We start from the raw sequence: 57,671 nt of genomic DNA on the forward strand, positions 1-57,671 counted from the left end.
CCCTCTTTGTCCAAATTAACGGCGTCCGCCGCTGTGGCGCGCAGGACCTAAAAAAGGAGAGCATGGATGCAATGACTGACTGGAAGAGCAAGATTCTGAACGCCATTGATGAGCGTCAGGAGGAACTGCTGGAGCTGTGCTCGCAGCTGATCCGCTTTCCTTCGGAGAACCCGCCGGGGGATTCGCGGGAGATCAGCGCGTTTATCATCGATTACCTGAAGCAGGCCGGAATTGAAACGGAGGTTCATCCGGCTACCGATACGATGCTGAATCTGGTATCCACCTTGAAGTCGGAGTCCGCCAGTCCAGGCGGCTCCAAGGGCAACAAGCTGATCTTCTGCGGCCATACGGATGTCGTTCCGGCCGGCGATCTTTCGCGCTGGGATTTCGACCCGTTCTGCGGCGACATCGTGGACGGCTACCTGCTCGGCCGGGGAGCGTCCGACATGAAGGCCGGCCTTGGCGGGCTGATCTTCGCCATGGCGCTGCTCGCGAAGCTCGGCGTGCCGCTGCAGGGCGACCTGGCGCTGCTGGTGGTGCCGGACGAGGAGACCGGCGGCCACCTTGGCGTGCCGTGGGTGCTGGAGCGCGGTCTGGTGGACGGCACCGCCGCAGTGATCGCGGAGCCTTCCGGCCCGCTGAATCCGACCATTGGCCAGAAGGGCAGCTGCTGGTTCGAATTCACCGTCGAAGGGACGCCGGGTCACGGCAGTCTGGCGCCGGTGGTCGGCGAGAACGCGATTGTCAAAGCGGCCAAGGGCATCGAGGCCCTGCAGCGGCTGTGGGACATCCGTCCGAACCTTCCCGAGGAGGTCAAAGAGATTATTCGCATCTCCCAGGATTATGTGAAGGAACGCGAGGACAACGGTTCGGTCGCTTACCAGGTGTTCGACCATGTGACGGTCAATATCGGCACCATTACCGGCGGCACCAAGGTTAACGTAGTTGCCGACCGCTGCACCGTGCAGGTTGATTCGCGGGTACCATTCGGCGTCGATTACCGCGATGTGTTGGACCGCGCACGCTCGCTGCTACTGGAAGCAGGCATTGAGTCCGAGGTGAAGGGCTTCGGCTTCCAGGGGAACGCGAACTGGACCTCGCCGGAGGAGCCGGTCGTCCGCATCCTGGTGGACAGCATTTCCGAAGTCAGCGGAGAGGAAGCCTACGGCGTACTGCAGTGGGCGTCGAGCGATGCCCGCCATTTCCGTAACCACAACATTCCTGTGCTGCAGTACGGTCCGGCGGAGCTGCCGACCATTCATAACTTCAACGAGAAAGCGCCGGTCTGGCAGATCATTCAATGCGCGAAGGTCTATGCGCTGACGGCGCTGGAATATCTGGGTGTGGAACGAGACGAAGGTTAAATGGAGTAAAGTGAAGCGCTTAAAGACCAAAAGGAAAAGTCCAGAGAGAGTATCAGCAACCGTTAGGAGGGGTCAGAATGACAGAGCTGCTTCAAGTTTCCGGGCTATGTACGGAATTTACTACGGCGGCAGGTAATATCCGGGCGGTGGACGGCGTCAGCCTGTCTGTGCGCAAGGGCGAAACGCTGGGCATCGTCGGCGAGTCCGGCTGCGGCAAAAGCATCACCTCGCTGTCGATTATGCAGCTGCTGCCGAAGCGGATCGGCCGGGTCGCCGCCGGCGAGATCCGGTTCGAAGGCAGGAATATGCTGGATATGCCCGAGAAAGAGGTGCGCAGCATCCGCGGCAACCGGATCGCCATGATCTTCCAGGAGCCGATGACCTCGCTTAACCCGGTATTCAAGATCGGGCGGCAGATCTCCGAATCGGCCAGGTACCATCTGAAGCTGAGCCAAAAGGAGGCTGACGCACGCGCGGTAGACATGCTGCGCAAGGTCGGCATTCCCCGGCCGGAGAAGATTGCCGAGCAATATGCGCATCAGCTCTCCGGCGGGATGCGCCAGCGGGTGATGATCGCCATGGCGATGGTCTGTAACCCCCGGCTTCTGATCGCCGATGAGCCGACGACAGCGCTGGACGTGACGATCCAGGCGCAGATTCTCGACTTGATGCGCGAGCTGCAGGAGAAGGAAGGCATGTCCATCCTGATGATCACCCATGATCTGGGTGTAGTCGCAGAGATGTGCGACCGGGTGGTCATCATGTATGCGGGCCAGGTGGTGGAGGAAGCGGAGGTGCATGAATTGTTCAGCCGTCCGCTCCATCCTTACACCCGCGGGCTGCTGGCTTCGCTGCCGCAGCTGGCAGAAGACCAGGACCGCCTGGCCTCCATCCCCGGCCAGGTGCCGAATCCGGCCCAGATGCCTGCGGGCTGCCGGTTCGCACCGCGCTGCCCGGCGGCGGTGGAGCGCTGCCGGACCGAAAGACCCGAGCTGCTGGAGACGGAGCCGGGACATACTTGCCGCTGTCTGCTGCAGCAGGAGGGATTGCTATGAGCACTATACTGGAAGTACGCAACCTGAAGAAGCATTATCCGATCCGCAAAGGATTCTTCGGCAAGCAGGTCGGGTCCGTCAAGGCTGTGGACGGAATCACGCTCTCTGTCGAGAAGGGCGAGACGCTGGCTGTCGTCGGGGAATCCGGCTGCGGCAAGTCGACGACGGGGCGCGCCATTCTGCGGCTGATCGAGCCGACGGAAGGCGAAATAGCATTTAACGGCACCGATGTGCGCAGTCTGAATCCGGAGCAGCTGCGGAGATTCCGCACCGATATGCAGATGGTGTTCCAGGACCCGTACGCCTCCCTCGATCCGCGCTGGACGGTGCAGCGCATTCTCGAAGAGCCGCTGCGCACGCACGCCCAGGCGGGCGGCGGCGAGCTGCAGGCCAAGGTCGAGCAGCTGATGGAGGTCGTCGGCCTGTCGCCGTATCAGGCGCACCGCTTCCCGCATGAGTTCTCCGGAGGCCAGCGGCAGCGCATCGGCATCGCCCGCGCGCTGGCGCTGAATCCGAAGTTCATCGTCTGCGACGAGCCGGTCTCGGCGCTCGACGTATCGATTCAGGCCCAGGTGCTGAACCTGATGCAGGATTTGCAGGAGCAGTACGGCCTGACGTATATGTTCATCTCGCATGACCTGTCAGTGGTGAAGTTCATCAGCGACCGGGTTGCCGTGATGTATCTCGGACGGATGGTTGAGCTGGCGCCGACGAAGGAGCTGTTCGCAAGGCCGCTGCATCCGTACACCCAGGCGCTGATGTCGGCGGTGCCGTCGCCGGTGCCGGGGCAGAAGAAGGAACGCATCGTCCTGACGGGCGACGTGCCGAACCCGGAGACGCCGCCCGCCGGCTGCGCCTTCCATCCGCGCTGTCCGTATGCGATGGACCGCTGCCGCTCGGAGGCGCCGGTGCTGCGCGAGCTGGATTCGGGGCATCAGGTGTCTTGCCATTTATATTGATTATTTGAAGGGCCATCCGCCAGTGACTGCGGATGGCCTTTTAAGGTGATTTCCGGTACATATCTAGTAAACTTGCAGCTTTAACATACAATTAGGCCATTCTATCAATAGATCAGCACAAGCTTCCTTTTCATTAGATTCATATAATTTAGTACACTATGAAAAGGAGTGAGCAAAGTATGGTAAAGACGATCTTGGATTACAATGCGACTGTCGTTACACCGATCACAAACGGCGTAAACTTCCCGATTCCGATTTCACCGGCAGGTCGGGAAATTGCTGTAACCTCGGTGTATATCGATCCCGCCAATCCCGCCCATTACCCGAATAAGGTGGAGCTGAAAGCTACAATTGGTGTAGAAGCCCAGCTGGATACTCCCAATGTGCTGGTGCGGATCTGGCGGGCAGGATCGGAAATTTTCTACGGATTGGTGGAGCTTGAGAACTTTTACAACGACTGGGGGCTAATCTCACTGCATATGGTAGACATCAATGCGCCTGCCGGTACGCAAAACTATCAGCTGATCGTAGAGAACCAGGACACTAATGCCCAGGCCCGTGTTGTCGGACCCGTAATTTTCAGCGCAATGGCCATCGGCGGCTAAACCATGCTCCGCCCGTGTTTCCCCTCCCTGTGATGACTGAACGGACGCTCTCTTTGCCATCCTGCCGGATGTGCGGAGAGAGCTTTTTGCGTTATCCGCGTTTTTGATGCCATATGGAATAATTTGCGCATGTTCTGACGACACTGGAACACAGTACCTGTGATAATGAAAGGTCAAGATCAGGAGGGGAACGATTGTGAGAAAAATGCGTTATGTTCTGCTTGTCATGCTAACGGCTGTGTCGGTTCTGGGCTCGGCTGCGGGGGCCTACGCGGAGGAGAAGGGCAAAAGCGCCGCAGACGCCGGTTCCGCCGCTGCCGCTCTTGCACCGAACGCACGCTCCGCCATTCTGATGGATGCGGGAACCGGCACAATCATTTATGAAAAGAACAGCCATGATAAGCTGCCGCCGGCCAGCATTACCAAGATCATGACGATGCTGCTCACCGTTGAAGCCATCGATGAAGGCCGGCTGCAGCTGACCGACAAGGTGCGGACCAGCGAGTATGCCGCATCGATGGGCGGCTCGCAGATTTTTCTGGAGCCGGGCGAAGAGATGACGGTGGACGAGATGCTCAAGGGCATCGCCATGGCCTCAGGCAATGATGCCTCGGTGGCGATGGCCGAGAAGCTGGCCGGCTCGGAGAGCGCTTTTGTCGACATGATGAATGCGAAGGCGGCAGAGCTGGGGCTGAAGGATACGCATTTCGCCAACTGCAACGGTTTGCCGGCTAAGAACCACTATTCATCAGCGCATGACATCGCCGTCATCAGCCGGGAGCTGCTCAAGCACGACCGGATTATCAAGTATACCGGAGCTTATCAGGACTACCTGCGCAAAGACACGGCCAAGCCGTTCTGGCTGGTGAACACGAACAAGCTGGTGCGGTTCTACACCGGTGCTGACGGTCTCAAGACGGGGTATACGTCAGAGGCCAAGTTCTGCCTCTCGGCAACGGCCTCCCGCGACGGATTGCGGGCCATTGCCGTCGTGCTCGGCGAGCCGAACACCAAGACGCGCAACAGCGAAGTGTCGGGCATGTTCGATTATCTCTTTTCACAATATAAGACCCATACCATCCATCAGGCCGGCGAGACGATCGGCACGCTGCACATCTCGAAGGGCGTCAAGACCAAGCTGCCGATCGTAGCCAAAGAGAACTACAGTGTGCTGCTGCGCAAGGGGATTACCCAGGAAGGCATCCGCCATGAGCTGGTGCTGCCGAAGAGCCTGAAAGCGCCAATCGCCGCAGATCAGACCGTCGGCAAGCTGATCGTCTATCAGGGCAATGACGTGCTGAAGGAATATGAGCTGAAGGCCGGCGAAGATGTGGCGAAGGCCGGCTGGTGGAAGCTGTTCAAGCGCACGACGGGCTCCATGTTTACGACAGATTAGACCGGCGGAATGACATAAACAGACGGACAGCAGAGAATTTGTAGATTCCCCCCTAAGCATCTGTTGATTCTTAGGGGTTTTCTTCTAGTTTTGTCGGGGGGCAGGATTCCCCTGCTGCGGCGTAGAAACCTTGTCCTTGAAGCGGGGAACAGCTAGAACAAGCGGTTTCTAAGCAGGTGAAGAGGAGAGTGCAAGCATGAATACACATGTGGAGATGGAGCATCACCGGGGGGTATTGATCGTCCGTCTGGCCGGAGAGCTGGACCATCATGCCGCCGATATGGTTCGGATGGAGATGGATGAGGCGATTATGCGGGGACAGGTCGAGCATTTAGTGCTCAGCCTGAAGGATCTGCAGTTCATGGACAGCTCAGGCCTGGGTGTGATTCTGGGCCGGTACAAGCTCATCCGCAGCAAAGGCGGCAAAATGGCCATCTGCGACGCCAGCGCACCGGTCAAACGGCTGCTGGATATGTCGGGCCTGTTCAAGATCATGTCCCTATATGACGACGAGAGCGCCGCGCTCTTGAATTTGGAGGTTGCATTATGATGAGGAGCGATGCCGGTAACTTCATGAGTGTCCAGTTCGCCGCCCTGTCGGAGAACGAGTCTTTTGCACGCGTGGTGGTGGCGTCCTTTGTCTCCCGGCTGGACCCGACCATGGAAGAGCTCAACGATCTCAAGACGGTGGTGTCGGAGGCGGTCACCAACTGCATCATTCACGGGTACGACAGCAATCCCGAAGGGGTGGTCAGCATTTCGGCTTCCATCGAGAACGAGACGATCTACATGACCATTGAGGACCAGGGAAAGGGCATTGAGGATCTGGAGCTGGCCAAGCAGCCGCTCTATACCTCCAAGCCGGAGCTGGAGCGTTCGGGGATGGGCTTTACGATTATGGAAAGCTTTATGGATGAGTTCGAGGTAACCAGTGAACCGGGACGCGGGACTTCCATCTCGATGAAGAAGACCATCGTCTCGAAAAAAGCTTTATACAATTAGGGGTTGGAGCCATGGATGCCGAGAAAAAAGCTCCGCCGACCTATCTGGACGATGCGGAGGTCAAACGTCTGATCGCACTTAGCCAAGCGGGGGACAATCTGGCCCGCGATACGCTGGTCAGCTGCAACATCCGTCTGGTCTGGTCGGTGGTGCAGCGGTTTATGAACCGCGGATATGAGCCTGACGATCTGTTCCAGATCGGCTGCATCGGGCTGCTGAAGTCCGTCGATAAATTCGACCTCAGCTATGAGGTCAAGTTCTCCACCTATGCGGTGCCGATGATTATCGGCGAGATTCAGCGTTTCCTGCGTGACGACGGCACGCTGAAGGTCAGCCGCTCGCTGAAGGAAATGGCCAATAAGGTGCGCAAGATGAAGGATGAAATGTCGAAGACGCTGGACCGCCTGCCGACCATCGGCGAGGTCGCGGAGGCGCTTGGGGTGACGCCCGAAGAAATCGTCTTCGCCCAGGAGGCCAACAAGCCGCCGACCTCGATCCACGAGACGGTCTTCGAGAACGACGGCGACCCGATCACGCTGATCGACCAGATCGCCGACGACTCCCAGGAGCGCTGGTTCGACAAGCTGGCCCTGAGCGAAGCGATCGGAGCCTTAAGCGAACGCGAGCGCCTGATCGTCTACCTGCGCTATTACCGCGATCAGACGCAGTCCGAGGTCGCCAGCCGCCTCGGCATCTCGCAGGTGCAGGTGTCGAGGCTGGAGAAGAAGATCCTCGCCAACATCCGCGAGCAGATTGCGCAGTAGCGCAGAGCTGTAACCGGGCGGTTCGCAGGATTTGGAAGGTTACAGCAAAGCCGGACAATGAGTGAGTATGGGAAATGAATGTGACGGGTGCAAGAACGGTGAACCGCCTCGGGAGGGGCGGTTTTTTTGTGAGGTGACAACCATTATTCTGATACAGTAAGTCTCTGATGTCTTTGCGGTGAGTGAACTACTTGCCAAAGAACCGTATACAATATTCAATATAATTAGTTGACTTACTAAAGTGTGATAACCTTGAAGTTTTCTTGTAACCTTTCCCCCCTACCCCGGCACTTATAGATAAGAACATGTAGCCAGAGGAGCGCAAAGTCAGATGGAGCAATGGATGAAAGATGTGAAGGCGGGAGACGAAGAAGCGTTCGGGCGGCTGATGGCGCACTTCCGGGGGATGGCCTATGCGGTCAGTTACGACAGGCTGCAGGATGCGCATCTGGCGGAGGACGCCGTACAGGAGGCCTATCTTGAGGCTTACTTGAATCTGGGCAAGCTGCGGGAGCCGGCTGCGTTTCCGGGCTGGTTCAGGACGATCGTGGTGCGTCAGTGCCAGCGGATGCTGCGGCGGAAGCGCCTTTCCGTTATAACGCTGGACGAAGCCGGCGGGGTGCCGCTAACTACGCAGGAGGATGTGGCGGAGACCGCGGAGCGCAGGGAAGTGGCGCATGCGCTGCGCAGCCTGGTGCAGGAGCTGCCCGCCACGCTCCGGGTGCCGGTGCAGCTGTTCTACTTCTATGGCTATTCGCTGCCGGAAGTCTCCGCTTATCTCGGCATACCGGCGGCAGTCTTGAAGAAGCGGCTGTACGACGGACGCCGGAAGCTGAAGGCGGCGCTGCCTGTCAGCAATCCCGCGGCCATGTTCGGTGAGCTTTATGAAGGAGGGGCTAATATGCTGCATATTGTAAACGGCGATGTGGTTGGAGACATGCTGAAGCAGGGCATTGTCCAGGGCGAGGTGCTGGTATGGCGAGAAATCTACTCTTACGGACCGGTATTCTGCAGCGGCGCGGGGGAACAGGAGCGAATGGTGCGGGCCCAGGCGCTGGAGGAAGGACTGGGTATTCCGCAGGAGCAGTATCTTGCCAGTTGTGCCGAACAGGAACGCAGGCTCGGCGGGTTCAGGCGTTACGATGAGGTAGTGCTGTGGTTTGAGCATGATTTGTTCGACCAGAGCATGCTGGCCTTCCTGCTGCATTGGTTCAGCGGGCGGCCGCTCGGCAGCACCAGGCTGAGCCTGCTGTGCATCGGTGAATTTCCGGGCATCGAGCGGTTCCACGGACTGGGGCAGCTCACGCCCGGGCAGCTGCAGTCCTTATCCGGAACGTGGCGGACCATCGGTCGGGAGGAACTGAAGCTGGGAAGAGAGTTATGGGAAGCGTATGCTTCCAGTGACCCGCTGGACCTGGTTCATCTGCTGAATAGGGAGCGCAAGCGGCTGGAAGCCATGCTGCCTTACGCCGAAGAGGCCTTCACAGCCCATCTGTCCCGGCTCCCCTCCGTGTTCAATGGCCTGGGCATTGTGGAGCAGGCGACGCTGGAAGCCATTCATGGCGGCGCGGATACGCCGCTGGAGCTGTTCCGGCAAGTGACCGATCAGCTTCACGTGCTGGGCATGGGGGATCTGGAATACTTCCGTTATTTCGGATTATTGGCAAAGGGGCCGCACGCGCTGATTCATATAGACGGAGCGGAAGGCATTGAAGCTGCAGGGGGAGCAGGTATGTTCCGCGCGGTACCGGATTTTTTAAAGCGCAAGGTGGCTTTGACCGGGTCCGGCGAGCAGGTATTAAGCGGGCAGGCAGACCGGGTGACGTTGCAGGGAGTGGACGCCTGGCTTGGCCCGCTGCGGCTGGAAGGGCATGAAGTGCCGTGGCGCTGGAATTGCCGGTCCGGAGCGCCGGTCCGCACCTGAGCGAGCGCATCGGGTGAGCCATTCGGTCCTCGTATTCTTCCGTTCGGTCTTCAGTTATAATAGACTGAACGGACGGGAGGGGATAACCATCAGAATCTTGGCTATCAGCGATATCCACGGCTGCCACCGGGAGTTCAATGCCTTGCTCGCCAAGGCGGATTATTCTCCTTCCCGGGACAAGCTTGTTCTTATGGGAGATTATGTCGACCGCGGTCCGGACAGCAGAGCTGTAGTGGAACAGGTCAAAATGCTGCATGAGCAATACGGAGCCATAGTGCTGAAGGGCAACCACGACCAGATGGCCTGCGACGCCCTTGGCAGCGAGGACGACGACAAGCTGGACACGCACTGGCTGACGAACGGCGGCTACCATACCTTGATGAGCTACTGCGGCCCGGAGTACTTTTCTGAGGCGGCGGGCTGGGAGGAATACAAGCGGGCCAAAGCATATATCCGAGACACCTTCCGGGAGCATCTCGATTTCCTGAACGGCCTGCCGGTGTACTATGAGAGCAGAAGGCATCTGTTTGTGCATGCCGGAATCGATCCGCAGCTTGCCGACTGGAGGGCGCAGCGGCCTTACGATTTCCTCTGGATCCGGGAAGCCTTCTATAAGCATCCTGTCCTCTCTACGGATAAGACGGTCGTGTTCGGCCATACGCCGGCGGTCGGACTGCATCAGCGGGCAGAGATCTGGTTCAGTCCGCTGGGTGACAAGATTGGCATTGACGGAGCGTGCGCCTACGGCTACCGGCTGAATGCCCTTGCCATTGACGAAGATGCAGAGGATAACGGATACGAGGAATATTTTGTACTGCCCCGAGAGGGGCGGAGGGATTTGTAGAGATATTGGCCGGTGAAGTCAACAAGGTTCGACATCTTTTTCGCGGAGCCTGTGGTATGCTTCCTTCAATTAATTAGAGGAGTGACCTTACCGATGCGCAAAATCATGTCCAGAATCGGCCTTGGCTTCATCGGCCTGTGTATCGTCAGCGTTGTGCTGTGCTTCTACTTGAACCAGTTCACCTATGCCTATGCGCTCATTATCCTGCTGGTGTTTATCTTCGGCGGAATGGGGGCGATTTACCGGCTGAGGAATGATGAATATATGTACCGTAAAGTGAACGGTCTAAGTGAACGCGACGAATATGAAGAGTACACACGCTGAAGATTATGGGCAGAAAACAAACAGCTGCGGGACATAATAACCCCGGTCTATCCGACAAGGATGGCGCCGGGGTTTTGTGTTTGCAGAAGGTGTTTATACAAAACCGGTGTTTTTTCGGCAGGGACATTAAATTTGTCCATTGTCAAATGCCGTTATCGACTTTATTATGATGATAATGAGAATCAATTTCATAGAAAAGAGTGACCTTTATGAATCCACAGGCTACGGCCGAATCCGGGCTCACCCGTAGGACGGATAAGCTGAAGCTCCGCTCACGACCTTGGGCGGCAACGCTGATCCTGGTTGGCGGGCTGCTGGCTTTGGTGCTGGGTGTAGCTGTGTCGGTATCGTTCGGCGCTGCCGATATCAGGCTATCCGTGGTATGGACCGCCATCTTCCATTTTAATCCCGATCTGACGGATCATCAGGTGATCCGCGAAGTTCGTCTGCCGCGTGTACTGGGCGGCGTGATGATCGGCGCCGCCTTCGCCGTTGCCGGGGCAATTATGCAGGGCATGACCCGCAATCCGCTGGCGGATTCGGGGCTGATGGGGATCAATTCCGGTGCAGGCTTCGCCCTGGCGCTGTGTTTTGCATTCTTCCCGAACCTGCCGTTCATGTATTTGATTCTGTATTCCTTTGTCGGGGCAGGAGCAGGAGCCGGCATCGTCTACGGAATCGGCTCTATGGCCAGGGGCGGACTGACGCCGGCCCGGCTGGTGCTGGCCGGCGCGGCGTTCAGCGCTCTGCTGACAGCGCTCAGTGAAGGGGTTGCACTATACTTCCGCATCGGGCAAGATTTAGCCTTCTGGTATGCCGGGAGGCTGGCAGGCACATCATGGCTGCAGCTGAAGGTCATGTCGCCCTGGATCGCCGCCGCGATTCTTGCGTCCATTGCGCTGTCCAGATCGGTTACCATGCTCAGCCTGGGTGAAGATGTGGCCAGGGGGCTGGGGCAGCGGACGACCCTTGTGAAGGTAGCCGGCTCGCTGATCGTGCTTGTACTGGCCGGGTCCTCGGTTGCGGTGGTAGGAGCGGTCGGCTTTATCGGACTGATGGTTCCGCATCTGACCCGCTATCTGGTCGGCGTGGATTACCGCTGGATTATTCCGTGCTCTGCCGTTCTCGGCAGCTTGCTGGTCGTCTTCGCCGATCTGGCGGCCCGGATGGTGAATCCGCCCGCCGAAACGCCGGTTGGAGCGATTATTTCCTTGATCGGGGTACCGTTCTTTCTGTTCCTGGCCCGCAAGGAAAGAAGGGAGCTGTGAGCATGGCGAGAACCGTAATACAGGACTACCATACCCGCAGACGCAAACGCGGACTGACTATACTGTCCATCCTGTCCGTACTGGTTGTGCTGATGTTTATCTTAAGTATGAATACCGGATACATAAGACTGGCTCCAATGGAGCTGCTGAATACACTGTTTGGCAAAGGCACAGACAAGCAGGAGCTGATCCTGTTTCAATTCCGGCTCCCCCGGATCGTCATTTCCCTGCTGATCGGGGCGGCGCTGGCCGTTTCGGGCGCTGTGATGCAAGGTGTCTTCCGCAATGATCTGGCCGACCCCGGCATTCTTGGCATCAATGCCGGTGCGGGGCTGATGGTCATGCTGCTCATTTCCTTTTATCCCACAGCCTCGGCGGCGCCGGTCTATGTCATGCCGCTGATGGCCTTCTTTGGTGCGGCGCTGACCGCTGCGCTGATTTATGCGCTGTCCTACAAGCGGCATGAAGGGATTAAGCCTGTCAGCCTTCTGCTTACCGGCGTAGCGGTGGCCGCCGGGATCAGCGCGGCGATGATTGTATTGACGCTGCGCCTGGACCCGGAGAAATATCAGTTTGTCGCCACCTGGCTGGCCGGCAGCATTTGGGGCACCAGCTGGAAATTCGTATTATCCCTGCTGCCCTGGGTGGTAATCCTGCTGCCTTATGTCATCTACAAGGCACGGGTCATGAATGTGCTGAATCTGGGAGAACAGACGGCAATCGGGCTCGGCGCTGCTGTGCAGAAGGAGCAGTTCCGCCTGCTGGGCGCTGCGGTGGGCCTGGCTGCGGCCAGCGTCGCCGTCAGCGGCGGCATCGGTTTCGTCGGCCTGATCGGCCCGCATCTGGCCCGGCGGCTGGTCGGCCCGAAAGCGCAGCTGATGCTGCCGGTATCGGCCCTGCTCGGCGCCCTGCTGGTGATTACCGCCGACACGATCGGGCGCCGGATCATGCAGCCGGCGGAGATTCCCACCGGCATCGTCGTCGCGGTAATCGGCGCCCCCTATTTCCTGTACCTGCTGGCGCGTACCAAAGCCTGACCCTGAAAGACCCTGAACAAATTTCATCACTTGGAGGGAAAGTCATGAGTGAGCAACTGGAATTATATGATGTTACGATTATCGGCGGCGGACCCGCCGGGATGTATACAGCATTCTACAGCGGAATGAGGGACCTGAAGACCAAGCTGATTGAAGCGAAGGAGGAGCTGGGCGGGCGGATGCTGATCTACCCGGAGAAGGTCATCTGGGATGTCGGCGGAGTCACGCCGATCCTCTGCGGCGAGCTCATCAAGCAGCTGGAGCAGCAGGCCCGTACCTTCGACCCGGCCATTGTCCTCGGCCAGCAAATCGTAGGGCAGGAGCGACTGGAGGACGGAACCTATATGTTGACCTCATCTACAGGAGAACGCCACTGGACCAGAACAGTGATTCTGGCCATCGGGTACGGCATCCTGCAAATGGCCAAGCTGGAGATTGAAGGGGCCGAACGCTATGAGGTGACCAATCTGCATTACACGGTGCAGGAGCTTGAGCCCTTCCGCGGCAAAGCGGTGCTGATCTCCGGCGGCGGCGACTCCGCAGTCGATTGGGCCAATGCCCTGGAAGGCATCGCCTCCAGCGTGACCATCGTGCACCGGCGGGAGACATTCGGCGGCCATGAGAAGAATGTGGCGAAGATGAAGGCTTCCTCCGTTCAGGTGAAGGTGCCGTATGCGGTAAGCCATCTGCACAGCGACAACGGCGAAACCATCGATACGGTCACGATCAAGCACACAGAGACAGGGGAGACGGAGCTTTTGCCTGTAGACGCTGTCGTCGTCAACCACGGGCTGAAGAGCGACTTCGGGCCGCTGCGGGAATGGGGTCTCGATATGGGCGACTGGTGCGCCAATGTCAGCGGCCGCCTGGAAACCAATCTGCCGGGCGTCTTCGCCGCCGGAGATTTCGTCGACTACAGCAGCAAGGTCCGGCTGATCGCCGGCACCTTTACCGATGCTGTGCTGGCGCTGAACAGCGCCAAACTCTACATGGACCCCGATGCCCCAAAGGCAGCTTATGTCTCGTCGCACAACGACCGCTTTAAAGACAAGAACAAGGCGCTGGGGCTGACCCAGGAATAGTGCCGCAATCATCCGGGGATGTCTACCGGATCGTGAACCTGAAAACGAAAGGCCGACTTACTGCAGTGGAAGCTGCAAAAGGCGGCCTTTTTTCATGCCTGAATCGGGGCTCACGCAATGTATCTGCACCGGTCCCCATGGAGGAGTCTGCTATGCGCAGGGTTGTTTGCGCATCCACGGGAATATGCAGCTTCCGGCGATAAAAGAATTCTTTTCCTCTGCGGCAATCCTTCCCCGCCGGTTCCATGAATTGCATAAAGCGGCGCCGGCGGGCGAATAGTAAGGGCAGGAGGTGACGGAACGATGCCGATTCGCAAAACGGGAAGCACACCGGACGGAAAGAAGGAAGGCGGGCAACAGCCGCCGCTGTCAGCAGTGCTGGAGGAGAATCTGGAGCAGATCCGCGCAAGACTCGGTAACAGCCCCGATCTTGTGATCCGCCATTACAAATCCATGATCCATGAAGTGCAAGTCGCAGCCATCTACATCAATGCCATTACGGACAAAAATTTGGTCGATACTTATATCGAGCAGGCAATGAAGTTTGAATTCCCCGGAGAGGGCGTAGGCATACCGGCTGCTCCCGGGGATATATACAGCTATTTCAAAACCAAAGCGGTTAGCATCGGTAAGCTGAAAGTCATCCGGGATTTGAACACTCTGCTGGAGGCGCTGCTCTCGGGCGACACGGTCCTGCTAGTCGACGGAATCGCCGAAGCGCTCAGCGGCATGACAAGCGGCGGTGAAGGGCGGGCTGTCTCGGAGGCGGCGACGCAAGTGTCAATCCGGGGCTCCAAGGAGGCCTTCACGGAGTCATTGGGGACCAATATAGCCCTGGTGCGCAGACGCATCAAGAGCCCCGATCTGCGGCTGGAGACCATGACGCTTGGGGCAATCACCCGTACGGACATTTCAATCATGTACATTAAAGGCCTGGCGAGGGAAGAAGCCGTCTTTAATCTGCGGGAGAAGCTTCAGCACATTGAGGCCGATTCCATACTGGAATCGGGCTATATCGAACAGCTGCTGGAAGAGAACAAATTCTCTCCTTTTCCGACCATGTACAATACCGAGCGGCCTGACAGCGTGGCCGGTAATCTCCTGGAAGGCCGGATCGCCCTGCTGGTGGACGGCACCCCGTTCGTACTGATCCTACCGGCGACCTTCTTTGTTTTTATGCATACGGTTGAAGATTACTACCAGCGCTACGACGTGTCCACATTAATCCGGCTGCTGCGCGTGATCTGTCTTGTCGTCTCGCTGTTTGGTCCGGCCATCTTCGTGGCCGCACTTAATTTCCACCAGGAAATGATTCCGACACCGCTCTTAATCAATCTGGCCTCGCAACGGGAGGGCGTCCCCTTTCCTACCTTCATTGAAGCGCTGATGATGGAGTGCACCTTTGAAGTGATCCGGGAGGCAGGCATCCGCCTGCCTTCACCGATCGGTCAAACCGTGTCAATCATCGGGGGTCTGGTACTGGGGCAGGCAGCGGTGCAAGCCGGCATTGTCTCGCCTGCAATGGTCATTGTTGTCTCGCTGACAGGCATCTGCAGCTTTACAACGCCTGCTTTTAATATGGCGCTCTCCATCCGGTTTCTGCGTTTTGGCATTATGTTCACGGGCGCATTTATGGGGCTGTACGGCATTGCCATTGCCGCCCTGATGCTGGTGGCCCACATGTGCAGCCTCCGCTCGCTCGGGGTGCCTTACATGTCGCCGCTCGGGCCGTTCTCACCCGGGGACCAGAAGGATTTATTTGTGCGCTCGCCCCTGCACTTCATGAAGACCAGACCGCGTTTAACCCGGAGTAAGCGGGGCAGACGCCAGCCGGGGGCGGGGTCGTCATGAACAGAAGAGGGAGCTCCTTTCTGGCGGCCATGCTTGCCGCCATGCTCGCGCTGACCGGCTGCTACAACAGCCGGGAGCTGAATGAACTGGCGATCGTCAGCGGCATCGGAATTGATCTGGTTCCCGGCAAAGAGGATTACAAGGTTACCTTCCAGATTGTAAATCCCAAATCCACACCGACAACGGTAAGTCCGGGCAGCGGACTGCCGGCGATCGTCGTCATCTCCGCTACGGACCGGACGGTCTTCGGCGCCTTGCGCAAAGCGTCCAAACGGGCGACCCGGCAGCTTTTTTTTGCCCATACCCAGCTGGTGGCCATTGGCGAGCCGCTGGCCCGGCGGGGAATCAACCATGTCTTCGATATTTTTGAGCGCTCCCATGAGCTGCGGCTCAATTCGGCTGCGCTGGTGGTGCGGGGGGGAAGTGCCGAATCCCTGCTGCAGATGCTTTCGCCCATAGAAAGCATCTCCTCGCTCGGACTTGTGAACAAAGTGGAGAATACGGCAAAGGTTTGGGGGGAGAACCGGAGGACCGATGTGTTCGGACTGATTAGCGGGATTGCCGGAGAAGGCGATATCACGGTTAACGGGGTGATGCTTCCTGGAGATATCAGGGAAGGCAGAAAAAAATCGAGCCTGGAACAATCCGACTTTAAAGGGGGGAGTATTATGAGCGGACTGGCTGTACTGAAAGAAGGGCGGTTGACCGGATGGATGGAGGGTACGGATGCGCGGGGCACGCAATGGCTGCTCGACGAGATCAAGGAGACTGGCATGGATATCGGCGTTCCCGGTGCCAGCGGAAAGCTGGCAGTCAATATTTTTCATTCTTCAACTGGTGTCAGGGTGGAGCTCCGTGAAGGGGTACCGGTATTTCATGTCAGAATCCGCGAGGAAGGAAATGTAAGTGAGGCGGGGGCGTTCGTTGATTTCAGCATCAAGGAAGTCATGGACCAGGTTCAGGAGACGCTGAAGACGCAGACCGCCCAGGAAGTGAGGCAGGCGTTTGAGAAAGCGCAGGGGATGAAGTGTGATATTTTTAACTTCGGCAATGAGCTGAAACGTACACATCCGCAGGACTGGCAGAAGGTGATGAATCACTGGGACGAGGCTTTTGCCCAAGGAAGGCTGGATCTTCATGTGGAGGCTTATATCCGCAGTACAGGGATGAGAACCAAAACGTATATGGGTCAGGAGAATTGAATGCCTGAAGAATAACAGGAGAATCGTGATATGAGAAAGGAAAGTATAGGGTCATTTCAGTTATTTGCCATGATTGTGCTATTTGAACTGGGAACGGCCTTGGTAGTGCCTATCGGGCTGGAGAGCGGGCATGCCGTCTGGGTATCCATTCTGGTCGCGCTGCCCGGCGGAGTGCTGCTTGTCCTGATCTATGATTATCTGTACCGGCAGTTCCCGGATCTGCCGATCAGCGGCTACATGCGGCGTATTCTCGGGCCGGCGGTCGGGTGGCCGCTCGGTCTGCTGTTTGTGCCCGTTCTACTGTACAACGGCTCGCGGAACCTGCGGGAAGCAGGAGATCTGCTGATCTCGGCCTCCTATGACAAGACGCCGGTCATCATCATTAATTCCATAATGGTGATTGCGGTTATGTACATTCTGTATATGGGCATCGAGGTGTTTGCACGGACGGCGGAGATTTACTTTATGATTACCATGGTCATGGGGCTGGTCTGCAATTTCGTCGTCATTGCCGCCGGTCTGGTGAAGCTGCATAATCTGTTTCCTGTACATCCGGGAGAGTGGCTGGAGGCGCTGCGTTCGGCTTATCCGAACATCTGGATCTTTCCTTACGGGGAGCTGGTATGCTTCGCTACCATTCTGCCGCATTTCAAGTCTGCGCGAAAAGTAAACAAGGTTACGGTTGCTGCGCTGGTGCTCAGCTCCTTTCTGCTCAGCTTTACACATGCAATCGAAATGTCGGTGCTCGGAGCGGATATTTACAGCCGGACAACCTTTCCGATGTTTACGACGATTACGCTGGTGAATGTGGCGAATTTCATCCAGCGGCTGGACGCTTTTGTCATTCTGACCCTGATTATCGGCGTCTTCTTCAAAATGTCCGTCTATTGCTATGCAGCGGTGGCGATTGCGGCGGATTTGTTCCGGATCAGGGATTTGCAAAAGCTGGTGCTCCCGGTGGGGGTGGTGGTGCTGCTCAGTTCTTTTGTCAGTGCGGAGAATTATCCGGCTCATATGGCCGACGGGGTGGTGTTCCTGGAACGTATTCTGCCGATTCCCTGTGCGGTTGTTCCGATTCTGCTGTTTGCGGTCCACCGGCTGCGTCTGCGGTTCAAGCTGTACCGGTAATTTACGGCCGTCCTTGCCTGCTGCGCTTCAGCGCGCCGTAAAGAACATTGACGAAGGGCAACGCTACAAAAATTACGATACAGGCCGCTTCCTGCAGCGTTGTCGTTGCAAACACACTATGTATGGAACGGATCGAGCTATACAGGCTGTGCCCTCCCAGCAGGTCCACGCCAACGATCATCGACCAGGTTAGCGCGGCCAGTATGACATAAACCAGCAATGTTTTCACAAGCATTCTCTCTCCTTTATATTCAAAAATTACTTCGTCATCCGGCTCAGACCCGTCGTTTCTCCCGTATTATTCCCGCGTCTGCGGGCTGCTACACGCCCGAGAGACTGCTTTTTTGCGAACGGGCCGCTGCTTCAAGATTCAAGCGTTTACCTGGCCAGCCAGAGCGGGTATTATGGGAGCAAAGGCCAAGAGCAAAGGGGAAGATGCTATGACGACGTGGAATTTGCAGGGGACCGTCAGCCATTTGCTGATTTGCGGCGGGAGCAGCTGCAGGAAGCGTAAGGGGGAAGAAGTCGCAGAAGCCATTGAGCGTGAGATTGAAAAGCAAGGCGCGGAAGCGCTCATCCATACGACGGAGACGCGTTGCAACGGCCGGTGTTCGGATGCCTGCATTGTAATCGCCTATCCCGATGGCGTCTGGTACCGGGAAATGACCCCGAAAGCAGGCAAAGCGCTTGTCCGCAAGCTGCTGCAGGGGGAGCGGCTGGACGAGCATGTACTCTACACCTATGATGGAAAGCTTACCGCCGCGGATGAACGGGGAACCAAGGGGAAGAAAAAGTGAAGCGGGAGCTGCCCGCGACGCCCCTGCACCGGTTCCAGGCATAGCCTTGCTTGCGGGGTTACTTTTGCCGTGTCAGCTTCGCGGAAATTTGACTTGCATCCCCTGCGCCCACTATGCTATTAGCAGGTGTGTTTACAATATACATGAGCCGCTGAGGGATGAAGGGGGAACCATTACTGATGGAGAGGCTGCAAGTCTGGCCGGATAAATTCAAGAGGTTTTTTTTGAACAACAAATTTGTTGTTTCACTGCTGATTGTGCTGCTGGTCGGCATCAATATTCTGGTATTCTCGAAGGTGCCGTTTATTTTCAAGCCGATTACGGTGCTTCTGCATACGGTGGCCGCGCCGCTGCTGCTGTCGGGGATCGCCTATTACCTGCTGAATCCGCTGGTGGACCGCATGGAAAGACGCAGCAAGATCAAACGCCCTTATGGTATTGTAATCCTGTATTTGGTGATCGCCGGCATTATAACGCTGATTTTGTTGACGGTTATCCCGATTATCCGTACCCAGTTGCTGGGGCTGATCGATAACTTTCCGAAATACAGCGAGCAAATCCAGGAGGAATTCATCCACCTGACCGGCAGTGATCTGTACGGAAGAATTCAAGAGAATGTCGGGACGGATTTCAGCGATTTGACCAGCAAGGTGACGGACTGGGGCACTTCGTTTCTCAATAATGCGGTGAACGGCGTCGGCAATTTTGTCGGTGCGGTCACCGAGGCTGTGCTGGCGCTCGTCACGACCCCGTTCATTCTGTTCTACCTGCTCCGTGACGGCAAAAGGCTGCCGGACTATCTGCTGCGCTTCGTGCCGAACAGTCTGCAGCCGCAGACCCGGGGCGTGATGCGGGAAATGAACAATCAGATCGCTTCCTACATACGCGGACAGATTATTGTCAGCTGCTGCATCGGGGCATTGCTGTATATCGGGTATCTGATTATCGGACTGGACTATGCGCTGGTTCTGGCCATTGTCGCTGCCTGTACGGCCGTCGTGCCTTATCTGGGTCCGGCCATCGCCATTACGCCGGCTTTAATTGTAGCTATTGTGACTTCGCCGTTCATGCTGCTGAAGATGGTGTTCGTCTGGACCGCCGTGCAGCTGATCGAGGGGAAATTCATCTCCCCGCAGATTATGGGCAAATCGCTGAGGGTGCATCCGATTACGATTATTTTTGTCATTATTTTTGCCGGTAAAATGTTCGGCGTGCTCGGCATCATCCTGGCCGTACCGGGATATGCGGTGCTGAAAGTGGTGGTTACCCATGCTTTCCAGTGGTTCCGGTTCCGTTCGGGGCTTTATGAGGATGCACCACGGGTTCCGGCAGAAACAGTGATTCCGGCGGCTCCAAGTGCATCAAGTGCTCCAAGTGCTCCAAGTGCTCCAAGTGCATCAAGTGCTCCAAGTGCATCAAGTGCTCCAAGTGCTCCACCAGCAGCTCCGGCCTCACCAAAAAGAAAAAAATAACAGGAAGGAAGTTACGAAATGATTGGTTCCATTGCCGATACGGCCTACGGACGGCTGCAGGGAATTCCGGAAGAAGGAGTCTGCGTCTGGCGCGGGATTCCCTATGCTGCACCGCCGGTTCAGGAGCGCCGTTTCGCTCCGCCTGTACCTCCCGAGTCCTGGAGCGGGGTGCGCGATGCCGGTGAATTCGGACCGGTAAGCCTTCAGCCTGTCAGCACGAACGGGATGCGGTTTGCCGGAACAACGCCGGTCTATGCCGAGGACTGCCTGTACCTCAATGTGTGGTCGCCCGCCGAAGAGGGCGAGAAGCTTCCGGTAATGGTGTGGATTCACGGGGGCACCTTTGTGACAGGAGCCGGCAGCCAGCCGATGTTTGAGGGCTCCGCGCTTGCGCGCAGCGGCAGGGTGGTCGTCGTGACGGTCAATTACCGGCTCGGCCCGCTGGGTTTCCTGCATCTGGCTCCGCTGGGCGGCGATTTCGCCTCGAACCTGGGGCTGCTCGATCAGATATCCGCGCTCCGCTGGGTGCAGGACAATATCGGCGCGTTTGGCGGTGACCCGGCCCAGGTCACGGTGTTCGGCGAATCGGCGGGCAGCATGAGCATTGCGGCCCTGCTGGCAATGCCGGCGGCCAAAGGCCTGTTCGCACGGGCAATCCTGCAGAGCGGGGCCGCACAGTGCCTGCAGCCGGGACCGGCGTCTGCCATCGCCGGAGCCTTCCTCGGCGAGCTGGGCCTCGTCCCGGGCGGGGACCTTGTGCCGCTGCGCCGGCTGCCGGCGGAGGAAATTATGAACGCGGCGGCGAGGATGGCGTACAAGCTGTCCGGCAATTCGCTCGCGATGTTGTTCCAGCCGGTGCTGGACCCGGCGACATTGCCCGTGCATCCGGAGCAGGCTATTGCTTCCGGCTCGGCGGAAGGTATTCCGCTGCTGATCGGGACAAATCTGCATGAGGGGCATCTCTTCTTCCGTGAAGAGCAGGCGGCCGGCAATTTCGCGCAGGCGCTGAAATCGCTGGAGCTGGCGCTGGGCAGTGGTGATTTAAGCGGGCTTGCCGCCGGGTACCCGCAGTCCTGGGAGGGTCAGGCCGACCTGCTCACCGACCTGCTGTTCTGGGGCAACTCGCTGCAGCTTGCGGAGCGGCAGCTGGCGCATGCGCCGGTATGGATGTACCGGTTCGACTGGGCCATTCCGGGACACCCTCTATTGGGCCGCGCCGTTCACGGCGCAGAGATTTATTATGTCTTCCATACCATTGCCCTGCTCCATCAGTACGGCGTAGCTGTTACGCCGGAGATGGAACGGGTGGCCGGACTGATGCAGAAGACATGGACGGCATTTGCCCGCTCCGGGAATCCGGCGGTACCGGAAGCGGAGTGGCCGCCGTACTCGCTTGACGGACGCGCTACGCTGATTATCGGCGGTGCAGCCCGCGTGGAGAATGATCCGGACAGCAGCAAGCGGGAGCAGGTTCAGGCGGCGCTGAGCAAGCCGCAGCAAGCTTAACTGGATATGCAGCAGCAGTTTTGCAGACAAGTCTCCGGGCAGGATGGAGCCGATGCAGAGCTGCTGCTTTTTTATGTGTTTGCAGCGCAGGGAGCGGGGAGAGCGGGCGCTGCAATGGAGCCGGTGTCAGCGGCGGTGGCTGGCGTCGAGGGCCGGAAGCCGGCGAAAGGCTGCAAGGAACAAGCGGGCCGGGCGGGGATGATGCATTAAGCCTTTCTGTAAATGGTAGAGGAAGGTGGTAGTTGGATTTCCGCCACTTATTTTCTGCGTAACAGCCCATTTTGTGGATTTAGTTGGATTTCCGCCATCTATTCTGACCAAAATCCGCTGGTGACATTACTTCCACTACAATTAAGTGGCGATTATCGAATTAGACTTCTGCAAACCCGTAATAAAGAGGTAATTAAGTGGCGATAATCAAATTAGTTTGTTGAGCAAGGTAAAACTATGACTCGAACAGCGATCGTCTTCTGCTGATTGCTTCCCGCTCCGTCCTGGCGCCCGCGCAGCCGTCCCCCGGTGCCCGGCGCAGCCGCATAAGACCGCGCGATGCTCCTTCGCCCGCTAGGCACAGGCTTCACTTCACCGCTGTATACCCCGAACGCTCGACCAGCTCCTGTCCCTCGGGGGACAGCATCCAGTCGATAAATTCGGCGACATGCGGATTGGTGCTGCCGGCGGTGACGGCGTACAATTCCGTGCTGAACGGATACTCCCCGCTGCGTATGCTCTCCTTGGACGGAGTCACTCCGTCAATGGCAAGCAGCTTGATGTCACCGTTGCCGTTCATCTCGGAGGCATAGTACAGGAAGCTGAAGCCGAGCGCATTCTTGAAGTTGCGGTAATTGGCTGTCCGGCTGATGATGCCGCTCATAATATTGGCAATATCCTCCTTAGGAGGGGTCATGAGCGGAGTATCGCCCATGATCTTCTGCAGCATGCTCTGGCTGCCGCTGTCCTCATCCCGCTGGAAGGCACGGATCTTGCCGCTGCCGCCGACAGCGCTCCAGCCCGTCAGCTTGCCGGAATAGATGTCCCGGATCTGAGCGCTGGTCAACCCGTCCACCGGGTTGTGCCGATTCACGAAGAAGACGAAGGCTTCGCGGCCGATAGGCGTCAGGGTCAGCTCCTTGCCCGCATGCTTAGCCGCTTTTTGCTGGGAGATGGAAGGTGCGGCGGTAAAAATAATATCCGCTTCCCCCTTGATCAGATTCCAGTACGCATCGGGGGTGGAGGAACAAATGACGGTGCCTCCGCCGTAATCATACGGCTTGTATTCCTCCGGCGGATACACCGCTTGCACAAAAGCGGAATACACCGGATACAGTGCCGTTGCTCCATCCAGCCGGGGGAGGTCGTCCGTAAGCTGGTAAGCGGACTTTTGCTGCAGGGCTACCGCCTTGGTCCCGTAGGCAAAAGGTTGATATTCCATCAAGTTGACCTCCCTGTCGTCAACGACGGCAAAGCTGTTGATATAAGCCTGTCTGAGCTCGTGGCCGGCCACAGCAAGCAGACACAGGCCTGCAAAAGAGGCGAGCAGAATATTCCGCGTCCGCAGCGTCCAGAGCTGAAAAATAGCAATGACCACGTACAGGGCCAACCCGGAGGCGACTACCATAACCAGCGGAGTATAAAAGATCATTCCCCCGAACAGTGCAGTGATGAAAGTGGCAATAAACCCTGCAAAAGCAATTCCGGCCACAGCCAGAATCGAGTACAGCAGATTGGTTCCAAAGGATCGTTTCACGGGTGTCCTCCTGAAAATCGGATGAAATTGAAACAGTAAGACGATGGCAATCCTGTAAATTATACCGCAGAGGATGGAATCGCACTATCCAATTTATTACAAAACATGATGAACTCTTTTATGAAAATCGGTGAAATTTTCATAAACTACTAGACGAAACGGGCAAACGGGAGTATTCTGAGATTGTGAAAAAAATAACGGAATACAAGATTCTCGGGGTAAGGTGAAATTCCTGACCGGCGGTGATGTTCAAAGCGAACTAGCCCGCGACTCGTTCTAAGGCGGCCATGGCAGCCGCAGAACGACTGATCTGGTGAGATTCCAGAGCCGACGGTAAAGTCCGGATGGGAGAGGATCAATCAAGCGGAGGCGACAGGGAGAATTTATCCCTGGCGGCTTTGCTTGATCCTGCCCCCGTCTTCTCATCCTGATCCATCAGGTGTGATGCGGGGGCTCTTGGTCTTTGTCGAGGTTTTGTATCAACAAGGAGAAGGTATTATGAGTAACATTACAGCTTCATCTTCAGGAGTTCGTACATCGCAGATGCGGAGCGGCTTCTGGCTGGTCGTGCTGGGAGCGGCGCTGTGGGGCGTCGATCCGGTGTTCCGGATTATTCTGCTGAAATCGCTCACGTCATCGCAGATTGTATTGCTTGAGCATGTCGTCTTGTTCCTGGCCGCCGCGCCGGTCCTCTGGAGGCACCGTGCGGAGCTGAAGGGCATCCGGCTGCGCCAGGCCGGAGCGCTGCTTGTCGTCTCCTGGGGCGGATCGGCCGTGGCGACCATCCTGTTCACCAAGGCGCTGGCCAGCGGGGATCTTAATGCGGTCCTGCTGCTGCAGAAGCTGCAGCCGCTGTTCGCCATCGGTCTCGCTGCAGTGGTGCTGAAGGAGCGGCTGCCGCGCAATTTTGGCCTATTGATTGTAGTTGCGCTGTTCGGAACGTATTTGCTGACCTTTGGCTGGACCGTTCCTTTCGGCCATGTGAATAACTTTATCAGCGTCGGCAGTCTGCTTGCCCTCGGTGCCGCAGCTCTTTGGGGCGGGTCAACGGTCATGGGACGCTATCTGCTCGGCTCGATGAAATACGAAACGGTAACCTCACTGCGGTTCATGCTGGCTCTGCCTCTCTTGTTCGTGGTAACGGCTGCGGAAGGTGCGCCTTGGCAGATGAACGGAGGAACCGGCGCGACTGCGGCTATCGTCATTAACCTGCTGCTGCAGGCTCTGCTGCCGGGACTGTTCAGCATGCTGCTCTATTACAAGGGGCTCAACACGACCAAGGCGTCGTTTGCTACATTGGCCGAGCTCAGTTTCCCGATGACCGGGATTGTCATCAATTGGATTTTCTTTGATACGGTTGTAACGTTTTCCCAGCTTACCGGCTTTGCGCTGATCTGGTTCACCCTGTTCCTCATTTCGAGCCAGCAGAGCCGTCAGGCGGCCGCGGACTAAGAAGTCTGCAGCGAAAGCTCGCCGCGTGATTATCTAGAATAAGAGGATGCCCGGAAGCGGTAAGAAGTACGGGACGTCCTCTTTTTTGACCGGCTTTCACCGGAATCACCGGGCCTTACGTGTATTTACTGCCATAATAATGGAAAAAATGAGCAAAGTGAAGACCGCAGCCAGTATGACGGCACTGCCGGCAAAGAATGCGATAGCGCAGATCAACAGCAGCCCCGGGACATTGAAGACGACCAGCCTCCGAAACAGCGGACGTCCGGCGATGGCGGCACTGGCATAGCTCCACAGGCTGATGATGATATGAACAAGATAGGAGAGCAAAAAGAACAGCATAAACACGGCGGCTCCGCCCGGACCGCTGATATAGGAAGCGTCAGAACCCGCCAACCGGTCCATGCAGGCTGCAGTTAAGCCATAAAGCAGGCTCAGGACAAAGGAGACGACACAGAGGTTCAACAACAGTTCTTTTTTTGCATACTCCATAACTTTCCCCCTGCATAAAGATTTACATATATAGTACAGCAAAACGGCAGCTGTCCAAACTAGGAATGGGTCAGGCCCGTATCCGGAACGTTAAATTGGTTACTGCATGTCTGGCCTGTTTCCGCTATGATTGGGTTTACTTTTGGATTTTAAAGACAAGGAGAGCATGTCACTTGAGAAAAATACCATTAGCCGCAGGTTTGGCCGTACTGCTTCTGGGAGTCATTTGGATAGCCGGAGATATGGGCGGCTTTCTGCACAAAGACAGCGCAAGCAGCCCGGCGGAAGCCGCCGATGTCAAGCAGCTCGTGGCGGATTACAGCGCCCATACCCTGGCGGCGGGATCGGCTTCGGTCACCTCGCGCGAACTGATCGTCAATGCAGGCTCGGCCGGAGAGAAGGCCTACCCGTTGCCGGACGATGAGTTCTTTGTGTCCATCGCGCCTTATATTGAGAGCACGCATCCCTGTGCGACCCATAGCTTGACCGGCTGCCAGGGAGAGCTGAAGAACCAGGAATTTCAGGTCCGCATCGAGGATGGCGAAGGAAAGGCTGTGGTAGACGAACAGCTGGCCTCCCAGGCGAACGGATTCATCGACCTGTGGCTGCCCCGCGGCCAGACCTTCACCGTCACCATAGAGCAGGACGGCAAACGGGCGGTGTCCGAGTTGTCCACCTTTGATGAGAATGACACCTGCATTGCCTCGATGCAGCTGATGTAGAATTTGCGGCTGTTTGCGCTCTGCTGGATAGTTGCCGGGAACCCCCAAAGTACCTGAATCGAATTCATGCCAAGCCCCACTTTGTGGGGCTATTTTGCGTTGTGCTTGTTAACCGTGAACTGGCAGAAATCTCGGAAATCGCGCACACGGGAGTAAAAATAAGCCTTTCCTCCCATACTACCCTTATTCCTGGACAACGAGCATTCATTATCAGCAGGAGGTGTGTCCGCAGATGGCGGATTTCAAGGCTCCCGTTATCTATATCCAGTTCAAGAACCGTGTAGCGGTGCCCAAAGGCAAGACCGTGCTGCTGCGCGATGTGGCCTACCTGATCGCCGCCGACGAGTGGAGGGAACGTCTCTATTCCATTACGCTGCAGAAGCCGGAGACAAGCGACGGCAATCTGCTGCTGATCGATCTGTTAATGGTCATTCCGCAGATCCACAGGCTAATTCCCGGTGCGGAGATCCAGCCTATTGGTGAAGGGCGGACCATCGTACAGATTGTCGGCCCGGCCGAGCGCCGGAAGCCCTCCGTGGCGCTGTTTGTGCTGGTATGGCTGCTGCTGTTCTTCGGGTCGGCGCTGACGATTATGAATTTCCATGCGGATGTCAGCATGCAGGAGGTGCATGTCCGTATTGTGGAGATGCTGACCGGCCGCCGGGTTGAGCATCCCTATTTGTTTCAGGCAGCCTATTCCGTCGGCATCGGGTTCGGCATGGTCATCTTTTTTAACCATCTGTTCAAGAAGAAATGGAATGAAGAACCGACGCCGCTGGAGGTGGAAATGTTTCTGTACCAGAAGAATATCGACCATTATGTGGTCCATGAGGAATACAGCAAACTGAGCCCGGGCGGCAGGGAGGATCAAACATGACGGCCCCCATCCTGGTCGGGCTTCATTTGCTGCTCGGGCTTGCCGGAGGCATCGCCGTGGGCGGCGGTGTCATTGCCTTGTTCATCGTGCTGGATATGGTTCCGCGCCTGGCCCAGCTGACCTCGTCCTACGATAAAGTGCATTGGTACGAAGGTGCAATGGTCGGGGGCTCGCTGATCGGTACGGTCAGTGATTTCTGGGGCTGGAAAATCGCCGCCGGTCCCCTTGCTGTGCTTTTTGTTGGGCTGCTTAACGGAATCTTCGTCGGAATGCTTGCCGCTGCCTTGACCGAAGTGCTCAATGTGCTGCCGATTCTGGCGAAACGGCTGCGTATGACCCGCTATCTGTTCGCTCTGCTGATGGCAATGGTATGCGGCAAGGTTGCAGGCTCGTTTTTTGACTGGTTCGTCTACCAACAGTAGAAAGGGGTTCACATATGGTGAGGTATATACACAGCGGGGACCAGATGGAAGAGGACAACAGCCGCCGCGAGCTGCATCCGGTCGTGCAGGACAGCCTGCTGCCGGCGGTAAGTCCGGCGGGCCGTCAGGACATGTCAGCGTCTGCCGCAAAGGCTGGGGAGCAGGAGGATACAGGGGGAAGCCCTTCCTTTGATACGGAGGCTGCAGCAGAACCGGGCCTTGACAGTCCGGAGCAGAAGGGAACCGACTCCAGAGGAGAAGAACCGCAAGGCTCGGCCGGGAATGCTGCCGGAGACGAAGGCAGGGACGGACAGGCGGAAGCTCCGGGCGGAGGTAAGGGTGAAAGAAAGGGTGAGGAAGCGGGCAACGCCCATGCAGACACTGCGGATAGCCAGCGTGCAGGCCAGACAGAAGCCGAAGATACAGGCAGCAGTGACGATGACAATGGCAATAACGAAGCTAACAGCAATAACGAGGATAACGGCACCGGGCAAGATGACGATGAGCTGGACAGCGGGAAACAGGACAGCGGCAGTCAGAGCAAGGACGGTAAAGGATTCTGGGCCCGCCTGTTCGATGATGACAGCGGTCCGGGCGAGGACGCAGCCACAGGAGAGGGCAATCAGGACCAGCCGGACGGTGCCGGAGACAACGGCAGGCAGGAGCCGTCTGTTGCTACAGGGCAGCGGGAAATGGAGGCTGCCGGCGAACTGGGGACGGAAGAGCCTGAGCCGGCCAAGAAGGGCTTCTTCGCACGGCTGTTCGGCGATGACGGAGACGATGAGGATGGGCAGGAGAATGAATACAGCGCGGCAGACGGTGGACAAGACAAATCCGGGCAGCGGGTTGCCAAGGGCGCAGGGGAAGGTAAAGGCAAAGATGCCAAGCAGCAAGAGGGCAGAGAGGCAAAGCAGGAACAGAAGCCTGATCCCTTGCAGAAGAAGCGCGATAAAGAGATATCCAACTCTCTGGAGGAGTCGATCATATACTGGCAGGGCTCGGACCAAATCTCGCCCCGGCTCTCCGATACCAAACGGACATTGACCGAAGTCATGGGCCTCGGCTCCTCCTTTGACGTTGTGTTCCGGGAGATGTCCTTTGCCGGGCGTAAGGCGGCGCTGCTGTGCATCAGCGGCTTCGCCAAGGATACGATTCTCGATGAAATTCTTAAACGATTGACCTATCTGACACCGGATAACGTCGACAGCGATGTGTTCACCAGCTTTATGCGGGAGTATATTCCGCACATTCAGGTGGAAAAGGGCGATCTGCTCAGCGAAAGCATCAACAAGGTGCTGACGGGCATGAGCGCCTTGTTCATTGAAGGACAGTCTCAGGTAATCATCATGGATACCCGCGCCTATCCTGCCCGCGGTCCGGACGAGCCCTCGATCGAGCGGGTGGTGCGCGGGGCGCGCGACGGCTTCACGGAAACGCTGCTCAGCAACATAGCCCTGGTACGGCGGCGTGTCCGCGACCCCGGCTTAAAGTTTGAAATGCACCAGGTGGGGCGCCGGACGCGGACAGACGTAAGTGTGGCCTACATCGACGATATTGTCGACAAAGCCCAGGTCAAGGCCGTTACCGAAAAAATCAAAAATGTAAACATTGACGGCATTCCGCTGGCCGACAAACAGCTGGAGGAAGCCATCGTCGGTTCTGGCTGGAGCCCATATCCGCTGGTCCGGTATTCCGAACGGCCCGATATCGTCGCCTCCCATTTGCTTGAAGGAAGGCTGGTGATTTTCGTGGATACCTCTCCCAGCGTAATGGTACTGCCGACCACGTTCTTCGATCTTTGCCAGCACGCCGAGGAGAACCGCCAGACGCCGTTTATGGGAACTTATTTGCGGTGGGTACGGTTCATCGGGATTTTCGCCTCCATGTTCCTGCTGCCACTCTGGATGCTGATGGTGATCCATCCGGAGCTGAAGCCGCCGATGCTGGAATTTATCGGTCCGCAGAAAATGGCCAAAATCCCCATCCTGGCCCAGTTCCTGATCGTTGAACTGGGGGTTGACCTGCTGCGGATGGCCGCCGTGCATACGCCGACGCCGCTCGGCTCGGCCATGGGCCTGATCGCTGCCATCCTGATCGGCGACATCGCCGTGCAGACCGGTTTGTTCGTCAATGAAGTCGTACTGTATATGGCTGTAGCTTCGATCGGCATGTTCGCCACGCCAAGCTACGAGCTGGGGCTGGCCAACCGGATTGTCCGGCTGGTTCTGCTGGTCGCGGTGGCCGCCTTCCAGGTGCAGGGCTTCATGATCGGTACCACGCTGCTGATCGTACTGCTGGCCACACACCGCTCCTACAATTCGCCGTATTTGTGGCCTTTTATACCGTTTAATGCAAAAGCGCTCGGCTCTATTCTGCTGCGCCAGCCGGTGCTCAGCGAGCGAACCCGGCCGTCCTTCAACAAAACGAGGGATAATACACGGATGCCGCCTGTCCGGAAGAACAAAAAGCAGCCGTAGAATAATACAAATCAACTGCAAATTAGTCCATTCTATGGCGTTCCCACTGTCTGCTATACTGAATACACTAAATAGCCCTCATTTCAAGCGGCCGGAGCTGCGGTGAATGCGCACTTGGCCTGAACGATTTGAGCGGTCATAGCATATATTAGACAGGGTGGAATTAGAACTTCCACGGAAATTGGAGGCTGAGCAATGTTTTTACACGGGACGAGCCGGATTAACGAAGCCGGGCATTTGGAGATCGGCGGCTGCGATGTGACTGAGCTGAAGGCGGAATACGGCACTCCGCTATATATAATGGACGAGCAACTGATCCGTCGCCGGGCGCGTGAATACGTGGATGCCTTCACGGCTTCCGGCCTGGGCTTCCAGGTGGCCTACGCCAGCAAAGCATTCTCTGTCATGGCCATGTGCCGCATTGCCGACGAAGAGGGGCTCTCGCTGGATGTCGTATCCGACGGTGAGCTGTATACCGCGCTGCAGGCCGGATTTCCGGCGGAGCGCATTCATTTTCACGGCAACAACAAGACGCCGGACGAGATCGAGATGGCGATCAGTGCAGGAATCGGCTGCTTTGTCGTCGATAACCTGGTAGAGCTGCGCCTGCTGCAGGCCATTGCCGCCGGGAAGGGCGCCAGCGTCAAGATTCTGCTTCGGGTGACTCCGGGCGTGGAAGCACATGCCCATCATGCCTATGCTTCTACAGGCCAGACCGATTCGAAGTTCGGCTTCGATATCGGCAACGGCTCCGCGTTTGAAGCGGTGCGGCTGGCTTCCGACCAGGCGAACCTGCAGCTGCTCGGTGTTCATTCTCACATCGGCTCGCAGATCTTCGAGACCGAGGGCTTCCAGCTCGCGGTGGAACGGATCGCTGAATTCACCCGCAAGGTGAAGGAAGAGCTGAACATTGACTTCCCGGTTGTTAACCTGGGCGGCGGCTTCGGTATCCGCTATGTGGACGGCGATACGCCGCTGGCGGTATCGGAATATGTGGCGGCGATTACCGACGCGGTGAAGACGCATTTTGCCGGCATCAGCGACAAGCTGCCGGAGATCTGGGTGGAACCGGGCCGCAGCATTGTCGGCGACGCCGGCACAACGCTGTATACGGTCGGCACCAGCAAGGAGATTCCGGGCGTGCGCAAATATGTCGCCGTTGACGGAGGCATGACCGATAACCCGCGTCCGGCGCTGTACGAATCCAAGTATGAGGCCATGCTGGCCAACCGTGCGAAGGAAGCGAACGAAGAGGCGGTTTCCATCGCCGGCAAATGCTGCGAGAGCGGCGATATGCTGATCTGGGATGTGGAGCTGCCGAAGGTTGAGAGCGGCGATCTGCTCGCCGTTGCCTGCACGGGTGCCTACAACTACTCCATGGCCAGCAACTACAACCGCATCCGCCGTCCGGCCGTCGTGTTCGTGCAGAACGGGCACAGCGATCTGGTAGTGCGCCGCGAGAGCCATCAGGACATCATCGCCAATGATGTGGTGCCGCAGCGGATCGCGAAGCAGCCGGTGACGAAGTAACATTTGGCCAAGTGCACAGGCAAAGCAGGGGGCGGGCAGCCCCCTGCTTTGCTTTGTGCGCCATTTTCTAGTAAACTAAGACAAGTGTGTTAGAATACATGATCATTGAATCGGGAAGGAATGTGCCTAATGAAAAAAGGAACCATTGAGCTGGAGAACGGCGGAGTCATCGAGATTGAATTTTTTGACCAGGACGCTCCGAACACCGTAGCCAACTTCGAGAAGCTGGCCAACGAAGGCTTTTATAACGGACTCGTATTCCACCGCGTTATTCCGGGCTTTGTAGCCCAGGGCGGATGCCCTAACGGAACAGGAACCGGCGGACCAGGATACACGATCAACTGCGAGATCAACCCGAACAAGCATGAACGCGGCGTTCTCGCCATGGCCCATGCCGGCAAGAACACCGGCGGCAGCCAGTTCTACATCACGTACGCCCCGCAGCCGCATCTGGACGGAGTGCATACCGTATTCGGCAAGATTACGAAGGGTATGGAATATGTCGATGCGTTCCAGGGACGCGACAAGATGAAGGAAGTTAAAGTGTTCGAAGCTTAATTTACTTGAATTACAGTGCCCCCGGCGGAGAAATCCGTCCGGGGGTTTTATTGTTCGGCTGCCGGCACATTTCTGGATTCACGGCAACTAGAATTACTGCGGCGAACAGATACAGCACTGCTGTTAGTGTAAGCTTCCGCAGCACATCTCCCGTTTGAACAGCAATATTAAAATTGAAAAGCTGATGGATGATAATCGGGATGATCAGATTACGACTCCTATTGTAAAATGCAGTAATAATGACAGACACAGCCAGAATGCCGGCAAGAAAGCTTATGACATACTGCAACAGCTGATACCCCGTATAACCTGACATCAACCATAACGGTGCATGCCATAATCCCCAGACCAGACCGACCACAACGGCTGATTTTAATGGACTAAGCTTTTTTTGCAACTCATTTAGTACAAATCCTCTCCATCCCAGTTCTTCTCCTAAGGGACCTTGGATGAGGTTATAGCCGAATAAAAGAAGAAGATTGAGCCAAGAAAACGCCACTTGCTTATCGACCGGCACATCCCACACGGCACTCGTTATCCATAAACTTCCCGCCAGAATCAAAAGCTGGAGCAGCACAACTCCCCCTAATGCTGAACCGCTGATTTTTCCGCTAAACCGGCTTTTGATAAAGCTCCATAAATTCCTCTGCGGATAAATCCTGCGGAACATCACGATCAGAACGATGGTGGAAGACCATGAGGACAGCACAATGAGCAGGGTCTGTAATAAAGGGGATTTGAGAAATAACGTAGCTGCGCCGATGAGGAGCAGGAAGATATAAAACAACACATAACTCGAACCAACAAACCTTCTGATCATTACAAACATCCAACTCGCCTCCCGCAAATAAAAAAACCAATGCACAATTCCCGGAATTGTTCACTGGTTATAAAATATAAACTATGGGATTACCCCCGGGTCAATGCCCGGACAGCCGTTAACCTTTTTCTACCGGGATAAAAATCTCCAGGAAGACACGTTCCTGATGATCGGAATAGGTCACGAGGCGAGTCTTGACAAAAGCAACTCCTGCAGGACTATATCCCTGTGCCTTGCCCCACTTCAGCGAAGCATGAAAAATAGGTTCTTCCAGATTGTGATTTCCATCCTGCGTTCTGCCATCTTCGGCAATGGTATAAATGCAGTTGGAGTATTGAATCATGTCATTGCTCCGATCTTCTTCCCCGGATTTCTGCTTTTGAACAATTAACATGTTAGAATCGAGCAGCCCGTTCTTGTCAAAAGTGAACCTTCTTAAAATACTGCTGAGAATGTCTTCGGTCCTTATGTCGATCTTCTCCAATATCCGCGGATATTCGGAAAAGGATTGAAAACCGGAAAACTCACCCAATATTTTGTAGGCAGGAAATTTCTGTATGGAGTACCGGTTTAAATGCTCATGTAATGTCCCGCAGAAGGCTTTGGTTTCCCGGATCAATTGAAGCAGGGAGTGCTGCTGCTGAATATTATCTTCCACTTGCACGGCCTTTGTTTCCAGCAAACTTTCCAATTCGCTTATTTCACTGCCAGCCTGCAGTTTTCTGACCTCCTTCAGCGTCAAATTCCTTTTCTTATAGAAATCGGCCACCATCAGAGTATAAATATCATAATTATCATATTGCCGGTAATTGTTTTGTTCGTTATGATTTGGCTGTACAATGTTTTGTTCTTCAAAATACCGCAGTGTATCCCTCGACATTCCTAAAATATCTGCTAATTCTCTTGTTTGAAATGTATTTCTCTCCACTTTAGAAGAACCTCCGTTTATGATAATGATTCATCGTTCTCTTCGCATAACCCCCGGCAACGCGAAAAAGCAGCCGTACATCAGCACAAAAATCAGCAGCGCGAATCCCTCTTCCGCCAACAGATAATACGGATACGGTCCGAAGAAGTCCAGCACGGAGGCGGTGCCCGGTTTATGCATCAGGAACATGTAATTGGACCCGAGCAGCAGATTCGCCCCGTACACCAGCACAGCTATAAGATTCAGGATGAGCATGGTAAAAGCTATGGACCTCCAGGACGGGCGGAAGCCTTCGACCCAGGTCATATACAGCGAAGCCCAGATAATCGCGCCATGGGCGATGAAGAAGAGCAGGAAGCGGACATGCGGAAAAGGGTAGACCAGATTCGGCGTCAGCAGCGCGATCCATGCTCCCCCGATCCCGGCAAAATACAGGAAAGAGTATAGCAGGCGGCTGCGGGTCAGCAGCATGACGGCGGACAGCAGCAGCGTAATTCCGCACAGCTCCAGCGGCAGCGAGGAAGAGGCTTTCCAGATGCTCTGGGAGAGATACCAGACATGCAGGCCTGCTTCGCAGAGCAGCAGCAATACGGCCAGCAGAATGCGGAAGTTCCGCCGGCGGGAAGGGGACGCAGCCAGAGGATGACGCATTGTATAAAGCAGAAAGCATACTCCGGCGATAACGGCCAGAGTGATCCAGTGGGACGGGGAGAACATGGCAAAATCAGCTTCACGGTGCCGGTCAAACAGAGGGATGGGACTCACAGCCTCTCTTGTATGGGAATGTCCAGTAGTAATCTGAAAATAAAATATCCAAATTTCCGGGTTCTCTGATTCTAAAGTCTTACGGGTAGGTGATATAAGTATATAATGCTCAAGCTGACCGGGAAAGGAAGAATTGCAGCTTTTACACATATCTGGGCACGGAAACCTCGAATACATACATATCGGCAGCTGACGGCGGGACTCCCTCCATGTGTGCGTTTCGTGTGTGCGCTTAATGAAAAACTGCAATGATTTGTTTCCCGTGTTCTTCGCTTGAATATCAAATCAGGAATGGGGGATTCCGGGGAATGGCGAAGAAAAGAATAAGTTTGGCGGTTGTGCTCCTGATGCTGATCCTGCAGGTTGTATCCGGCATCGGACAGCCGCCTCAGGTCACAGCGGCAGGGATCGAAGACGAGCGGGATATCATCACAAGCGTCTCGATGGCCGTATACGGACCTGACGGGCAGACGGTTACCGGAGCGGTGTATGACATCGACTCCACGGTAACGCTGGATTATACTTGGGCACTGCCGAGCGGACACGGTTACAGCGGCGGTGACACCTTTACCTTCCAGCTCCCTGAGCAATTCCAATTGTTCAATGACATTAGCGGTGCTTTGGTGTCGGATGACGGCGATGTGGGCGAGTTCAGCGTAAACCGCTCGACCCACCAGGTGACCTTGACCTTTAGCGGCTACATAGAAAGCCATGACAATGTCCACGGCACGCTACGGATCAACACGCAGTTTGACAAAACGGTAATCGGCGGCAGCATCACCGTGCCGATTGTGTTCCCGGTCAACGGGGGGGCGGAGACCATTGTGGTTCATTTCCAGCCGCAGACCGGCTCAGCCATTGAGAAATCCGGGGTTTCCGGCGGCTTCAATGCCAGGGAAATCCACTGGACGGTCGATATCAACAAGAAGCTGGAGCGTATCTCCGGTGCAACTGTAACAGACCCGGTTCCTGCGGGCTTGTCTCTGCCGGCCACGGCTACTGTTGCCGTATACAATCTGAGTGTAGGCCTGGATGGAACCGCGGTGCAAGGCGGGCCGGTTGACCCGGGGCAATATACGGCCGAGATTGCCGGCGGGGCACTGGTGGTCCGCTTCACGGAGCCGGTCATTAGCGGCGCATACCGGATTGCTTATACTACGGGTATCACAGGCAATGACAGCAGCTATACCAATACGGCAACGCTGACAGGTGACGGCCGTGACCCGGCCAGCGCTTCTGCGACAGTCGAGATCAAACGCGGGCCCAGCCTGAACAAATATGCCGGCGAATATCAATGGGGCAACCAGATTATCCCCTGGATCATTGAGTATAACTTTAATAACGGAGAGGTTCCGCAGCAGTATGCGGTACTGACCGACTTGTTCAATGATTCGGTAAGCCTGGTTCCGGACTCGCTTGCCGTATACCCGGTAACACTTGATGCTGCCGGCAAGGTGACCAAGGGCGCAGCACTGACCCCGGGGACCGATTATACAGTCAGTGAGATCACGAGGGAGAACCGGAAGGGCTTCGTGCTATCTTTTAACCGTGACGTAACTTCACCTTACCAGATTGAATACAAGACGAAGGCTGCGGGACGTGTCTATCAGAACACTACTGTTACGAATACGGTTACGGACAGCATCTATACTGCCAAGGCAGAGCGGCTGCTCCGCCCGGCCATTATTTACAAGACCTTATCCGGTGTGAATTATAAGAATCAGACAACCGATTGGAAAGTCACCATTAACGGCGACAGCCAGCCTATGGACGAAGTAGTGGTAACCGACGGCTTCCCGGAAGGCGGCCAGAAGCTTATTCCGGAATCGGTGGTCGTCAAGAGCGGCAGCGGAGCGGTGCTGGCGGACTCTGCGTATACCCTGGATTATGCAGCGCCGGTTCAACCCAATGCCAGCTTTAAGGTGAAATTCAAGTCACCGATTACCGGCACCTTTGTCATCTCTTACACAACCTACTTCAACAATGACTGGATTGTAACCCAAACGGAGGACTTCAAAAATTTGGCCCGTGTCGAGTGGGTAGACCTGGAGGGCGCGGATCGGGAGGCATCTGCCGAAGGAATCTTCATTCCACGGGCCGAATCCAAGAACAACGGATTCAAGAACGGCAGCTATAATGCTGCCGGCAAAGAGATCACATGGAATGTCGGTGTTAACTATAACGCCAAAACTGTAGCTGATCCGGTGGTAACCGACACCCTTACTGCCGGCCAGAGTCTGGTTCCCGGTTCGCTGAAGGTATACAATCTGAAGGTGGAGCCAAACGGCAGCTATTCCCGGGGCACTGTACTGGGCGAAACAGCTTACAGCTATGCCGTAACCGGAAATGAACTGAAGGTTGAATTCGCAGCGGGGATACAAGAGCCGTACGTGATCGAATTCAAGACCAGCCTGGACGGCAGACTCATCGGCCCGGAGGTGAAGAACACCGCCCGCCTGCTGGATGGAACGAAGCCGGTGTCCAAGGAGCTGCGCGCCTCGGTAACGATCCCTTACGGCGGCGAGTATGTGGTGAAGGATGGTCTGCAAAGCGGCGACAGAGTAAGCTGGAGCCTGACGATCAACCGCTCGCAGTCGCATGTTAAGGCTGCGAAGATTATCGACACGCCAAGCAATAACCAGCTTCTGCTGCCGGAATCGTTCCATCTGTATCCGACAACCGTAGCAGCTGATGGTACAATTGCCAAGAGCGCACCGGAGCTGGTCAAGGATACCGATTATACACTGCGGGTGCTCTCAGACAATGACGGCAAGCAGAGCTTTGAATTAAGCTTCCTGCACGATATCGATTCTGCTTATATTCTGGAATATCAATCCCTGATCAATGCGAATACAGGGGATAAACTGGTCAATACCGCATCCTTCAGCGGCAATAATGAGGTGCTGGTGCAAAAGGATACGACCAAAGAAGTCATTGTCGGCGTATCGAGCGGCTCAGGCACCGGCAGCGGTGTCAGAGGAAGCTTGAATGTCGTCAAGCTCGATGCGGCGGACCGGACCACGGCGCTGGCCGGAGCGGTCTTCGAGCTGTACCGCCTGAACGGGGCGGAGCGGGTGCTGGTCAACACCCTGACCACGGACAACGCCGGCAGCGCCGTCTTCCGGAATCTGTGGCTGGGCAGCTACGTCCTGATCGAGACGGCCGCCCCGGCTGGATATGTCCGTGATACAGCGGAATATCCGGTATCCATCGGCTCATCGGCCACCGTGAATCTGGCGGTGTACAACACCGCAGTTGCGCCTACGGCGACCGCAACGCCGACGGCGACAACACCACCAACGGCGACCACGCCGCCGACGGCGACAACACCGCCAACGGCGACCACGCCGCCGACGGCGACCACGCCGCCAACGGCGACCACGCCGCCGACGGCGACCACGCCGCCGACGGCGACAACACCGCCAACGGCGACAGCGTCGCCGGAAGCATCGGCGCCGCCAGCGGCGACGAACCCGCCGGCAACCGTCGCACCGCCGGCCACGCTTACACCAACGGCCACGACAGGTGTGCCGGGGACGACAGCGGCGCCTACACCGGGCGTCCCGACAGTTCCGGGCATAACCATCGATGACGACGACGTGCCGGCAGGCGGAGTTACCACGCCAGCCGTCTCGCCGACACCGCCGGTGACAGGCGGCGGAACGCCGGATGAGACGATCATCGACGACGAAGTACCGCAAGGCGGCGGTACACCGGATGAGATCATCGTGGATGACGAAGTACCGCAGGGCACCGTCAGCGATCCTGAGGGTACACTGCCACAGACCGGTGAAAGCAGCCCGCTGCCGATCTACCTGACCGGTCTCGGACTGATCCTGGCCGGGGTCATCCTCAGCAGAGTGTACAGACGCAGCCGCAAGCAGGAATAGCCGATCGGCTGGAAGCACCCGGACATTTAGAGCCGGGTGCTTTTTTCTGCTCGTGCTATGCTTTGGACGAAATAAATGCGCTGCTGCTCCTGAATGTGTCTGCAATGACTACCTCACGGGGAACCTGTTTTTTGATTACGCTGAACAATGGCGTCTACATGATGAGAAACCTTTGCTGTCCGCCATCAATAACGGACCGGGATGACGTTATTTTTTGTATTTGCGTGCAATGGACTGCGTAACGCACACCAGGGACCCTATTGAGCTGGGATGGCGAATAATTACACCATTTCAGCAGAAATAACGTCATCTGGGACCGATAGGGCGTATAGTCCATGGATTTTGGCTAAATAGCGCCCGTACGGTCCGTTTTTCGCGAGCAAGCTATTCTGAACCTCCTCCCAACATCCGGTGGGTGAGAAGTATCCGTTCCACACTGTCGGGCATTAACCGGACTCAGCCTACCGTATAGTTGTGTCGGCTAACTTTTGAATTACGGTTGTGTATGGTTCTTAAGTTACAAAAATAAAGTAACTTTTGGAAACGCACTTGCATTTCCGGCAATGAAGTGATAATTTTGTTGTAGGCAAAACTTGTTATGACGCTAATTTAATACAGTGATCCTTCGGGGCAGGGTGCAATTCCCTACCGGCGGTGATTCGCTCCTCACGGGCATGCGGCCCATGACAGCGATCAGTCCGCGACCCGTCTTATGGCGCTGAAGCCGTAAGCGGTGGACCTGGTGCAAATCCGGGACCGACAGTATAGTCTGGATGGAAGAAGGAGAGAACGGCGACTTTGGCCCCTGCGGCTGATGTTGCCGAAAGAAAGGTACGTCCGGCAAATATGTGCCAACTTTCACAATCTATTGGATTGTGTTGTTGCTGTACAGGTCTGTTTGGATTACCCTTAACCTCTCGTATAACCCGCCCTGAGGCTCCGTCCGGAGACTGGGGCGGGTTTTTGGGTTTGACAGTTAAACAGTGATTGCAGCAGAAATGACGGCAGGAATGGAGGCAGATTACGTGGATGCAATGAACGATGAGTTTTATATGTCGCTGGCGCTGGATATGGCCGAGCGGGCGCAGGGCCAGACGGGGATCAATCCCGTCGTCGGCTGTGTCGTCGTTAAGGATGGCGTAATGATCGGCCTCGGCACGCATCTGCAGCGCGGCAGTGGACACGCCGAGGTGCATGCGCTCAACATGGCAGCAGGGAAAGCGCAGGGCGCCACCGCCTATGTTACGCTGGAGCCCTGCAGCCATTATGGCAAGACGCCTCCCTGCAGCCAGCGTCTGATCGATGAAGGCGTGAAGCGGGTGGTCGTGGCCTGTGAAGACCCGAACCCGCAGGTGGCCGGCAGGGGCGTGGCCATGCTGCGCGAACAGGGCATCGAGGTTGAAGTCGGCCTGCTGCGCGAACGGGCGCTCCGGCTGAACGAGAAGTTCATCAAGTATATTTTGACCAAACGCCCGTTTGTCACCTTGAAGAGCGCCAGTACGCTGGACGGTAAGCTGGCGACGCGCACCGGCGACAGTAAATGGATCTCGAATGCCCAGTCGCGCCAGTTGGTCCATACCTTGCGGCACCGTCATCAGGGGATTATGGTCGGGGTCAATACGGTGATTGCCGACAACCCTTCGCTGACCACCCGGCTGGAAGTGCCGGCACTCAGTCCCGTACGGATCATTATCGATTCAAGCCTGCGCATACCGCTGGATGCTGCAGTTGTGACGGACGGCCTGGCCCAGACGCTGGTCATCACTACGGAGGCTGCTGATCCTGCGAAGAAGGAGGCGCTGAGTGCAGCAGGCGTGCAGGTTGAAACCTGCGGCGCCGGACCGCGCGTCAATCTGGATCAGGCCATGGTACGGCTCGGCGAGCTGGAGATCGGCTCGATTCTGCTCGAAGGCGGCGGAACATTAAACGGGGCGATGCTGGAAGGCAGGCATGTGGACCGGGTGACGCTGTTCTTCGCTCCGAAGATTGTCGGCGGAGGCGCGGAGGCGCCGGGAACCTTTGACTTCCCCGGAGTGGAGCTGATGCGCGAGGCAATCATGCTGGAGGGATTGGAAGCGGAAGTGCTAGGGGATAATGTGTACATGACCGGGAAGCCGGTATATTTAGGATCATAGGCCGGATGAATATGTTCACCAAAGGACAGGAGGGATTCTATGTTCACCGGATTGGTTGAGGAGGTAGGCGTTCTGCGGGGCGTCACCGGCAGCGGCGAGATGATGGTGCTGAATATCGGCGCCTCTGTCATCATGAGCGATCTGAAGATCGGCGACAGCGTCGCCGTCAACGGAGTCTGCCTGACAGCCACCTCGATTGGGGATCATTCCTTTACAGTCGATGTGATGCCGCAGACGTACCGCAACAGCACTCTGAAAGAGCTGCGGACCGGCAGCCGCATGAACCTGGAACGGGCCATGGCCGCCGGCGGACGGTTTGGCGGGCATATCGTCCAGGGGCATGTCGACGGCACCGCCGAGATCCGTTCCCTGAAGCGTGATCAGAACGCCGTGGTATTCGAAATTGCGCCTGACCGCAAATCGCTGTTCAAATTTATCATTCCCAAGGGCTCGATCTCCATTGACGGCATCAGCCTGACCGTTGTGAATACGGCCGCTTCGTCTTTTACCGTTTCGATTATTCCGCATACACTCGGAGAAACGGTACTGAACCATAAACGCCCGGGCGACAGCGTCAATATTGAATGCGATGTGCTCGGCAAATATGTGGATCATCTTCTGCACTACAGCAGGGGAGCGGGCGAAGAAGAGGAAGCGCAGAGCTCACGGATCAGCCACGAGTTTCTGGCGGCAAACGGGTTCGTATAAACTAAGATCTGGCATCGCCGCAGCTGCGGCAAGCGGTGGCCGGGCCGACAGGAGGAAGTACCATGAGTAAGCAACAAGGACAAGGCAGCGTTCTCGACCGGATAGAGGATGCGATTTATGATTTAATGCGCGGCAAGGTCATTATCGTGGTCGACGATGAGGACCGCGAGAATGAAGGCGACTTCGTGGCTCTGGCAGAACGTGCCACACCGGAAGTCATCAATTTCATGATTACGGAAGGACGTGGCCTGGTCTGTCTGCCGATTACGCCTGAACGGGCGGAGGAGCTGGACCTGCAGCCGATGGTGGCTCAGAACACCGATAACCACGGCACTGCGTTTACCGTGTCGATTGACCACAAAGATACCACCACAGGCATCTCCGCCGGCGAGCGTTCCATGACGATTAAAGCGATTATGGACCCGGCTGCCAAGGCGTCCGATTTCCGCCGGCCGGGCCACATGTTCCCGCTGATCGCCAAGAAGGGCGGCGTGCTGCGCCGCTCCGGCCACACGGAAGCGGCGGTTGATCTGGCCCGCATGTGCGGCGCCTATCCGGCCGGCGTCATCTGTGAGGTGGTCAAGGCGGACGGCACGATGGCCCGTCTGCCGGATCTGATCGAAATTGCGCAGAAGCATGACCTTAAGCTGATCAGCATCAAGGATCTGATTCATTACCGCAACGAGAAGGAGCATCTGGTTCACCGGGAAGTGTCGGTTAATCTGCCGACTGATTTCGGCGTATTTCAGACGGTGGCCTACACCAACGAAGTGGACGATAAGGAACATGTCGCGCTGGTGAAGGGCGATATCTCCGGCGACGAACCGGTACTGGTCCGTGTCCATTCCGAATGCCTGACCGGCGATGTGTTTCACTCCCACCGCTGCGATTGCGGCCCGCAGTTTGAAGCGGCGCTGCGCCAGATTGAGGAAGCCGGACGCGGCGTACTGCTCTACATGCGCCAGGAGGGCCGGGGCATCGGGCTGATCAACAAGCTGCGAGCCTACAAGCTGCAGGAAGAAGGGCTGGATACCGTGGATGCCAACCTGAAGCTGGGCTTCCCCGCCGACCTGCGCGATTATGGCATCGGTGCCCAGATTCTCAAGGATCTCGGCGTGAGCCAAATCCGTCTCCTGACCAACAACCCGCGGAAGATCAAAGGGCTGGAGGGCTACGGCCTGGAAGTGGTGGAGCGTGTGCCGATCCAGATGCCGGAGAACAAGGACAACATGAATTATCTGCATACGAAGCAGGCCAAGCTGGGCCATATGCTGAAGTTTGATACTATTGAGCAGAACGAAGATTCCAAGCGTTAACCCTATCCTATACTTTATATAATGAAAGGTTGTTGAATGAACATGCCGAATTATTTTGAAGGTCATTTAGTCTCCGAAGGTCTGAAATATGGTGTCGTGGTCGGCCGTTTCAATGAATTTATTACGAGCAAGCTGCTGTCCGGCGCGCTCGATGCCTTCAAGCGCCACGGCGTAGCCGACGATGAAGTGGATGTAGCCTGGGTTCCCGGCGTATTCGAAATTCCGCTGATCTGCCAGAAGATGGCCGAAAGCGGCAAGTACGACGCAGTGATCGCGCTGGGCACCGTCATCCGCGGATCGACAACCCATTACGATTATGTGTGCAACGAAGTGGCCAAGGGCGTGGCCCAGATCAATCTGAAGACCGGCGTGCCGACGATCTTCGGTGTTGTAACGACCGAGAACATTGAGCAGGCCATTGAACGGTCCGGAACCAAAGCGGGCAACAAGGGCTGGGATGCCGCCACCGCCGCCATCGAGATGGCGAACCTGAACAAGCTGTTCAAATAAGGAAGTCCTTGACGAAATACCTACTCTCATGCTTATTATAAATATAGAAGAAAGCATGGATTATAAGCACTCTTTCTGCTTGTGTAGCGTCCCTTCTCTTAGCGGCGCTGCACTTTCATTTTTTTATTGGGAGGCACCCTCGTGACTGTACTGTACAAGCTGGAGACGTTCGAAGGACCGCTCGATCTGCTCTTGCACTTAATAGATAAAGCGGAAATTGACATCCAGGACATTCCGGTCAGCGAGATTACCGAACAGTACATGGAGTACCTGCAGAACATGCAGGAGCTTGAGCTGGAAGTGACCAGTGAATTTCTGGTCATGGCGGCTACACTGCTGTCGATCAAGAGCAAGATGCTGCTGCCGAAGCCGCCGGTCATCGAGTTTGAGGATTTTGAATTCTATGAGGATGAGGACTATGACCCGCGGGCCGAGCTGGTACAGCGGCTGATCGAATACCGCAAGATCAAGAGCATCGCCGTGCAGCTGCTGGATATGGAAAGTGAGCGCAGTCTGATCTTCACCAAGGAGCCGGAGGATCTCGGTCCGTTTGTGCCGGCTGAGCTGGACAACACGCTGAAGGGTCTGCATACTTCCGACCTGATCGCGGCGTTCCGCAAAGCGCTGAGCAAGGCGGCGAGGCGGACTTCTTACCAGCGGATCACCCGGGATGAAATTTCCGTCAAGGACCGCATCCGGGAGGTTTCCGATGCATTAATGAAGAGAGGCAAGGGCGGCAGGCTCCCCTTCTCTTCGCTGCTGCATGATGAAATGGCCCGCCACGAAATCGTGACGACCTTCCTCGCCATTCTGGAACTGATGAAGATGAAGGCGATCGTATGCTACCAGGAGAAATTGTTTGACGACATCGTGATGGAATGGAGAGGGGGAGATGACTTCAGTGGACTACAAAATGTTGAAATCGATTATTGAGGGGCTGCTGTTTCTGTCGGGGGATGAAGGACTCTCCGCCCGCCAGATCGCCGAAATTACGGAACAGCGGACAGAGCTCGCCGAGCGGGCGCTGGAGGAATTGAAGGAGGAGTTCGCGTCTTCGGGCCGCGGCCTGCAGGTGGTGCAGATCGCCGGGAATTACCGGCTGGCCACGCTGCCCGAGCATGCGCCGTATTTCGAACGGCTGGCGTATTCGCCGGCCCGCGCCTCCTTGTCGCAGGCTGCGCTGGAGACGCTGGCCATCATCGCCTACCGTCAGCCGATTACCCGCGTAGAGATCGAGGAAATCCGAGGTGTGAAATCTGAACGGGCGCTACATACGCTGGTGAATAAGGACCTGATCGTGGAGGTCGGCCGCGCCGAAGCGGTGGGACGGCCTATTCTGTACGGGACGACCAAGACCTTCCTGGACAGCTTCGGGCTGGCCAGCCTGAGGGAGCTGCCGGAGCCGTCGGCTTCGGATATCACTGATAATCTGGAGGAGGAGACTCAGCTGCTGTTCAGCAAGCTGGACAGCCAGATGACCTTCGACGATGTCGATCCGCAATAGCGCGCAGCCCTAATTATGAGCACTATGAACCGCTGTTCCTCACCGGATAGCGGTTTTTTTGTTGTGCCGCGCGGTATGCCGAATTTTTTCCAGCCCGCAATGCCATACTAATCCAAGAAAGTTTCCCATTACCTTGCTGCGTGGAGGTTAATCCGTGAGTCTATGGCTTATTGTACCGCTGGCTTTGCTGCTGATCGTCATCGTACTGATTTTAAGTTCTTTCATTCATTTTCATTTCCGCCTGTGCCGACAGGGCAAGGATGACCGGATCGAATTCGACATCCGGGCTTTATTCGGATCGGTCAAAATCCATTATGAGGTCCCGACGCTGGTGTTCAAGAATCTGCAGGAAGGGGTGAAGGTCAAACTGGAGGAAACCGGAACCGGCCCGCTCAAGGAGCAGCCCGATAAGGATGGGCATATTGACAAAGGAACAGTAACCCGTTGGCTGGATGATTTCAAGCTGGCCCTGCGTGCCACCAAGGGGCTGCGGAAATGGCTTAAAGAAACGCTGTCGCACGTACGGATCTCACAGCTGGACTGGTCGACCGATTTCTCGCTGGGGGATGCCGCTTATACCGCGGCTGCGGCGGGAGCGCTGTGGGGGATGAAATGGACTGCCGCCGGCTGGCTGTCGGGGCAGGTACGGCTGCAGCGGCAGCCACGCCTGTTCGTCGTACCGGTATTTCAGGATGAGCTGCAGTTCTCGACCGTGCTGGAAGGGAAGGGGAAGCTTCCGCTGTCGTATGCGCTGTATGCCGGATTTCGGCTTGGGATACGCGTGCTTAAGGTAAAGGGCGGATTAAGGCAGTGGATTGCGCTAATCCGCAGGCAACGGGACGAAGCCGGATAACGCTGCGGTATTCGCTCCGCGATGCTCTCATACATACTCCATTCTCCTGCTGTGCATAATACAGAAAGCGCAGGAATAATTAGCACAAGCCATAGGAGGAGAATGAGCATGAGCGATCATCCGATTCAAGGTCTGATGCAGACCGCGATGGAAAATATTAAGGGCATGGTAGATGTAAATACGATTGTAGGTGATCCTGTTGAGACACCGGACGGCAGCGTCATTCTGCCGATCAGCAAGGTGGCCTTCGGCTTCGCGGCCGGCGGCAGTGATTTCCGGGTGGAGGACGATGCGCCGGGTGTGAACGGGAGCAGCGCCGGCGTCAAGATGCTGCCCTTCGGCGGCGGCAGCGGCGGTGGGGTATCGATCCGTCCGATCGCTTTTCTGGTCGTCGGCCGGGAAGGGGTTCATATTGTGCCGCTGGATAACCAGACCCATCTGTTCGAGAAGATGATTGACTCTGTACCGAATCTGCTCGACAAAATCCAGACGATGTTTCCGAACGGCACGCCAGTAGGCGCGGAGGTTGTCCACACGCCGGTGAAACCCGTACCGCAGAATCAGCATGCAAGCACCAATCCATCCACACATTAAGCCATTCAGATTACCAGGGATGGAAGTCACGGCTTCAGACATGGTCAATGAATAAGATGGCAGATATACAGGGGGATCGTCTGGAACAGGCGGTGTCCCTTTTTATTTGTGCAGACGGGCAGATGCGGGAGTGGACATACCTTGGGGCCCTGCCGCATACACTTGTACAACACGAGGTTGGATTTCGGGGCAGGCTTTCCAGGTGAAATCCAAGAACCGATAAAGAGCCGGAGGATGAACATGAACACAGTTACGATGAAACCGATAATGATGCTGGCCGTGGCCTTGCTGCTGACGATGCTTATACCACAGGCCGCTGTAAGGGCGGAGAACAGCTCCATCAGCACCCATGCCAGAGCCGCCGCACTGATTGATGTCGAGTCGGGCAGGCTGCTGTACAGCAGCCGCGGAGACGAGCCGATGCTGATCGCCAGCCTCACCAAAATAATGACTGCTCTGGTGGCGATCGAGAACGGTGATTTAACCTCTAAAGTTAAAGTAGGCAAGAACGCTTACGCCAAGGAAGGCTCATCACTGTATTTGCAATTGGGTGAAGAAATGTCGCTGGAGGATATGCTCTACGGACTGATGCTGCGCTCGGGAAACGATGCTGCGACGGCGATTGCCGAGCATGTCGGCGGTTCGGAGCAGGGGTTCGTATACTTGATGAACGCCAAGGCGGAGGAGCTTGGGCTAAAGAACTCGCATTTTGCCAATCCGCATGGTCTGGATGCTGAGGGTCATTATTCCAGTGCCAATGATCTTGCCGTGCTGACTGCCTATGCCATGCATAATCCGGTGTTCAAGGAGATCGTCGCCACTGAGGTGAAGACCGCCGACAACCCCTATGAGAAGTGGGACTACAAATGGGCAAACAAGAATAAGATGCTGCGCCTGTATGAGGGTGCGGACGGAGTGAAGACCGGCTATACCAAAAAAGCGCTGCGCTGCCTGGTCAGCTCGGCGACCCGGAACGGCCAGCAGCTGGTGGCGGTTACGCTGAACGACGGCAACGACTGGAACGACCATGCCGCGCTGCTAGATTACGGATTCAACCACTACCCGCTCAAGAGCCTGGTGCAGCGCGGGGAAGATATTCAGGGCTACCCGCTTGTAACGGGCAAAAGCTTCGCGTATCCCTTGGGACAGGGGGAAGAGGCACACCTGAAGACAAGACTCGTGCTGGAGGATCAAGTCCGGGCAGAAGCGCCTGTCAGCTTCGGGCTGAAGGGCGCGCTGATTGTCGAGCTTGGCGGGGAGGCCATCGGCCGGATCCCGTTGTATGATCCGCAATATTTGCCGCCGGAGCAGTCGGCTTATATGAAGAAATACAGCGATACCAGAGCTGTGCCATATCCTGCGGATAATTGGCTGCAAGCGCTTGGCAGCGCACTGCGGGCGCTTTTCCGGATGGGGCAGGAGAGCAACTGACGTCCTGAATTCTGCAGGACGGAGGCAAAAGGGGAGGAGCTTCAATGATCAATGGGATCTGGCTGGGCATGATTCTGATCGGCTTTGTGTTCGCCGCAGTCAACGGGCGGATGGATGAATTTACGGCGGCAGTGTTCGACGGGGCAAAAAACGGGGTGACGGTCAGCTTCGGGTTGATCAGCGTCCTCGTCTTCTGGATGGGGATGATGCGGGTAGCAGAGGATGCCGGACTGATGAAGCTGATCGCCAAAGCGCTCGGCCCGGTAGTCTCGTTCCTGTTTCCTGATGTTCCGAAGGGTCACCCGGCTATCGGCTATATTCTGTCCAATATGAGCGCCAATCTGCTCGGACTTGGCAATGCGGCCACCCCGATGGGCATCAAGGCCATGCAGGAGCTGCAAACGCTGAATCCCGACAAGGAGACTGCGACTCCCGCGATGTGTACGCTGCTGGCACTGAATACTGCCAGTATCACGCTGATTCCGGCCACATTGATCGCCGTCCGGCTGAATTACGGCTCGGCGGAGCCTGCCGGCATCGTGGGAACGACGCTGGCGGCGACGGCGGTGGCGACCTTGGCGGCCATCGCCGCAGACCGTTTCTACCGCAGGCTGACGCTGCTGCGCAGGCCGCCGAAGCCGCCCGCCGTGCGGACAGGCAGCGCCGGCGGCGGAGGTCCTGCGGTTCCGCATTCTTCAGTGAAAGGGTGAGTCTTCCGTGTTAGAGCTCATTAGCCTGATCTCCGCCTGGGCGATCCCGGTGATGATAACCTTGATCCCGCTCTATGCCTATTACCGGAAGGTTCCCGTATACGACTCCTTTGTCGGCGGAGCCAAAGACGGCTTCGGGACGGCCATTGCCGTGATTCCGCATCTGGTCGGCATGCTGGTCGCCATCAGCGTCTTCCGTGCCTCGGGGGCGCTTGACTTCCTGATGGGGCTGATCGCTCCGCTGCTGGAGCGGTTCGGCGTGCCGGCGGAGGTGCTGCCGCTGGGCCTGCTCCGCCCGCTGACCGGCACCGGCTCGCTGGCCTACACTACTGATCTTATCCGTGTCCACGGCCCGGACTCCCTGATCGGGATGATTGCGTCAACGATCCAGGGCAGCACAGATACAACGCTGTACGTGTTGACCGTCTATTTTGGCGCAGTAGGTATCCGCAATGGACGGTACGCGCTAAAAGTAGGCCTCTTCTCGGATGTGGTCGGGTTTATTGCGGCTATCATTGTGTGTATGTTGGTATTCGGATAATTGAACGTTATATCTTACCATATCAACGGGTCCGGGTAAATAGGCACTATTGGATATCGTTGTGATACGGAATCCCCGATAAAATGGATAAGACTATACATAACCGTTCAAAGGAGAACGCATAAATGAGAATACTGCCCGCTTTTATCGCTACTTTGATCCTGTCCGCTACGCTGGCCCTGCCCGCTTCTGCAGCGGACAAGCCGATTACCGTGCAAATCGACCAGCAGAAGATTGATCTGAAAGGGTACAATCCTGTCCGGCAAAATAACACGATGCTCGTTCCGCTGCGTCCGCTGTTTGAAGCTCTCGGGCTGAAGATCGGCTGGAATCCGGCAACCGGTCAGATCACCGGCACCAAGGAAGGGTTCTCTATTCAGCTGCAGATCGGCAAGAATACAGCCGTAGTCAACGGGCAGACCAAGAAACTGGCCGTCGCTCCCCAAATGATCCGCGGTGCAGCTTACGTGCCGCTCCGCTTTGTCGGCGAAGCCGCCGGGGTGGAGGTAGGCTGGAATCCCAAAGCTTCGCTGATTTCGGTAACCTCGAAGCCTGCTGTGGACACCTCAGGCATTACCAAGCTGTTTGAACAATATGTGGAGTATTCCAATAAAGAGAACTATACCGGTTTGATGGGCCTGCTGGACCCAGCCTCAACGCTTGCCGCCGCAGGGGAAAGTATCGAGGCGCAAATGGAGCAATATGATCTCAGCGTAAAGCTCGAACAACTGGATATCGTCAGCGTAGAGCAGAAAGAGGCTGTTGTGCGGACTGTGGAGACGACAACACGTCTGGGAGGCCTGTTCATGCCGGACAGTTTGACCGAGTACTATTATACAGTCGTTAAAGCAGATAACGCTAACGTATGGAAGATCAGCGGTGTCCAGATCAACGCCGTGAAGTACAGTGTGCCGGAGAAGGTGCTGAATGCCTCGCCTTCTGTGCCGAAGGAAACCGAAAAGGCGGTTATGGCCGAACTGGAGCTCAATCATAAGAACTCCAATGAGGAGAATATTGACGGACTGCTGTCGGCCCTAACGCCGGGGACTGCGGAATATGAGCAAAATAAGCAAATACTCAGCCAGCTCTTTCAGACGTACGATTTGGCCTTCACGCTGGAATCCGCCAAAATCATTGATTATACGGACAGCCGCATTGCCGTATATGTGGTCCAGACCACCAAGAAGCTGAAGGGACCGGAGTTCCAGAATAACCGCGCTTCATCCGTGATGATGTTTGACAAGGCGGCGGACGGCTCCTGGAAGATCGGCGTCAGTTACCTGATCAGCAGTGAGAACTTATAATTTTCAGGCAAAACAATAGGCACCGCGGCCATCAGCCGCTAACTTAAAGCTTCCCCGTCAATGCGCACCAGCCGTAAACTGCTGTCTGTGTCTGACGGGGATTTTTTTTTTATTACGGAGGTCTTGCGTTAATCCAATCGGCAGAATCCAAGTCCTTCCTGGCACCCGGAACTTCCCTCCATCATATGCTATTTCAGCAACACGGAGGAGGCCGATAAGGTTGGACTATAAGGGCTTTATTCTGCATCATTCCCGCTGCACCTCGATCAACGGCAAGGGCTTTGATTTCTGGGTTGCCAAGGACGGGGCCATCTATGCCGCACCGCTCTTGACCGATCCGGAGCATATTCATATCTGTCTGGAAGGAGATTACGGTATGGCAGGCCCGCTAACGGACCCTAGAGGTTGCAGTGGGCAGCTGTTTGCCGCAGGCAAGCTGATCCTGGAGCTGTCCGCCCGTTACCGGATATCGCCGCTGCTGGTGGAAGCGCATGATGATTCTTGTCCCGGAGCTTATTTTCCATGGAATGAGCTTGTGATTTATCCCGCTGATGGTTATCATTAGTCTGAGGTGACTAGTCGACAATGGAAAGATTACAAAAGGTGCTGGCGCAGGCGGGTATAGCGTCCAGACGCAAATGCGAAGAACTGATTTTGGCCGGTAAGGTGGAAGTCAACGGTGAGACCGTGACCGAGCTCGGTACAAAGGTGGATCCCGAACAGGATATCATCAAAGTATCCGGTAAACCGATCCGGAGCGAGAATAAAATCTATCTGATGTTTAATAAGCCTAAAGGTGTGATCACCAGCGCATCTGATCCTAAGGGCCGCAAAGTGGTGACGGACTATCTTAAAGGAATCAACGAGCGGGTATACCCTATCGGCCGGTTGGATTATGATACGGAAGGGCTGCTGCTGCTGACCAATGACGGCGAATTCGCCAATCTGCTCACGCATCCGAAGCATCATGTGCCTAAGACGTATCTGGCTACGGTCAAGGGCGTGCCGCACGGCACTTCGCTGGACAAGCTGAAGGCCGGCATTAAGCTGGAGGACGGAATGACCGCTCCTGCCGAAGTCGAATATAAGGATGTTGATGTGGACGGCAAGGAGTCCGTGATCAGCATAACGATCCATGAGGGGCGCAACCGTCAGGTACGCCGGATGTTCGAAGCGATCAATCACCCGGTTACCCGGCTGAAGCGCATTTCCTTCGGGGATATTCTGCTGCAGAACCTGAAGCGCGGCAGCTTCCGCCATCTGACCAAGGATGAAATTAACCATCTGCGCCAGACCGCCAAGGCCGGACTGCTCAAGGCTAATCAAACACGTAAAGACACATAATGTTCACATTTATTCCCCCTACATCTGTGGCCCAATTCGTTATAATGTTCATAGGATGTTCACACCTAAAAACTTTTGTAATGAAGTGTGTCACAGAAGGGGGATTTCTGTTGAGCACAGCACACAAGCCGATACAAGTGATTATTCTGGTTCTGCTCCTTATGCTCGGAGGATATGCAATCGCTTCCTCGGCTTTTGGGGGTGGCGGCGGTACGGCGCGGGAAGGCGCCAAGGCTCCTGATCTCAGGCTATCCGGCTTGGACGGTAAGCCGCATTCGCTGGAGGAATACAAGAATCAGGTTGTGGTGCTCAACTTTTGGGGCTCATGGTGTGCGCCCTGTGTCAAAGAAATGCCTGTGCTCCAGGCCGGCTGGGAGAAATACCGGGAACACGGAGTGGTCGTTGTCGGTGTGAATGTGGGCGAAGACCAGGTTACAGTGGGGGACTTCGTGAAACAGGTCGGCATCGATTTTCCTGTTCTGCTGGATCAGGGGCGGAATGCAGCCGGAAGCTATGGTGTATCGCCGCTGCCCACGACTTTCTTCATTAATAAAAAGGGCAAAGTGGAGAACATTCATATCGGCCAGCTTGATCGGATTATGCTTGATGCACAGATCAGGGAACTGCTGGGAGATTGATCAGTACCTGCCGGCCGGTTGATTTGCGATGCCTTTTTTACGTTTGCCGTTGCCGGGTATATATGTATTATGGGCTCCGCAGCCAACGAAACCGTTGACAGCCCCGGGCGGGAAGATAGTACAATAGGGAAAGTGAGTTATAAAAATTGGCCGGATGTGGCAACTTACCATGGCGAAACAGGACGGATTTCGTCGATTCCGCAAGGAGAATGCCCTTACCGGCATATTCGCTTCTTGAGCCATAAGTTGTTCATCGGGTACAAGGGCGGTATAGGCAAGAATAACCTCAATGAAAGTCATATAGGCGATTATGCCTAGGGAATCTGGCGCCATGTGCACATGGTATGCCGAACTCGGCTTCTTGCCGTAAAGTTTACCCTATCCCGTGTTAATTAGGTCATCGCCGGACTTCATTCTAATGCGGGAACGGACTGGTTATTGAATTTTTTACGCGGCACATGATATTTGGGTAACGTTCTACTGTATTTGATGAAGGGGTTGTTGTGTGATGGCAGAGCATTTGAACAGAATTCTTGTGGTGGATGACGAGGAACGCATTCGCCGCCTGCTGAAGATGTATCTTGAAAAAGAAGGCTACGAAATCGACGAAGCGGAAGACGGCGAAATCGCTCTGCGCAAAGCAACGGCCAATGATTACGGCCTTATTCTCCTGGATGTGATGCTGCCTGGCATCGACGGCATTGAGGTGCTTACCCGGCTGCGGGGGGTCAAATCCACACCTGTGCTGATGTTGACGGCCAAAGGCGAGGAAATTAACCGTGTACAGGGCTTCGAAATGGGCGCCGACGATTATGTCGTCAAACCGTTCAGCCCCCGGGAGGTCATTTACCGGGTCAAGGCCATTCTGCGCCGGTCATCGGCCACGGCCTTTTTGTCCAAGGAGAGCAATTCCAGCAACAATATCGTATTCCCGCATCTCGTAATTGAGCACGACGCCCACCGTGTAACTGCCGGCGGACAAGAGGTGAGTCTGACGCCGAAGGAATACGAGCTGCTGCATTATCTGGCGATATCTCCTGACAAGGTGTTCTCCCGTGAAGAGCTGCTTAAGGATGTGTGGAATTACGAGTTCTTCGGCGATCTGCGTACGGTCGACACCCATGTCAAACGGCTGCGCGAGAAGCTGAACAAGGTTTCACCGGAATCGGCGTCGATGATTACTACAGTCTGGGGCGTAGGCTACAAGCTTGAGGTGCCTAAATAGGTGAACTTCTGGAGAAGTCTTGTCGGCAAGCTGTGGCTAACGATCTTCTGCCTCGTTGCCGTGGTGATCATGACGGTCGGGCTGTTCCTGCTCCCTTTTATCGACAGCAATTTTGCCAATTCCGGGGAAATCAAACGTTTATTTCTGTATGCTTGTATGATCGGATTTTCATTAACGACGTTCTTTGCGCTGTTTCTGATCACCAAAATTACCCAGCCTATGCAGCGCCTTATTGAAGCGGCCAACAATATCCGCAGGGGTGAGTACGGAACAAGACTGACTCTGAAGACCAGCGATGAGATTGGCCAGCTGGCTACCACCTTTAATCATATGGCTGTCCAGCTGGAGGAAAATATCCGCAGCCTGAACCATGAAAAAGCGCATCTCTCCAGCGTGCTACGCAGCATGAGCGACGCCGTCATCACATTTGATACCGCCGGCCGCATCATCCTGACGAATCCGCATGGGCAGAGCCTGCTTGAAGCGTGGAGCGACATTTCGCTGGAGGACACCGGCGAAGCGGAACTGCTGCCGCAGGGACAGGCCGCCAGCGAGGTACCGCCGCCGCTGCGGCCGCTCTTCTTCAGCACGCTCAACCAAGGCGGGGACCAGCGTTCGAATGTCCATGTGCGGCAAGGAGTCTGGTCAGTGCACATGGCGCCGCTGGTGGCCGAGAACAGTATCCGCGGCGCTGTAGCGGTGCTGCGTGATGTAACCGAAGAGGTGCGGCTGGAGAAGATGCGGACAGACTTCGTCGCCAACGTCTCGCACGAGATTCGTACGCCGCTCTCGATGATGCAGGGCTACAGCGAAGCACTTCTTGACGGGATGGCCTCTTCTCCGGAAGAGAGTGCGGAACTGGTGCAAGTAATTCATGACGAGTCGCTGCGCATGGGCCGTCTGGTGAAGGATTTGCTCGATCTGGCCCGTATGGAAGCTGGTCATACGGATATGAAGCAGGCGCAGGTTGATATGGGCGAGCTGTTGGAGCGCATGTACCGCAAGTTCTCCGTGCGTGCCAAGGAGCGGGATATTGCACTTAAGCTGGATATCTCCGTCGGCCCGCTGGTGTTAAAGGCTGCGGATGCCGACAAACTGGAGCAGGTGTTGACCAATCTGCTTGATAACGCATTCCGCCACACCGCTGCGGACAGACAGATCTCCATTGTCACGGGCTCGGCTGTGTTGGAAGGCCGCCGTTACTTGGAGATCCGGATCTGTGATGAAGGAGCCGGTATCGCGCCGGAGGATCTCCCGTTCATCTTCGAACGCTTCTACAAGGCGGACAAGGCCCGGGTGCGCGGTGAGTCCGGTGGAACCGGTCTCGGTCTGGCGATTGTCAAGAATATCGTCGAAGCGCATCACGGTCAGATTTCGGCAACCAGCAAGCTTGGAGAAGGAACGACGTTCATCCTGCGGCTTCCTGTCGAAAAGCAGTAAAACAGATTTCAAGGATTGACAGCGCCTCTGAGAGCAGAGGTGCTTTTTGTTGAAAGGACCACATTAATCTTGTTTACCGTGGAACATCTATCTGGGAGGACGTCATTATGATTCTATCTTTGGACCAAGGCACCACCAGTTCGCGGGCCATCCTGTTCGATTCCGAAGCCCGGATTCTTGCACAGGGTCAATACGAAATCAGGCAATCCTTTCCCCGGCCCGGATGGGTGGAGCATGATCCGGAGCAAATCTGGCAGAGCCAGCTGGCCGCAGCCCGGGATGCGGTAGGCGGCAGCGGTATCCCGGCCGGGAAGATCACGGCCATCGGGATCACCAATCAGCGGGAAACGGCGCTGATCTGGGACCGTGCGAGCGGGGAGCCGATCTATCCCGCCATCGTCTGGCAGGACCGGCGGACGGCGGAGCATTGCGAAGAGCTGAAGCGCAAAGGATGGGGCAAGGAGATTGCAGCCAGAACGGGGCTGGTTGTCGATGCTTATTTCTCGGCAACGAAGCTGGCCTGGATGCTGGATCATGTTCCGGGTGCGCGGCAGCGGGCGGAGCAAGGCGAGCTGCTGGCCGGGACGGTTGACAGCTGGCTGATCTGGAAGCTGACCGGGGGTAAGGTTCACGCTACGGATGTAACCAACGCTTGCCGTACGATGCTGTACAACCTGTACGAGCACAGATGGGATGAGGAAATGATCCGTGAGCTGAATATCCCCCGCTGCATGCTGCCGGATGTGCGCATGTCCGGCGGAGACTTCGGTGTGGCGGACGCGCAGTGGTTCGGCGCGGAAATTCCGATTCGTGCAGTGCTCGGCGACCAGCAGGCAGCTCTGTTCGGACATACCTGCCTTGAGCCCGGCAGCGCCAAGAATACGTATGGAACTGGCTGCTTTATCCTGATGAATACCGGAACCGAAGCGGTGGCATCCAGCCACGGTCTGCTGACAACCATTGCCTGGGGAATGGGCGAGGAGCTGTATTATGCGCTGGAGGGGAGCGTATTCGTAGCCGGAGCGGCAGTCCAGTGGCTGGAGGAAGGCCTCGGCTTGATCGGAAGTCCGGCGGAATCGGAGCTTAAGGCGCGCGAGGTGGCGGGCAGTGACGGCGTTGTGGTGGTTCCTGCCTTTACCGGACTGGGGGCGCCTTACTGGGATATGTATGCCCGCGGAGCGGTGTTCGGGCTGACCCGGGGGACAACGGCCGGCCATCTGGCCCGGGCAACCTTGGAATCGCTGGCGTTCCAGTCCCGTGATGTCATCGGCGCGATGGAGAAGGATGCGGGCATGCCTCTTAAAGAATTGCGCGTGGACGGCGGTGCCGTGCGCAATGATCTATTGATGCAGTTTCAGGCAGACATTCTCGGTAGTGAGGTGACGCGAACCGCATATGCAGAGACTACGGCGCTGGGCGCCGCGCTGCTGGCCGGGCTCACTGCAGGTCTATGGAGCAGAGAGGATTTGAGGGACATCAACCAGGCAGAGAAATCATTCGTTCCGGAGATGGGCGAGGAGGAACGGGAACACCGCTATGCGGTGTGGAAGGATGCGGTAGAGCGCACCATGGGCTGGGAGAAACACGAGCGCGGACAGCAGCTCTGATCCGGCAGGAATCCGCGGGCAGACAGCACGGCGGAGGCATCGTAACGATGCTTCCGCCGTTGTTTGACGCCGTACTCCGGCAGGCTGCCGGAGCTGAACGGCTATGCAGGTTGAATGGCTATGGTTCCGCTCAGGCTTCAACTGCGGATTGAATGACCAGATTCTCCAGTCCAGCCTTTCGTCCAAGACGGGCGAGCTGCATCTTTAGAATCGGATTATACTCCAGGGTCAGAACAACCTTGGTGAATCCGTCATTCTTGAACATGATGAAGCAGCTTTCCAGCAGTGGCACGACATCCGGTGCAGTCACGTTCAGCTTCGTGCAGTCAATCCGCAGCTCATATTCCGACGGGTCAAGCGGGTTAACGAGCTGCTGATAGCTCTGCATCGAAAGAAGCCCGTCCTCTTCCGAAAAAATCCCTTCAAGCTCAATATAAATTTGCTTATGTATCTCGTCGGTGTTCAAGACAAATTTCCCCACTCCCAAAACACACTCCTCATGCTTAATGGCAGACATTAGGATCCGCCTCTTATATTTATCCTTCACACCTAATTTTCGTTAAAAAATTACACAAAAAGGGTGCTGGATTCCAAATCGATTATACCCTGCACTTCCTTTTTTACGCAATTGGACAGTCGAAAAATGTTTGAACTTGTCACAAATAAGCCCCTACCGCAAGGTATTGGCCTTGTCCGGGAGGGGCTGCTCCGTAAAGCGGAGAGAACGGATCAGAACTTGAAGATGTGGATCGTTTTTTGCAGCTGGAACACGGCATTGGTCATTTTCTCGGTCTCTTCGGCGACGGATTGCAGGGCATGGATTTGTTCATTCATGGATGCAGACACTTCCTCGGTACCGGCCGCAGTCTGCTGCGTAATTGCCGAGATATTTTCGATGGCGCTGGAGATTTTGAGTGCACTTTCCAGCATCAGATCGCTTTCGGCGGAGAAGGAGGCGATTTGCTCGGTTATGTATTGTACGCTTTGGACGATTTGCGAGAAAATATGGGCATTCTCAATGATCATCTGATTCTGCAGCTGAACAACTTCTTCATTGATGGAAATATTAAAGATGGCTTGCTTGATGTCAGTCTCGATGCTGCGTACCAATGTAAAGACCTCTTTGACCGAGGCGGTAGATTCTTCGGCAAGCTTGCGCACCTCCTGGGCTACTACGGCGAAGCCCCGTCCATGCTCGCCGGCCCGGGCCGCTTCGATGGAAGCATTCAGCGAGAGCAGGTTGGTCTGCTCGGCGATTTCCGTAATCGATTTAGCGATCATCGTAATCCCGCGGGCATTCTGGGAGAGCGCTTCGATCGTATCGGCCACCTTCTGGGTCGCTTCAATGTTCTTGCGCATGCCTTCCGCCTGAGTGTCGACCGACTGCCGGCCTTTTTCGACCAGTTCCAGCATATGCTTGGAGCGCTTGTCCATTTCTTTAGTGGAGCTGGTATAGTTGCTGACCTTCGTTTCAATGTCTTTAATGGAATCGGTCATCCCGGCGATATCCACCGATATTTCGTTGGCACCTAAGGCCAGCTCATTGGAGGA

The 57,671-nt window shown here is 56.1% G+C and carries 55 protein-coding genes and 2 riboswitches (1 of these 57 cut by a window edge); of the genes, 47 read left to right on the top strand and 8 right to left on the bottom strand.

The genetic code is table 11. The features are described from left to right. The first annotated feature begins 71 nt into the window (after positions 1–71). The 17 genes from F1381_RS08490 to F1381_RS08570 all read left to right on the top strand — a co-directional run bounded on the left by F1381_RS08490 (position 72) and on the right by F1381_RS08570 (position 17,805). Positions 72–1,364 (top strand): M20 family metallopeptidase, encoded by a 1,293-nt coding sequence (locus F1381_RS08490; protein ID WP_151734397.1) that lies wholly within the window; start codon positions 72–74, stop codon positions 1,362–1,364. A gap of 77 nt (positions 1,365–1,441) precedes the next feature. Then, positions 1,442–2,419 carry an ABC transporter ATP-binding protein gene (locus tag F1381_RS08495; RefSeq protein ID WP_151734398.1) on the top strand — a complete coding sequence of 326 codons (978 nt, stop codon included), beginning with the start codon at positions 1,442–1,444 and terminating at the stop codon, positions 2,417–2,419. Beyond that, positions 2,416–3,378: an ABC transporter ATP-binding protein gene (locus tag F1381_RS08500; protein WP_151734399.1), complete on the top strand. Its 963-nt coding sequence runs from the start codon at positions 2,416–2,418 to the stop codon at positions 3,376–3,378. Before F1381_RS08495 ends, F1381_RS08500 begins: the two co-directional genes overlap by 4 nt. A gap of 179 nt (positions 3,379–3,557) precedes the next feature. Beyond that, complete coding sequence (locus F1381_RS08505; protein WP_151734400.1) at positions 3,558–3,983, top strand: exosporium protein C; 426 nt, start codon at positions 3,558–3,560, stop codon at positions 3,981–3,983. A gap of 205 nt (positions 3,984–4,188) precedes the next feature. Next, a complete protein-coding gene (locus tag F1381_RS08510; protein ID WP_151734638.1) occupies positions 4,189–5,379 on the top strand; it encodes a D-alanyl-D-alanine carboxypeptidase family protein in 1,191 nt (396 codons plus the stop codon). A gap of 196 nt (positions 5,380–5,575) precedes the next feature. After that, positions 5,576–5,929 carry an anti-sigma F factor antagonist gene (spoIIAA, locus tag F1381_RS08515; RefSeq protein ID WP_151734401.1) on the top strand — a complete coding sequence of 118 codons (354 nt, stop codon included), beginning with the start codon at positions 5,576–5,578 and terminating at the stop codon, positions 5,927–5,929. After that, positions 5,929–6,381: an anti-sigma F factor gene (spoIIAB, locus tag F1381_RS08520; RefSeq protein ID WP_425495260.1), complete on the top strand. Its 453-nt coding sequence runs from the start codon at positions 5,929–5,931 to the stop codon at positions 6,379–6,381. Before spoIIAA ends, spoIIAB begins: the two co-directional genes overlap by 1 nt. A gap of 11 nt (positions 6,382–6,392) precedes the next feature. After that, the gene (sigF, locus tag F1381_RS08525; RefSeq protein ID WP_150270895.1) at positions 6,393–7,145 is read left to right on the top strand and encodes an RNA polymerase sporulation sigma factor SigF; all 753 of its coding nucleotides are present in this window, start codon (positions 6,393–6,395) and stop codon (positions 7,143–7,145) included. A 331-nt stretch (positions 7,146–7,476) separates the two neighbouring features. Further along, on the top strand, positions 7,477–9,069 hold the full coding sequence (locus F1381_RS08530; protein WP_151734403.1) for a sigma-70 family RNA polymerase sigma factor: 1,593 nt from the start codon (positions 7,477–7,479) through the stop codon (positions 9,067–9,069). Positions 9,070–9,166: 97 nt separating this feature from the next. Next, positions 9,167–9,913 carry a metallophosphoesterase family protein gene (locus F1381_RS08535; RefSeq protein ID WP_246187958.1) on the top strand — a complete coding sequence of 249 codons (747 nt, stop codon included), beginning with the start codon at positions 9,167–9,169 and terminating at the stop codon, positions 9,911–9,913. 93 nt (positions 9,914–10,006) lie between these two features. Next, a complete protein-coding gene (locus F1381_RS08540; protein ID WP_151734405.1) occupies positions 10,007–10,237 on the top strand; it encodes a hypothetical protein in 231 nt (76 codons plus the stop codon). A gap of 209 nt (positions 10,238–10,446) precedes the next feature. Next, entirely contained in the window at positions 10,447–11,505 is a 1,059-nt protein-coding gene (locus F1381_RS08545) for a FecCD family ABC transporter permease (protein ID WP_151734406.1), read from the top strand. 2 nt (positions 11,506–11,507) lie between these two features. Next, positions 11,508–12,542 (top strand): FecCD family ABC transporter permease, encoded by a 1,035-nt coding sequence (locus tag F1381_RS08550; RefSeq protein WP_151734407.1) that lies wholly within the window; start codon positions 11,508–11,510, stop codon positions 12,540–12,542. Between the two features lie 44 nt (positions 12,543–12,586). After that, positions 12,587–13,624, top strand: coding sequence for an NAD(P)/FAD-dependent oxidoreductase (locus F1381_RS08555; RefSeq protein WP_151734408.1), 1,038 nt, complete (start codon positions 12,587–12,589; stop codon positions 13,622–13,624). A 303-nt stretch (positions 13,625–13,927) separates the two neighbouring features. Then, complete coding sequence (locus tag F1381_RS08560) at positions 13,928–15,475, top strand: spore germination protein (protein ID WP_151734409.1); 1,548 nt, start codon at positions 13,928–13,930, stop codon at positions 15,473–15,475. After that, positions 15,472–16,677 carry a Ger(x)C family spore germination protein gene (locus F1381_RS08565; protein ID WP_151734410.1) on the top strand — a complete coding sequence of 402 codons (1,206 nt, stop codon included), beginning with the start codon at positions 15,472–15,474 and terminating at the stop codon, positions 16,675–16,677. The genes F1381_RS08560 and F1381_RS08565 overlap by 4 nt, the downstream gene beginning before the upstream one ends. Positions 16,678–16,707: 30 nt before the next feature. After that, the gene (locus tag F1381_RS08570; RefSeq protein WP_151734411.1) at positions 16,708–17,805 is read left to right on the top strand and encodes a GerAB/ArcD/ProY family transporter; all 1,098 of its coding nucleotides are present in this window, start codon (positions 16,708–16,710) and stop codon (positions 17,803–17,805) included. Between the two features lies 1 nt (position 17,806). On the opposite strand, the gene F1381_RS08575 is transcribed toward F1381_RS08570, so the two are convergent. Continuing rightward, on the bottom strand, positions 17,807–18,034 hold the full coding sequence (locus F1381_RS08575) for a YczF family membrane protein (RefSeq protein WP_151734412.1): 228 nt from the start codon (positions 18,032–18,034) through the stop codon (positions 17,807–17,809). 211 nt (positions 18,035–18,245) lie between these two features. On the opposite strand from F1381_RS08575, the gene F1381_RS08580 reads away from it, so the two are divergent. The 4 genes from F1381_RS08580 to F1381_RS08595 all read left to right on the top strand — a co-directional run bounded on the left by F1381_RS08580 (position 18,246) and on the right by F1381_RS08595 (position 21,790). Then, positions 18,246–18,602: a (2Fe-2S) ferredoxin domain-containing protein gene (locus F1381_RS08580; protein ID WP_151734413.1), complete on the top strand. Its 357-nt coding sequence runs from the start codon at positions 18,246–18,248 to the stop codon at positions 18,600–18,602. A 179-nt stretch (positions 18,603–18,781) separates the two neighbouring features. Next, complete coding sequence (locus tag F1381_RS08585; protein ID WP_151734414.1) at positions 18,782–20,074, top strand: AI-2E family transporter; 1,293 nt, start codon at positions 18,782–18,784, stop codon at positions 20,072–20,074. Positions 20,075–20,092: 18 nt separating this feature from the next. Then, positions 20,093–21,580: a carboxylesterase/lipase family protein gene (locus F1381_RS08590; RefSeq protein ID WP_151734415.1), complete on the top strand. Its 1,488-nt coding sequence runs from the start codon at positions 20,093–20,095 to the stop codon at positions 21,578–21,580. 6 nt (positions 21,581–21,586) lie between these two features. After that, on the top strand, positions 21,587–21,790 hold the full coding sequence (locus tag F1381_RS08595; RefSeq protein ID WP_151734416.1) for a hypothetical protein: 204 nt from the start codon (positions 21,587–21,589) through the stop codon (positions 21,788–21,790). A 367-nt stretch (positions 21,791–22,157) separates the two neighbouring features. On the opposite strand, the gene F1381_RS08600 is transcribed toward F1381_RS08595, so the two are convergent. Continuing rightward, complete coding sequence (locus F1381_RS08600) at positions 22,158–23,327, bottom strand: PstS family phosphate ABC transporter substrate-binding protein (RefSeq protein ID WP_151734417.1); 1,170 nt, start codon at positions 23,325–23,327, stop codon at positions 22,158–22,160. A gap of 205 nt (positions 23,328–23,532) precedes the next feature. Beyond that, positions 23,533–23,687, top strand: a riboswitch (FMN riboswitch). A 138-nt stretch (positions 23,688–23,825) separates the two neighbouring features. Between F1381_RS08600 and F1381_RS08605 the strand changes: the two genes are divergently transcribed. Further along, positions 23,826–24,779, top strand: a complete 954-nt coding sequence (locus tag F1381_RS08605) for a DMT family transporter (protein ID WP_151734418.1) — start codon at positions 23,826–23,828, stop codon at positions 24,777–24,779. A gap of 105 nt (positions 24,780–24,884) precedes the next feature. Here the strand turns inward: F1381_RS08605 and F1381_RS08610 are convergent, their stop codons facing one another. Then, entirely contained in the window at positions 24,885–25,271 is a 387-nt protein-coding gene (locus F1381_RS08610) for a hypothetical protein (protein ID WP_151734419.1), read from the bottom strand. 242 nt (positions 25,272–25,513) lie between these two features. Between F1381_RS08610 and F1381_RS08615 the strand changes: the two genes are divergently transcribed. From F1381_RS08615 to F1381_RS08640, 6 genes are all read left to right on the top strand, one after another. Beyond that, complete coding sequence (locus F1381_RS08615) at positions 25,514–25,993, top strand: CueP family metal-binding protein (protein ID WP_425495261.1); 480 nt, start codon at positions 25,514–25,516, stop codon at positions 25,991–25,993. 232 nt (positions 25,994–26,225) lie between these two features. Continuing rightward, positions 26,226–26,870, top strand: coding sequence for a stage V sporulation protein AA (locus tag F1381_RS08620; protein ID WP_151734421.1), 645 nt, complete (start codon positions 26,226–26,228; stop codon positions 26,868–26,870). Further along, positions 26,867–27,292 carry a stage V sporulation protein AB gene (locus F1381_RS08625; protein ID WP_151734422.1) on the top strand — a complete coding sequence of 142 codons (426 nt, stop codon included), beginning with the start codon at positions 26,867–26,869 and terminating at the stop codon, positions 27,290–27,292. The genes F1381_RS08620 and F1381_RS08625 overlap by 4 nt, the downstream gene beginning before the upstream one ends. Positions 27,293–27,984: 692 nt before the next feature. Then, the gene (locus F1381_RS08630) at positions 27,985–29,769 is read left to right on the top strand and encodes a spore germination protein (RefSeq protein WP_151734639.1); all 1,785 of its coding nucleotides are present in this window, start codon (positions 27,985–27,987) and stop codon (positions 29,767–29,769) included. A 195-nt stretch (positions 29,770–29,964) separates the two neighbouring features. Then, entirely contained in the window at positions 29,965–31,299 is a 1,335-nt protein-coding gene (gene lysA, locus F1381_RS08635; RefSeq protein ID WP_151734423.1) for a diaminopimelate decarboxylase, read from the top strand. Positions 31,300–31,428: 129 nt separating this feature from the next. After that, the gene (locus tag F1381_RS08640) at positions 31,429–31,857 is read left to right on the top strand and encodes a peptidylprolyl isomerase (protein ID WP_151734424.1); all 429 of its coding nucleotides are present in this window, start codon (positions 31,429–31,431) and stop codon (positions 31,855–31,857) included. A 10-nt stretch (positions 31,858–31,867) separates the two neighbouring features. Here F1381_RS08640 and F1381_RS08645 read toward each other — a convergent pair whose 3' ends face one another. From F1381_RS08645 to F1381_RS08655, 3 genes are all read right to left on the bottom strand, one after another. Continuing rightward, positions 31,868–32,686, bottom strand: coding sequence for a CPBP family intramembrane glutamic endopeptidase (locus F1381_RS08645; protein ID WP_151734425.1), 819 nt, complete (start codon positions 32,684–32,686; stop codon positions 31,868–31,870). A 109-nt stretch (positions 32,687–32,795) separates the two neighbouring features. Then, the gene (locus F1381_RS08650) at positions 32,796–33,605 is read right to left on the bottom strand and encodes a MerR family transcriptional regulator (protein ID WP_151734426.1); all 810 of its coding nucleotides are present in this window, start codon (positions 33,603–33,605) and stop codon (positions 32,796–32,798) included. 30 nt (positions 33,606–33,635) lie between these two features. Next, positions 33,636–34,370: a YwaF family protein gene (locus F1381_RS08655; RefSeq protein WP_246187959.1), complete on the bottom strand. Its 735-nt coding sequence runs from the start codon at positions 34,368–34,370 to the stop codon at positions 33,636–33,638. Positions 34,371–34,678: 308 nt separating this feature from the next. On the opposite strand from F1381_RS08655, the gene F1381_RS08660 reads away from it, so the two are divergent. The 19 genes from F1381_RS08660 (at position 34,679) to glpK (ending at position 56,120) form a co-directional block, all read left to right on the top strand. Then, entirely contained in the window at positions 34,679–38,260 is a 3,582-nt protein-coding gene (locus F1381_RS08660) for an LPXTG cell wall anchor domain-containing protein (RefSeq protein WP_187355255.1), read from the top strand. Positions 38,261–38,877: 617 nt separating this feature from the next. After that, a riboswitch (FMN riboswitch) is annotated at positions 38,878–39,049 on the top strand. A 236-nt stretch (positions 39,050–39,285) separates the two neighbouring features. Beyond that, the gene (gene ribD, locus F1381_RS08665) at positions 39,286–40,395 is read left to right on the top strand and encodes a bifunctional diaminohydroxyphosphoribosylaminopyrimidine deaminase/5-amino-6-(5-phosphoribosylamino)uracil reductase RibD (protein ID WP_151734428.1); all 1,110 of its coding nucleotides are present in this window, start codon (positions 39,286–39,288) and stop codon (positions 40,393–40,395) included. A gap of 39 nt (positions 40,396–40,434) precedes the next feature. Next, on the top strand, positions 40,435–41,103 hold the full coding sequence (locus F1381_RS08670; RefSeq protein ID WP_151734429.1) for a riboflavin synthase: 669 nt from the start codon (positions 40,435–40,437) through the stop codon (positions 41,101–41,103). A gap of 62 nt (positions 41,104–41,165) precedes the next feature. Next, a complete protein-coding gene (locus tag F1381_RS08675) occupies positions 41,166–42,419 on the top strand; it encodes a bifunctional 3,4-dihydroxy-2-butanone-4-phosphate synthase/GTP cyclohydrolase II (RefSeq protein ID WP_151734430.1) in 1,254 nt (417 codons plus the stop codon). Positions 42,420–42,461: 42 nt separating this feature from the next. Beyond that, positions 42,462–42,929, top strand: coding sequence for a 6,7-dimethyl-8-ribityllumazine synthase (ribH, locus tag F1381_RS08680; RefSeq protein ID WP_151734641.1), 468 nt, complete (start codon positions 42,462–42,464; stop codon positions 42,927–42,929). A 141-nt stretch (positions 42,930–43,070) separates the two neighbouring features. Continuing rightward, positions 43,071–43,862 carry a segregation and condensation protein A gene (locus tag F1381_RS08685; RefSeq protein ID WP_151734431.1) on the top strand — a complete coding sequence of 264 codons (792 nt, stop codon included), beginning with the start codon at positions 43,071–43,073 and terminating at the stop codon, positions 43,860–43,862. Next, entirely contained in the window at positions 43,831–44,433 is a 603-nt protein-coding gene (gene scpB, locus F1381_RS08690; protein WP_151734432.1) for an SMC-Scp complex subunit ScpB, read from the top strand. The genes F1381_RS08685 and scpB overlap by 32 nt, the downstream gene beginning before the upstream one ends. Positions 44,434–44,587: 154 nt before the next feature. After that, complete coding sequence (locus F1381_RS08695) at positions 44,588–45,286, top strand: DUF2953 domain-containing protein (RefSeq protein WP_151734433.1); 699 nt, start codon at positions 44,588–44,590, stop codon at positions 45,284–45,286. Between the two features lie 108 nt (positions 45,287–45,394). Then, positions 45,395–45,880: a GerW family sporulation protein gene (ytfJ, locus tag F1381_RS08700; RefSeq protein WP_151734434.1), complete on the top strand. Its 486-nt coding sequence runs from the start codon at positions 45,395–45,397 to the stop codon at positions 45,878–45,880. A gap of 297 nt (positions 45,881–46,177) precedes the next feature. Further along, the gene (locus F1381_RS08705; protein ID WP_246187972.1) at positions 46,178–47,311 is read left to right on the top strand and encodes a D-alanyl-D-alanine carboxypeptidase family protein; all 1,134 of its coding nucleotides are present in this window, start codon (positions 46,178–46,180) and stop codon (positions 47,309–47,311) included. Positions 47,312–47,355: 44 nt separating this feature from the next. Next, on the top strand, positions 47,356–48,021 hold the full coding sequence (locus F1381_RS08710) for a nucleoside recognition domain-containing protein (protein WP_151734436.1): 666 nt from the start codon (positions 47,356–47,358) through the stop codon (positions 48,019–48,021). A gap of 7 nt (positions 48,022–48,028) precedes the next feature. Beyond that, positions 48,029–48,562 (top strand): spore maturation protein, encoded by a 534-nt coding sequence (locus F1381_RS08715; protein WP_151734437.1) that lies wholly within the window; start codon positions 48,029–48,031, stop codon positions 48,560–48,562. A 125-nt stretch (positions 48,563–48,687) separates the two neighbouring features. Continuing rightward, on the top strand, positions 48,688–49,866 hold the full coding sequence (locus F1381_RS08720) for a copper amine oxidase N-terminal domain-containing protein (protein ID WP_151734438.1): 1,179 nt from the start codon (positions 48,688–48,690) through the stop codon (positions 49,864–49,866). A gap of 220 nt (positions 49,867–50,086) precedes the next feature. Next, positions 50,087–50,431 carry an N-acetylmuramoyl-L-alanine amidase gene (locus tag F1381_RS08725; RefSeq protein ID WP_151734439.1) on the top strand — a complete coding sequence of 115 codons (345 nt, stop codon included), beginning with the start codon at positions 50,087–50,089 and terminating at the stop codon, positions 50,429–50,431. Between the two features lie 20 nt (positions 50,432–50,451). Further along, positions 50,452–51,210 carry a pseudouridine synthase gene (locus F1381_RS08730; RefSeq protein ID WP_151734440.1) on the top strand — a complete coding sequence of 253 codons (759 nt, stop codon included), beginning with the start codon at positions 50,452–50,454 and terminating at the stop codon, positions 51,208–51,210. Positions 51,211–51,320: 110 nt separating this feature from the next. Then, positions 51,321–51,848: a redoxin domain-containing protein gene (locus F1381_RS08735; RefSeq protein WP_151734441.1), complete on the top strand. Its 528-nt coding sequence runs from the start codon at positions 51,321–51,323 to the stop codon at positions 51,846–51,848. A 508-nt stretch (positions 51,849–52,356) separates the two neighbouring features. Next, the gene (locus F1381_RS08740) at positions 52,357–53,073 is read left to right on the top strand and encodes a response regulator transcription factor (protein ID WP_151734442.1); all 717 of its coding nucleotides are present in this window, start codon (positions 52,357–52,359) and stop codon (positions 53,071–53,073) included. Beyond that, positions 53,074–54,513: a HAMP domain-containing sensor histidine kinase gene (locus F1381_RS08745; RefSeq protein ID WP_151734443.1), complete on the top strand. Its 1,440-nt coding sequence runs from the start codon at positions 53,074–53,076 to the stop codon at positions 54,511–54,513. A gap of 107 nt (positions 54,514–54,620) precedes the next feature. Further along, positions 54,621–56,120 (top strand): glycerol kinase GlpK, encoded by a 1,500-nt coding sequence (gene glpK / locus F1381_RS08750; protein WP_151734444.1) that lies wholly within the window; start codon positions 54,621–54,623, stop codon positions 56,118–56,120. Between the two features lie 130 nt (positions 56,121–56,250). Here glpK and F1381_RS08755 read toward each other — a convergent pair whose 3' ends face one another. Next, positions 56,251–56,601, bottom strand: a complete 351-nt coding sequence (locus F1381_RS08755) for a hypothetical protein (protein WP_151734445.1) — start codon at positions 56,599–56,601, stop codon at positions 56,251–56,253. 248 nt (positions 56,602–56,849) lie between these two features. After that, positions 56,850–57,671, bottom strand: the 3' portion of a protein-coding gene (locus F1381_RS08760; RefSeq protein ID WP_151734446.1) for a methyl-accepting chemotaxis protein. 429 nt of this gene lie beyond the right edge of the window; the window shows 822 of its 1,251 coding nt (coding positions 430–1,251); the start codon falls outside the window, past its right edge; it ends in the stop codon at positions 56,850–56,852.

The sequence above is a fragment of the Paenibacillus tengchongensis genome (assembly GCF_008973665.1).
In the GTDB taxonomy this organism is placed as follows: domain Bacteria; phylum Bacillota; class Bacilli; order Paenibacillales; family Paenibacillaceae; genus Paenibacillus_AQ; species Paenibacillus_AQ tengchongensis.

What these genes read in the sequence shown, in the direction of transcription:
- F1381_RS08490 (WP_151734397.1), top strand. Translation starts at nt 72, where the DNA reads ATGACTGACTGGAAGAGCAAGATTCTGAACGCCATTGATGAGCGTCAG.
- F1381_RS08495 (WP_151734398.1), top strand. Translation starts at nt 1,442, where the DNA reads ATGACAGAGCTGCTTCAAGTTTCCGGGCTATGTACGGAATTTACTACG.
- F1381_RS08500 (WP_151734399.1), top strand. Translation starts at nt 2,416, where the DNA reads ATGAGCACTATACTGGAAGTACGCAACCTGAAGAAGCATTATCCGATC.
- F1381_RS08505 (WP_151734400.1), top strand. Translation starts at nt 3,558, where the DNA reads ATGGTAAAGACGATCTTGGATTACAATGCGACTGTCGTTACACCGATC.
- F1381_RS08510 (WP_151734638.1), top strand. Translation starts at nt 4,189, where the DNA reads ATGCGTTATGTTCTGCTTGTCATGCTAACGGCTGTGTCGGTTCTGGGC.
- spoIIAA (WP_151734401.1), top strand. Translation starts at nt 5,576, where the DNA reads ATGAATACACATGTGGAGATGGAGCATCACCGGGGGGTATTGATCGTC.
- spoIIAB (WP_425495260.1), top strand. Translation starts at nt 5,929, where the DNA reads ATGAGGAGCGATGCCGGTAACTTCATGAGTGTCCAGTTCGCCGCCCTG.
- sigF (WP_150270895.1), top strand. Translation starts at nt 6,393, where the DNA reads ATGGATGCCGAGAAAAAAGCTCCGCCGACCTATCTGGACGATGCGGAG.
- F1381_RS08530 (WP_151734403.1), top strand. Translation starts at nt 7,477, where the DNA reads ATGGAGCAATGGATGAAAGATGTGAAGGCGGGAGACGAAGAAGCGTTC.
- F1381_RS08540 (WP_151734405.1), top strand. Translation starts at nt 10,007, where the DNA reads ATGCGCAAAATCATGTCCAGAATCGGCCTTGGCTTCATCGGCCTGTGT.
- F1381_RS08545 (WP_151734406.1), top strand. Translation starts at nt 10,447, where the DNA reads ATGAATCCACAGGCTACGGCCGAATCCGGGCTCACCCGTAGGACGGAT.
- F1381_RS08550 (WP_151734407.1), top strand. Translation starts at nt 11,508, where the DNA reads ATGGCGAGAACCGTAATACAGGACTACCATACCCGCAGACGCAAACGC.
- F1381_RS08555 (WP_151734408.1), top strand. Translation starts at nt 12,587, where the DNA reads ATGAGTGAGCAACTGGAATTATATGATGTTACGATTATCGGCGGCGGA.
- F1381_RS08560 (WP_151734409.1), top strand. Translation starts at nt 13,928, where the DNA reads ATGCCGATTCGCAAAACGGGAAGCACACCGGACGGAAAGAAGGAAGGC.
- F1381_RS08565 (WP_151734410.1), top strand. Translation starts at nt 15,472, where the DNA reads ATGAACAGAAGAGGGAGCTCCTTTCTGGCGGCCATGCTTGCCGCCATG.
- F1381_RS08570 (WP_151734411.1), top strand. Translation starts at nt 16,708, where the DNA reads ATGAGAAAGGAAAGTATAGGGTCATTTCAGTTATTTGCCATGATTGTG.
- F1381_RS08580 (WP_151734413.1), top strand. Translation starts at nt 18,246, where the DNA reads ATGACGACGTGGAATTTGCAGGGGACCGTCAGCCATTTGCTGATTTGC.
- F1381_RS08585 (WP_151734414.1), top strand. Translation starts at nt 18,782, where the DNA reads ATGGAGAGGCTGCAAGTCTGGCCGGATAAATTCAAGAGGTTTTTTTTG.
- F1381_RS08590 (WP_151734415.1), top strand. Translation starts at nt 20,093, where the DNA reads ATGATTGGTTCCATTGCCGATACGGCCTACGGACGGCTGCAGGGAATT.
- F1381_RS08595 (WP_151734416.1), top strand. Translation starts at nt 21,587, where the DNA reads ATGCAGCAGCAGTTTTGCAGACAAGTCTCCGGGCAGGATGGAGCCGAT.
- F1381_RS08605 (WP_151734418.1), top strand. Translation starts at nt 23,826, where the DNA reads ATGAGTAACATTACAGCTTCATCTTCAGGAGTTCGTACATCGCAGATG.
- F1381_RS08610 (WP_151734419.1), bottom strand. Translation starts at nt 25,271, where the DNA reads ATGGAGTATGCAAAAAAAGAACTGTTGTTGAACCTCTGTGTCGTCTCC.
- F1381_RS08615 (WP_425495261.1), top strand. Translation starts at nt 25,514, where the DNA reads ATGGGCGGCTTTCTGCACAAAGACAGCGCAAGCAGCCCGGCGGAAGCC.
- F1381_RS08620 (WP_151734421.1), top strand. Translation starts at nt 26,226, where the DNA reads ATGGCGGATTTCAAGGCTCCCGTTATCTATATCCAGTTCAAGAACCGT.
- F1381_RS08625 (WP_151734422.1), top strand. Translation starts at nt 26,867, where the DNA reads ATGACGGCCCCCATCCTGGTCGGGCTTCATTTGCTGCTCGGGCTTGCC.
- F1381_RS08630 (WP_151734639.1), top strand. Translation starts at nt 27,985, where the DNA reads ATGGAGGCTGCCGGCGAACTGGGGACGGAAGAGCCTGAGCCGGCCAAG.
- lysA (WP_151734423.1), top strand. Translation starts at nt 29,965, where the DNA reads ATGTTTTTACACGGGACGAGCCGGATTAACGAAGCCGGGCATTTGGAG.
- F1381_RS08640 (WP_151734424.1), top strand. Translation starts at nt 31,429, where the DNA reads ATGAAAAAAGGAACCATTGAGCTGGAGAACGGCGGAGTCATCGAGATT.
- F1381_RS08645 (WP_151734425.1), bottom strand. Translation starts at nt 32,686, where the DNA reads ATGTTTGTAATGATCAGAAGGTTTGTTGGTTCGAGTTATGTGTTGTTT.
- F1381_RS08660 (WP_187355255.1), top strand. Translation starts at nt 34,679, where the DNA reads ATGGCGAAGAAAAGAATAAGTTTGGCGGTTGTGCTCCTGATGCTGATC.
- F1381_RS08670 (WP_151734429.1), top strand. Translation starts at nt 40,435, where the DNA reads ATGTTCACCGGATTGGTTGAGGAGGTAGGCGTTCTGCGGGGCGTCACC.
- F1381_RS08675 (WP_151734430.1), top strand. Translation starts at nt 41,166, where the DNA reads ATGAGTAAGCAACAAGGACAAGGCAGCGTTCTCGACCGGATAGAGGAT.
- ribH (WP_151734641.1), top strand. Translation starts at nt 42,462, where the DNA reads ATGCCGAATTATTTTGAAGGTCATTTAGTCTCCGAAGGTCTGAAATAT.
- ytfJ (WP_151734434.1), top strand. Translation starts at nt 45,395, where the DNA reads ATGAGCGATCATCCGATTCAAGGTCTGATGCAGACCGCGATGGAAAAT.
- F1381_RS08705 (WP_246187972.1), top strand. Translation starts at nt 46,178, where the DNA reads ATGCTTATACCACAGGCCGCTGTAAGGGCGGAGAACAGCTCCATCAGC.
- F1381_RS08710 (WP_151734436.1), top strand. Translation starts at nt 47,356, where the DNA reads ATGATCAATGGGATCTGGCTGGGCATGATTCTGATCGGCTTTGTGTTC.
- F1381_RS08720 (WP_151734438.1), top strand. Translation starts at nt 48,688, where the DNA reads ATGAGAATACTGCCCGCTTTTATCGCTACTTTGATCCTGTCCGCTACG.
- F1381_RS08730 (WP_151734440.1), top strand. Translation starts at nt 50,452, where the DNA reads ATGGAAAGATTACAAAAGGTGCTGGCGCAGGCGGGTATAGCGTCCAGA.
- F1381_RS08740 (WP_151734442.1), top strand. Translation starts at nt 52,357, where the DNA reads ATGGCAGAGCATTTGAACAGAATTCTTGTGGTGGATGACGAGGAACGC.
- glpK (WP_151734444.1), top strand. Translation starts at nt 54,621, where the DNA reads ATGATTCTATCTTTGGACCAAGGCACCACCAGTTCGCGGGCCATCCTG.